The organism is Leptospira kmetyi serovar Malaysia str. Bejo-Iso9, from assembly GCF_000243735.2.
Classification (GTDB): Bacteria; Spirochaetota; Leptospiria; order Leptospirales; family Leptospiraceae; genus Leptospira; species Leptospira kmetyi.
On record NZ_AHMP02000003.1, the window covers coordinates 3,130,785 to 3,188,455 of the forward strand.

At 43.2% G+C, this 57,671-nt stretch carries 49 protein-coding genes, 1 tRNA gene, 1 other RNA gene and 1 pseudogene (2 of these 52 cut by a window edge); 33 read left to right on the forward strand and 19 right to left on the reverse strand.

Translation table 11 applies throughout. From position 1 onward, the window contains the following. Together LEP1GSC052_RS17070 and prfA are read right to left on the reverse strand one after the other, a co-directional pair. Window positions 1-129, reverse strand: the start of a protein-coding gene (locus tag LEP1GSC052_RS17070; protein ID WP_010573046.1) for an aminotransferase class I/II-fold pyridoxal phosphate-dependent enzyme. 1,374 nt of this gene lie to the left of the window's left edge; only the first 129 of its 1,503 coding nucleotides appear in the window; it begins with the start codon at window positions 127-129; its stop codon lies off the left edge, out of view. A 61-nt stretch (window positions 130-190) separates the two neighbouring features. Beyond that, window positions 191-1,255 carry a peptide chain release factor 1 gene (gene prfA, locus LEP1GSC052_RS17075; protein WP_010573045.1) on the reverse strand — a complete coding sequence of 355 codons (1,065 nt, stop codon included), beginning with the start codon at window positions 1,253-1,255 and terminating at the stop codon, window positions 191-193. A gap of 40 nt (window positions 1,256-1,295) precedes the next feature. Here prfA and LEP1GSC052_RS17080 point away from each other — a divergent pair, with 40 nt between their 5' ends. Both LEP1GSC052_RS17080 and LEP1GSC052_RS17085 read left to right on the forward strand, forming a co-directional pair. Further along, complete coding sequence (locus LEP1GSC052_RS17080) at window positions 1,296-1,904, forward strand: hypothetical protein (RefSeq protein ID WP_010573044.1); 609 nt, start codon at window positions 1,296-1,298, stop codon at window positions 1,902-1,904. Between the two features lie 26 nt (window positions 1,905-1,930). After that, window positions 1,931-3,091: a TolB-like translocation protein gene (locus LEP1GSC052_RS17085; protein ID WP_010573043.1), complete on the forward strand. Its 1,161-nt coding sequence runs from the start codon at window positions 1,931-1,933 to the stop codon at window positions 3,089-3,091. A gap of 20 nt (window positions 3,092-3,111) precedes the next feature. On the opposite strand, the gene LEP1GSC052_RS17090 is transcribed toward LEP1GSC052_RS17085, so the two are convergent. The 4 genes and pseudogenes from LEP1GSC052_RS17090 to LEP1GSC052_RS17105 all read right to left on the reverse strand — a co-directional run bounded on the left by LEP1GSC052_RS17090 (window position 3,112) and on the right by LEP1GSC052_RS17105 (window position 6,042). Continuing rightward, a complete protein-coding gene (locus LEP1GSC052_RS17090; RefSeq protein ID WP_010573042.1) occupies window positions 3,112-4,164 on the reverse strand; it encodes a hypothetical protein in 1,053 nt (350 codons plus the stop codon). An 11-nt stretch (window positions 4,165-4,175) separates the two neighbouring features. After that, on the reverse strand, window positions 4,176-4,610 hold the full coding sequence (locus LEP1GSC052_RS17095; protein ID WP_010573041.1) for an NUDIX hydrolase: 435 nt from the start codon (window positions 4,608-4,610) through the stop codon (window positions 4,176-4,178). 77 nt (window positions 4,611-4,687) lie between these two features. After that, the gene (locus LEP1GSC052_RS17100; RefSeq protein ID WP_240631105.1) at window positions 4,688-5,299 is read right to left on the reverse strand and encodes a rhomboid family intramembrane serine protease; all 612 of its coding nucleotides are present in this window, start codon (window positions 5,297-5,299) and stop codon (window positions 4,688-4,690) included. A 31-nt stretch (window positions 5,300-5,330) separates the two neighbouring features. Continuing rightward, a pseudogene (locus LEP1GSC052_RS17105) lies at window positions 5,331-6,042 on the reverse strand (TetR/AcrR family transcriptional regulator). 376 nt (window positions 6,043-6,418) lie between these two features. Between LEP1GSC052_RS17105 and LEP1GSC052_RS17110 the strand changes: the two are divergent. Next, window positions 6,419-6,916: an LA_3696 family protein gene (locus tag LEP1GSC052_RS17110; protein ID WP_010573039.1), complete on the forward strand. Its 498-nt coding sequence runs from the start codon at window positions 6,419-6,421 to the stop codon at window positions 6,914-6,916. Window positions 6,917-7,101: 185 nt separating this feature from the next. Here LEP1GSC052_RS17110 and LEP1GSC052_RS17115 read toward each other — a convergent pair. Further along, window positions 7,102-7,185 (reverse strand) — tRNA-Leu (locus LEP1GSC052_RS17115). A gap of 117 nt (window positions 7,186-7,302) precedes the next feature. Here LEP1GSC052_RS17115 and hisB point away from each other — a divergent pair. The 7 genes from hisB to LEP1GSC052_RS17150 all read left to right on the forward strand — a co-directional run bounded on the left by hisB (window position 7,303) and on the right by LEP1GSC052_RS17150 (window position 14,380). Further along, window positions 7,303-7,884: an imidazoleglycerol-phosphate dehydratase HisB gene (gene hisB, locus LEP1GSC052_RS17120; RefSeq protein ID WP_010573038.1), complete on the forward strand. Its 582-nt coding sequence runs from the start codon at window positions 7,303-7,305 to the stop codon at window positions 7,882-7,884. After that, complete coding sequence (gene hisH, locus LEP1GSC052_RS17125) at window positions 7,881-8,513, forward strand: imidazole glycerol phosphate synthase subunit HisH (RefSeq protein WP_020986001.1); 633 nt, start codon at window positions 7,881-7,883, stop codon at window positions 8,511-8,513. The genes hisB and hisH overlap by 4 nt, the downstream gene beginning before the upstream one ends. Further along, the gene (hisA, locus tag LEP1GSC052_RS17130) at window positions 8,510-9,235 is read left to right on the forward strand and encodes a 1-(5-phosphoribosyl)-5-[(5-phosphoribosylamino)methylideneamino]imidazole-4-carboxamide isomerase (protein WP_010573036.1); all 726 of its coding nucleotides are present in this window, start codon (window positions 8,510-8,512) and stop codon (window positions 9,233-9,235) included. The genes hisH and hisA overlap by 4 nt, the downstream gene beginning before the upstream one ends. Before the next feature lie 89 nt (window positions 9,236-9,324). Then, window positions 9,325-10,545 carry a vitamin K epoxide reductase/DsbA family protein gene (locus LEP1GSC052_RS17135; RefSeq protein WP_010573035.1) on the forward strand — a complete coding sequence of 407 codons (1,221 nt, stop codon included), beginning with the start codon at window positions 9,325-9,327 and terminating at the stop codon, window positions 10,543-10,545. 15 nt (window positions 10,546-10,560) lie between these two features. Further along, window positions 10,561-11,085: a zinc ribbon domain-containing protein gene (locus LEP1GSC052_RS17140; RefSeq protein WP_020986233.1), complete on the forward strand. Its 525-nt coding sequence runs from the start codon at window positions 10,561-10,563 to the stop codon at window positions 11,083-11,085. A gap of 6 nt (window positions 11,086-11,091) precedes the next feature. After that, window positions 11,092-12,489: a PP2C family protein-serine/threonine phosphatase gene (locus tag LEP1GSC052_RS20770; protein WP_020985802.1), complete on the forward strand. Its 1,398-nt coding sequence runs from the start codon at window positions 11,092-11,094 to the stop codon at window positions 12,487-12,489. A gap of 73 nt (window positions 12,490-12,562) precedes the next feature. After that, entirely contained in the window at window positions 12,563-14,380 is a 1,818-nt protein-coding gene (locus LEP1GSC052_RS17150; protein WP_010573031.1) for a DUF885 domain-containing protein, read from the forward strand. Between the two features lie 23 nt (window positions 14,381-14,403). On the opposite strand, the gene thiD is transcribed toward LEP1GSC052_RS17150, so the two are convergent. Genes thiD through LEP1GSC052_RS17165 form a run of 3 tightly spaced genes read right to left on the reverse strand, consistent with a single transcriptional unit; the run spans window position 14,404 to window position 17,496 of the window. Beyond that, entirely contained in the window at window positions 14,404-15,213 is an 810-nt protein-coding gene (thiD, locus tag LEP1GSC052_RS17155) for a bifunctional hydroxymethylpyrimidine kinase/phosphomethylpyrimidine kinase (protein WP_010573030.1), read from the reverse strand. 45 nt (window positions 15,214-15,258) lie between these two features. After that, complete coding sequence (locus LEP1GSC052_RS17160; protein WP_020986004.1) at window positions 15,259-15,672, reverse strand: MGMT family protein; 414 nt, start codon at window positions 15,670-15,672, stop codon at window positions 15,259-15,261. 3 nt (window positions 15,673-15,675) lie between these two features. After that, window positions 15,676-17,496 (reverse strand): sensor histidine kinase, encoded by a 1,821-nt coding sequence (locus LEP1GSC052_RS17165; protein ID WP_084492248.1) that lies wholly within the window; start codon window positions 17,494-17,496, stop codon window positions 15,676-15,678. 18 nt (window positions 17,497-17,514) lie between these two features. Here LEP1GSC052_RS17165 and rsgA point away from each other — a divergent pair, with 18 nt between their 5' ends. The 5 genes from rsgA (at window position 17,515) to LEP1GSC052_RS17190 (ending at window position 26,206) form a co-directional block, all read left to right on the forward strand. Then, a complete protein-coding gene (gene rsgA, locus LEP1GSC052_RS17170) occupies window positions 17,515-18,471 on the forward strand; it encodes a ribosome small subunit-dependent GTPase A (RefSeq protein ID WP_010573027.1) in 957 nt (318 codons plus the stop codon). Then, entirely contained in the window at window positions 18,468-19,778 is a 1,311-nt protein-coding gene (locus LEP1GSC052_RS17175; protein WP_010573026.1) for a hypothetical protein, read from the forward strand. Before rsgA ends, LEP1GSC052_RS17175 begins: the two co-directional genes overlap by 4 nt. A gap of 134 nt (window positions 19,779-19,912) precedes the next feature. Continuing rightward, window positions 19,913-20,842: a FecR family protein gene (locus tag LEP1GSC052_RS17180; protein WP_010573025.1), complete on the forward strand. Its 930-nt coding sequence runs from the start codon at window positions 19,913-19,915 to the stop codon at window positions 20,840-20,842. Window positions 20,843-20,996: 154 nt separating this feature from the next. Next, window positions 20,997-22,616, forward strand: coding sequence for an LIC10124 family lipoprotein (locus LEP1GSC052_RS17185; protein WP_040913125.1), 1,620 nt, complete (start codon window positions 20,997-20,999; stop codon window positions 22,614-22,616). Continuing rightward, window positions 22,613-26,206, forward strand: coding sequence for a tetratricopeptide repeat protein (locus LEP1GSC052_RS17190; RefSeq protein WP_010573023.1), 3,594 nt, complete (start codon window positions 22,613-22,615; stop codon window positions 26,204-26,206). Before LEP1GSC052_RS17185 ends, LEP1GSC052_RS17190 begins: the two co-directional genes overlap by 4 nt. Before the next feature lie 19 nt (window positions 26,207-26,225). Here the strand turns inward: LEP1GSC052_RS17190 and trmB are convergent, their stop codons facing one another. Next, window positions 26,226-26,879: a tRNA (guanine(46)-N(7))-methyltransferase TrmB gene (gene trmB, locus LEP1GSC052_RS17195; RefSeq protein ID WP_020986476.1), complete on the reverse strand. Its 654-nt coding sequence runs from the start codon at window positions 26,877-26,879 to the stop codon at window positions 26,226-26,228. A gap of 49 nt (window positions 26,880-26,928) precedes the next feature. Between trmB and LEP1GSC052_RS17200 the strand changes: the two genes are divergently transcribed. The 3 genes from LEP1GSC052_RS17200 (at window position 26,929) to LEP1GSC052_RS17210 (ending at window position 29,141) form a co-directional block, all read left to right on the forward strand. Then, window positions 26,929-27,867 carry an MBL fold metallo-hydrolase gene (locus LEP1GSC052_RS17200; RefSeq protein WP_010573022.1) on the forward strand — a complete coding sequence of 313 codons (939 nt, stop codon included), beginning with the start codon at window positions 26,929-26,931 and terminating at the stop codon, window positions 27,865-27,867. 128 nt (window positions 27,868-27,995) lie between these two features. Continuing rightward, a complete protein-coding gene (locus LEP1GSC052_RS17205) occupies window positions 27,996-28,346 on the forward strand; it encodes a PilZ domain-containing protein (RefSeq protein WP_040913126.1) in 351 nt (116 codons plus the stop codon). A 114-nt stretch (window positions 28,347-28,460) separates the two neighbouring features. Then, window positions 28,461-29,141 carry a hypothetical protein gene (locus LEP1GSC052_RS17210; RefSeq protein WP_010573020.1) on the forward strand — a complete coding sequence of 227 codons (681 nt, stop codon included), beginning with the start codon at window positions 28,461-28,463 and terminating at the stop codon, window positions 29,139-29,141. A 6-nt stretch (window positions 29,142-29,147) separates the two neighbouring features. Here the strand turns inward: LEP1GSC052_RS17210 and yihA are convergent, their stop codons facing one another. The 3 genes from yihA to LEP1GSC052_RS21700 are packed head-to-tail and all read right to left on the reverse strand — an operon-like array spanning window position 29,148 to window position 33,126. Then, complete coding sequence (yihA, locus tag LEP1GSC052_RS17215; protein ID WP_010573019.1) at window positions 29,148-29,810, reverse strand: ribosome biogenesis GTP-binding protein YihA/YsxC; 663 nt, start codon at window positions 29,808-29,810, stop codon at window positions 29,148-29,150. Then, window positions 29,807-31,108, reverse strand: coding sequence for a tRNA lysidine(34) synthetase TilS (gene tilS / locus LEP1GSC052_RS17220; RefSeq protein WP_020985593.1), 1,302 nt, complete (start codon window positions 31,106-31,108; stop codon window positions 29,807-29,809). Before tilS ends, yihA begins: the two co-directional genes overlap by 4 nt. 20 nt (window positions 31,109-31,128) lie before the next feature. Continuing rightward, window positions 31,129-33,126 carry a GAF domain-containing SpoIIE family protein phosphatase gene (locus LEP1GSC052_RS21700; RefSeq protein WP_010573018.1) on the reverse strand — a complete coding sequence of 666 codons (1,998 nt, stop codon included), beginning with the start codon at window positions 33,124-33,126 and terminating at the stop codon, window positions 31,129-31,131. 351 nt (window positions 33,127-33,477) lie between these two features. On the opposite strand from LEP1GSC052_RS21700, the gene LEP1GSC052_RS17230 reads away from it, so the two are divergent. Both LEP1GSC052_RS17230 and LEP1GSC052_RS17240 read left to right on the forward strand, forming a co-directional pair. After that, window positions 33,478-35,520 (forward strand): sigma-54-dependent Fis family transcriptional regulator, encoded by a 2,043-nt coding sequence (locus LEP1GSC052_RS17230; RefSeq protein ID WP_010573017.1) that lies wholly within the window; start codon window positions 33,478-33,480, stop codon window positions 35,518-35,520. A 505-nt stretch (window positions 35,521-36,025) separates the two neighbouring features. Next, window positions 36,026-37,252 (forward strand): DUF3095 domain-containing protein, encoded by a 1,227-nt coding sequence (locus tag LEP1GSC052_RS17240; protein WP_020986642.1) that lies wholly within the window; start codon window positions 36,026-36,028, stop codon window positions 37,250-37,252. Here LEP1GSC052_RS17240 and LEP1GSC052_RS17245 read toward each other — a convergent pair. Together LEP1GSC052_RS17245 and LEP1GSC052_RS17250 are read right to left on the reverse strand one after the other, a co-directional pair. Then, window positions 37,241-37,639, reverse strand: a complete 399-nt coding sequence (locus LEP1GSC052_RS17245; protein WP_010573014.1) for an SET domain-containing protein — start codon at window positions 37,637-37,639, stop codon at window positions 37,241-37,243. The two genes, LEP1GSC052_RS17240 and LEP1GSC052_RS17245, sit on opposite strands and share 12 nt — an antisense overlap. A gap of 53 nt (window positions 37,640-37,692) precedes the next feature. After that, window positions 37,693-39,522 (reverse strand): ABC transporter ATP-binding protein, encoded by a 1,830-nt coding sequence (locus LEP1GSC052_RS17250; protein WP_020985773.1) that lies wholly within the window; start codon window positions 39,520-39,522, stop codon window positions 37,693-37,695. Window positions 39,523-39,704: 182 nt separating this feature from the next. Between LEP1GSC052_RS17250 and LEP1GSC052_RS17255 the strand changes: the two genes are divergently transcribed. The 6 genes from LEP1GSC052_RS17255 to LEP1GSC052_RS17280 all read left to right on the forward strand — a co-directional run bounded on the left by LEP1GSC052_RS17255 (window position 39,705) and on the right by LEP1GSC052_RS17280 (window position 47,108). Next, the gene (locus LEP1GSC052_RS17255) at window positions 39,705-40,319 is read left to right on the forward strand and encodes an ACT domain-containing protein (RefSeq protein ID WP_010573012.1); all 615 of its coding nucleotides are present in this window, start codon (window positions 39,705-39,707) and stop codon (window positions 40,317-40,319) included. 164 nt (window positions 40,320-40,483) lie between these two features. After that, complete coding sequence (locus LEP1GSC052_RS17260) at window positions 40,484-41,953, forward strand: HD-GYP domain-containing protein (protein WP_010573011.1); 1,470 nt, start codon at window positions 40,484-40,486, stop codon at window positions 41,951-41,953. Window positions 41,954-42,264: 311 nt separating this feature from the next. Further along, window positions 42,265-43,767, forward strand: a complete 1,503-nt coding sequence (locus tag LEP1GSC052_RS17265; RefSeq protein WP_020986552.1) for an HD-GYP domain-containing protein — start codon at window positions 42,265-42,267, stop codon at window positions 43,765-43,767. A gap of 65 nt (window positions 43,768-43,832) precedes the next feature. Beyond that, a complete protein-coding gene (gene aroC / locus LEP1GSC052_RS17270) occupies window positions 43,833-44,975 on the forward strand; it encodes a chorismate synthase (protein ID WP_010573009.1) in 1,143 nt (380 codons plus the stop codon). 167 nt (window positions 44,976-45,142) lie between these two features. Next, window positions 45,143-46,594 carry an NADH-quinone oxidoreductase subunit G gene (locus LEP1GSC052_RS17275; protein ID WP_010573008.1) on the forward strand — a complete coding sequence of 484 codons (1,452 nt, stop codon included), beginning with the start codon at window positions 45,143-45,145 and terminating at the stop codon, window positions 46,592-46,594. Next, window positions 46,581-47,108, forward strand: coding sequence for a NuoI/complex I 23 kDa subunit family protein (locus LEP1GSC052_RS17280; RefSeq protein WP_010573007.1), 528 nt, complete (start codon window positions 46,581-46,583; stop codon window positions 47,106-47,108). The genes LEP1GSC052_RS17275 and LEP1GSC052_RS17280 overlap by 14 nt, the downstream gene beginning before the upstream one ends. A 56-nt stretch (window positions 47,109-47,164) precedes the next feature. Here the strand turns inward: LEP1GSC052_RS17280 and LEP1GSC052_RS17285 are convergent, their stop codons facing one another. Then, window positions 47,165-47,413: a DUF433 domain-containing protein gene (locus LEP1GSC052_RS17285; RefSeq protein WP_010573006.1), complete on the reverse strand. Its 249-nt coding sequence runs from the start codon at window positions 47,411-47,413 to the stop codon at window positions 47,165-47,167. 605 nt (window positions 47,414-48,018) lie between these two features. Between LEP1GSC052_RS17285 and LEP1GSC052_RS17295 the strand changes: the two genes are divergently transcribed. The 3 genes from LEP1GSC052_RS17295 to LEP1GSC052_RS17305 are packed head-to-tail and all read left to right on the forward strand — an operon-like array spanning window position 48,019 to window position 50,936. After that, entirely contained in the window at window positions 48,019-48,543 is a 525-nt protein-coding gene (locus tag LEP1GSC052_RS17295; RefSeq protein WP_010573004.1) for an RNA polymerase sigma factor, read from the forward strand. An 11-nt stretch (window positions 48,544-48,554) separates the two neighbouring features. Continuing rightward, a complete protein-coding gene (rsx, locus tag LEP1GSC052_RS17300) occupies window positions 48,555-49,922 on the forward strand; it encodes an LIMLP_03685 family anti-sigma factor (protein WP_010573003.1) in 1,368 nt (455 codons plus the stop codon). 48 nt (window positions 49,923-49,970) lie between these two features. Beyond that, window positions 49,971-50,936, forward strand: a complete 966-nt coding sequence (locus LEP1GSC052_RS17305) for a hypothetical protein (RefSeq protein ID WP_020985927.1) — start codon at window positions 49,971-49,973, stop codon at window positions 50,934-50,936. 67 nt (window positions 50,937-51,003) lie between these two features. Here the strand turns inward: LEP1GSC052_RS17305 and LEP1GSC052_RS17310 are convergent, their stop codons facing one another. Continuing rightward, window positions 51,004-51,225 (reverse strand): hypothetical protein, encoded by a 222-nt coding sequence (locus LEP1GSC052_RS17310; RefSeq protein ID WP_020986158.1) that lies wholly within the window; start codon window positions 51,223-51,225, stop codon window positions 51,004-51,006. A gap of 172 nt (window positions 51,226-51,397) precedes the next feature. Here LEP1GSC052_RS17310 and ssrA point away from each other — a divergent pair. Both ssrA and LEP1GSC052_RS17315 read left to right on the forward strand, forming a co-directional pair. After that, window positions 51,398-51,747: a transfer-messenger RNA gene (gene ssrA / locus LEP1GSC052_RS21070) on the forward strand. A 107-nt stretch (window positions 51,748-51,854) separates the two neighbouring features. Beyond that, complete coding sequence (locus LEP1GSC052_RS17315; protein WP_010573001.1) at window positions 51,855-52,511, forward strand: DsbA family oxidoreductase; 657 nt, start codon at window positions 51,855-51,857, stop codon at window positions 52,509-52,511. 25 nt (window positions 52,512-52,536) lie between these two features. Here the strand turns inward: LEP1GSC052_RS17315 and LEP1GSC052_RS17320 are convergent, their stop codons facing one another. Continuing rightward, entirely contained in the window at window positions 52,537-54,429 is a 1,893-nt protein-coding gene (locus LEP1GSC052_RS17320; RefSeq protein ID WP_040913128.1) for an adenylate/guanylate cyclase domain-containing protein, read from the reverse strand. Window positions 54,430-54,565: 136 nt separating this feature from the next. Between LEP1GSC052_RS17320 and LEP1GSC052_RS17325 the strand changes: the two genes are divergently transcribed. Then, window positions 54,566-55,819 carry a valine--pyruvate transaminase gene (locus tag LEP1GSC052_RS17325; RefSeq protein WP_010572999.1) on the forward strand — a complete coding sequence of 418 codons (1,254 nt, stop codon included), beginning with the start codon at window positions 54,566-54,568 and terminating at the stop codon, window positions 55,817-55,819. Between the two features lie 89 nt (window positions 55,820-55,908). Beyond that, a protein-coding gene (locus LEP1GSC052_RS17330; RefSeq protein ID WP_010572998.1) for a hypothetical protein crosses the window boundary here: on the forward strand, window positions 55,909-57,671 show its 5' portion. The gene runs 577 nt beyond the window's last position; the window shows 1,763 of its 2,340 coding nt (coding positions 1-1,763); its start codon is at window positions 55,909-55,911; its stop codon lies off the right edge, out of view.

Here is a 57,671-nt window from a genome sequence, read left to right on the forward strand (position 1 = left end):
GGTTCTTTTTTCTTCGTAACCGATCACGTCCGTCAACTGCGGAAGGCTTACGGAAACCGCGTGAATGTTCTCAAAGGGAATTCTTTCTCCGCAGAGAGTTCGATGGGGTTCGCTGACTTCTTTTAACATCTCTATTGATTCCAGTCGCTGATCGATCTCGGATTTTTCAACCCGTAAATTCGATTGAATTTTAATGAGTCTGGGTTTCGGAAATTTTCCGAGCTCGATCCTCTTCGGTTAAGGCTCCGATCAATTCTTCCAAATCGCCTTCCATGATTGCGGAAAGGTTATGACTCGTGAATCCGATCCTATGATCCGTACATCTTCCCTGCGGAAAATTATACGTCCTCACTCGTTCGGAACGATCTCCGCTTCCGACCATTTGTTTCTTAATCGCGTCCGAGGCTTGTTTTTTATCTTCGGCTTGTTTCTCGAGAATTCTCGCGCTCAAAATCCGCAAAGCCTTCGCTTTGTTTTTATGCTGGGATTTTTCATCCTGACAAGCGACGACAACTCCGGTCGGAATGTGCGTGATCCGAACCGCGGAATCGGTCGTGTTTACGTGCTGACCGCCCGCGCCCGAAGAACGGTAAACGTCGATTCTAAGATCGCTTTCGTTGATTTCAATTTCTTCCTCGTCGGCTTCGGGAAGTACGGCGACGGTCACCGCGCTCGTATGAATTCTTCCACCGGATTCTGTGCTCGGAATTCTTTGAACCCGATGTGTTCCGCCTTCGAATTTGAAAAGATCGTAGGCGCGATCGTCTTCGAGGGCGAAAATAATTTCTTTCAGACCGCCGATTCCCGTCGGAGACGAATCGATGATTTCACTTTTAATCTTTTGTTTGTCCGCAAATCGGGAATACATTCTGTAAAGATCGGCCACGAAAAGACCGGCTTCTTCTCCGCCGGTCCCGGCTCTGATTTCCACGAGAATATTTTTTCCGGAGTTCGGATCCGGAGGCAAAAGAAGAATTTCGAGTTCCTTTTCCAGTTCATCGAGTTTTTCACCGGCTTGGCGGATTTCTTCTTTGAGCATGGAATGCATTTCTTCGTCCTTTTCGGACTGGATCAATTCTTCGGCGTCTTTTCTATCTTTGTGGATCTTCAGATATTCTTCCACTTTGAGATAAAGAGGGGTAAGTCTGGATCTTTCCTTGTAAAGATTTTTCAAGGAAGAAGGATCTTTCGCCAGATTTAACTCTTCGCTAATTCGAAGGTATTTTTCTTGTATTTTTTCAAGTCTATCTATCATTGAATGAACTCGACCTTTCCTTTGTAAATCAACGCACTCTATGGAAAACCATATTTCCGTCGCAGAAGCTTTTTCTGAAAAATTCTTATCCTTGCTGACCGATCTTCGGGGTTATCGGAGTCCGTTCGGGAAAACCGTGGGCGATCCTTCCGATTTCATTCAGGAATGCGTTCAAAAGGCCTCGATCCGCGCCGGTGCGATCAGCCTCGGGCTTTCGATTCCGAAAAGACATCTCGGTTATCTTACATTGTTACCCGAAATGATTCTATTCTATAGAATCCAAGGGCATCTCGTCAAAGACATCGCCGCGCTCTACGGAAAAGAATCTCAAGTATCTCCCGAAGTCATGAGTTATTGCATTTTTCCGGATAAGAATCACGCTTTGATCCGTTCGATCGTAAGAGACGCAGGAAGCCGCGTATTGGTTAGACCGGCTTCGTTGGAAATTCTTCGTTCGATCGGTTTTCATCTTGGATGGAAATTGTTTCGGAAGAACGGAGGAAATTCCTCTTCTAAGTTCGCGTGGCTTCCTTATATCGGCGCGATTCTAAACGGGGGAATTTCTTTTCTGGATACGAAAACGACGGGAAGAAGGGCGGCCGAACTCTTTCAAAAGGAATTGGAATTTACGGGCGTCTTGGAAGAATAGGTCTGAAACTGATTTTTAACTATATTATGAAACTTGAATCCATCTTGAAAAAAAGAATCGCGTTAGCCGCTTTTATTAAAAAGAATACGATCCTGGTTTTGTTTGCGATTTCCTTTTTCAATCTCTGTAAAAGCAGTCACGAAACTTTTATCGAAGAGATTCAGGAACTCGTCGAACAGGAAAAATACGAAAAGGCTTCCGAAAAGCTGAAGGAAAAACTTCAATCTCCGAAGGACAGGGACGAGGTTCTTTCCACCGAGGCTCCCGATTCTCCCCGTATCATAGAATTTTCAAACGATCGTTTAAAACTCGTGTGGACCGAGGATCAAAAGATTTTCTTTCAGGATCTTGCGGCGGGTGAGAACAATTCCAGAAGTTTGGATCAGGTTCCTTCCAACCTTTCTCTTTCTCAAAATGCGAATTACGCACTTGTTGAATATACGATGCAGGCTTCGGGCGGTTGTCGTTATGTTGCAATTTCCTTAAAAGATTCCAGTCTCTCTTACGAAGCGGGCGCGCAGGTTTCCTGCAAAAGCAGAGGATCGATTCTTCCGGACGGTTCGAAAATTTATTACTTCGTCGATGATAATCTTTACGAGGAAAAAACCGTAGAACCGAGAAAGCCCGTTTTGGTTTTGAACAAGGAAAAAATCGTATCACCGTTTCCTAATTTAAAAACGCGGTTTCTTATGTATCCGTCCGGAAATTCATTTTTGATTTTTTCGGGAAACGCGGGCGCGTACAATCTTTATTGGTTTCATCCTTCTCAGAAAACCGTCGAGAAAATCGATAAGGATATTCTGAGCCCGATCCTTTATTACGGAAACGGAGAAAGCGCGTATTACGTCGGCGGCGAAATCGGCAAACTGCATCTAAGAAGAATCAACTTTTCGTCCAAAAGCAAACCCGCTATCACGAAACTTTTTACGGTCAGTCGGAAAGAAATCACACCGTGGAAACTTTCCAAGAAGAACGAATTCTTATCCGGTTATTCGGGCAAGGTTCATCTTTGGGGACCGGCTAAAAAAAGTCAGAACCTTCCGATTCTTTGCGAACGCGCGTTTTTATCCGGAGACGATCGGATCGTTTGCGAAACCGAGCCGGGCCAGTTGCTTCTTAGCAAACTCGACTTTCAACCGGAAGATTGGAGCGTTTGGAAACTTTACGAAGAAGTTCGCAGTAAATAAGCGCGGGTTTGTTCGCGCTTTTATAAGAATAAGTTTAAGATCAGAGGTTCTCTACTGTTTACGCCGGGAGTCGGAGCGCCGTATCTGGTTTTGATATAACTTCCTCCTCCGTAATTTTGATCCATTAAAGAACCGGAAGGAACGGTTCGAATCGTGGATTCTATGTTTGATTTTGTCGCCCATTCCTTCAGTTGAGTTTCGGAAGAATCTTCCCCGATCGCGATCAATCTCGACACGAAGGTTTTCTTTACCTTTTCCTGAAACTCCGCGTTTTTAAAATCTTCGAGATAAAAAATTCCGAATCTCGCAAAAGGAAATTGGAACGTCGCCAAGTTTTTTTCCTCAATCACGTTAGACGCGTTTGATTCCGATTCCTGGGATTTTAACGCGGCTAAATTCTTTTTCCAGATCGCAGTCGCAGTTCGATCCAAAACGAAGTCTTTCAAAGAAATCGGTTTGTTCGGATCGAAGATATAAACGACTTCCCTCCACACGAATCGATCGGAAGTTTCGGATTCCACGGCCGTGCTTTGGATTAAAATCGAACCGGGTAAAATATAAACTCCGTAAGTTCTGGATAAATTCGAAAAAATTCTTAAATACGTTTCGGCCGTTTTCGCGTACAAATCCGTTTTTTTCCCGGAGATCGAGTCGATCAGACCTCTATAAAGAATTTCTAATTTAATAAACTGAAACGCTTCTTCGACCGTTTTCTGTTTAAAAATTTCCTTTCGGGAATTTAAAAAATACAAAAAACTTCCAGTGTGAACGGGGAATACTACCAAGGTGTTCTTTTTTAAAAGACCTTTTTGTTTCGCTTGTTTGAGCGGAATTTCCAAGGACTTTAAAAATCTTTCTTCCGAGGAAAAATCCTCGAGTTTCCATTCGGGTTGGACCACGAGAACGTTTCCCGCGTTTCTGTCGAATCCGTTGCTGAGAATCTGATATTCTTTTTGAGGAAGTTCGTTGTATTGTTCGGAGGAAATTCCCTTTCCCGAAAAGATATAAGCGATTCCGAAAAATATCGGAATCAAAACGAGGGATGCGATTGCGTTTTTCCAGAATGGAGTCATATTCTTTTTTTCTAATGCACTAAAGATGCATATTCCTTAAGATACAGATTGACCGCGTCGAGCATGTATTCGGTAAACAAAGGACTCGGACGGTAGGAATGCACGTTTTCCCAGGCGATATAATCGTGTTCGTCGGAAAGAACGATTTCACCTCCGATAAAATCGGCGTGGTATGCGATGATGATGCACGGAAAATTTCCTTCGTTCACTCGGTGTTTGTGAACAAACAAGGGCTTCGGAGAAATTTCGACTTGAACCTTCGGACCCAATTCTTCCTCGATTTCCCGTTCCATACTGAGTTTCCAGTCTTCGAAGAATTCGTCCTCGTTCATTCTTCCGCCGGGAAGATCGCCTAAACCGGATTTACGGTCTCTGAGAATTAGAAGTTCGTCCCCTTTTCTCAAGAAAAGTTTTTGAGTAATTTGAAAAAAGCCGTGTTTGCTCAAGGATGATTCGTTCTCCGAGTTTCCTACAGGGGCTTATACTTTTTACAGGCTGACAATCATTTTTATCTTCGGAACCCTCAGCGATTCGTATAAAAGAACGCGAGGATCAAAGTCAAAACGATAAAGATCAAGTTGAGAATAAAACCGGAGTGAAGTTGTTTGCGTTCCGTCGGTTTCAAAAAATAGGCCGCGAAAATTACGGAGATAAACCCTCCCAAATGCGCCCAACGTGCGACCCCGTCTTCGGTGAAGACGTTCGTGATATCGGAATAAACCATGATCCAAGCCACGAGAAAAACGGGGAAAGGAATGTTCTTCTGATTAAAACGAAGGGAGAATGGAGAAAGCAAAGCCGCGACGGCCGCGATTCCCGAGATCGCTCCCGAGGCTCCGACCACCGGAGTCGAATCGTGAAGAATCACTCCCCGTATAAACGAATCCAACAAAGTCGAAATCAAAGCGGCCATAAAAAAGAACAAAAGCCATCTTCCTTTTCCCGCTTTGTATTCGACTGCTCTTCCGAGAAAAAAAAGATAAAACATATTCCCGAATAAGTGTATTAGACTTCCATGATAGAACACCGCGCCGATCCAGGAAACCGGATCGAACTTTCCGGGATGATTTAGAAAATAATGACGAATCACATGTTCGGGAAGAAAAATGTTTGCGAGAAAGAAAGTCGCAATCATCAAAAAAACGAAAAACGTGGTTAAGGGAAATTCAAAAAGAAGAATCCGAATCAAAGCGCGTCTTGTCCTCCGGGAAAATATCGAGTCAGATAGGATTTAAGAATGATTTTCAATTCTATGATCATTCGATCCGAGAACTCCTTATCTTTTTGCTCGCGTATCCAACGGTTTAGAATCGCATCCGTAACTTCCACGATAATTCTCGAGATAATTTTATTTTCGACCGGATCCACGTTAAATTGAGAAAGAATCATCGAAACGTTTTGAGAGATTTTCAAATTATTCTCGCGGTCGATTTCGATCAGCTCGGGATCCTGTTTCATGGAAGACCAAAGAGGAGCAAAGCCGGGTTCGGTGAGATAAAAGTTCGCAAAAGAATCGATCACAGAATCGATTAGATCTTCCCAGGATTTTCCGGATAAGTCCGATTGAAAAATTTCGGAAAGCATCAGATTCACTCTTTCCAAATGTCTTTGTCCGACTGCGTTTAAGACGGCGTGTTTGTTCGGAAAGTATTGGTATAAGGAGCCGATCGGAATTTCGGCTTCCAAAGCGATCATATTGGTGGTGATCGCTTCGGCTCCGTTCTTTTCCAGAAGTACGGCGACAACGTCTAATATTTTCTGAACCCGATCGATGGATCTTTTTTGAGAAGGTTCTTTTCTAGGATTGAGAAGAGAAGGATCTTTTCCCGATTCGCTATTTATAACTTTCTTCGGTTTGATTGTTTTCTTTGAAATCAATTCCAATCTCCGCCGTTTAGACGATTTGACTCCATTTATAGATTTCATTGGATAAATTCAAGAAAAGTATTCTAGCAAAATTGAATTGTTCCCAAATTCCGCTTTCGATTTCGGTTTTAGTTCACATTAAAATTTGCAAAGAATCCGATTGGATCGATCGGCATATAAAAGAATTCAGATTTAAGAAATGATTTGTTTTTAATTCATAAGGAATCGCTTTCCTTTCAAATTGTTTCACTTTGTTCAGGAAAATTTTCGAAACCCTTTCCAAATTTTTGAAAGAATTCTTCCTCATTTGAACTGTGTAACTCAATCCGAGAATCGTAACGTATAGAAAAAAATGCGCCTGAAATCAAATTGCAAGAAGGGGCAAAATATGCCCGTAGACTTAATCCATAAAATTCCGATTCAAATAGAAGAGACTTTGGGTCGAGAAGGAAAAGATCAATTTGTAGCTTTTTTAAACGAGGTGTTTGCGGAATTAAAAAATTCGATACGGGAAGACAGTTTTGTACAATTCGAAACGACTTTAAAACCCGAACTCATACAAGTTCATTCTAAAATGGAAACGTTGAAAATGAGTTTGAACGGAGAAATTGAAAAACTACGGTACGATATAAATCTAAAGAATGTAAATCTACAAGGAGAGGTAAAGATGGAAATTGCAGAAATCAAAATAGATATGGTCAATCTTAGAAACGAGTTAAAGACCGATATCGCGGAACTAAGAGCGGAGATGAAATCCGATCTACACGAATTACAAAAATCGATTGTCGACATTCATAAAACCGTCGCCGCCCAAACTAGTTGGATCTTAACGGGAATGTTCGGTGTTGCTACTCTTTCCGCTGCGATGGGAAAAATAATAAATTAATTTTTGCCGAAGAAGGGACTCGTCGTTTCGCAAGTTTCCATCCTGGAAACTTAAGCTCCACGACGTCTTTCTCGCGTGTTCGTCCATCCATGGACTCACATCGCATTTCTTCGCTCCCTATGAGTCGCTTGAAATGCTTTCGCTCAAAAGCTTCGAGTCCTATGTTGATTGTTGTAATTGAATTTTGCCGAAGAAGGGACTCGAACCCCCACGACCTTGCGATCGCTGGCACCTGAAGCCAGTGCGTCTACCAATTCCGCCACTTCGGCGAGGTGGAATGCAGTGAGAAACTGCTCTTACAATCTCAATAGGTTCCGGTTTTCCGTCATCCATTATTTTGGAATTCATTGACACGGAGGTCGTTCGGATTCTATGATCCAGTTAGAATGAAAGCAGAACGAAAAACCTCCGAAACAGAGATCAAGTTGGAGATGAATCTCCGCGGAACCGGCAAGTATCAATTCGATACCGAGATTCCTTTTTTCGAGCATATGCTTTCACATATCTCCAAACACGGGTTGATCGATTTGAATCTGTGGTTGCGAGGGGATATCGAAATCGATTGTCATCACTCCGTGGAAGATACGGCGATTCTCATGGGAACCACGATCCACAAACAACTCGGAGACAAGGCCGGAATTTTTAGATACGGGCATTTTACTCTTACGATGGACGAGGTCTTGACCACGGTTGCGGTCGATCTCGGCGGAAGATATTTTTTCAAATACACCGGTCCCGAACTTACCGGAAAATTCGGAATCTACGACGCAGAACTTTCTTTGGAATTTTTACAAAAGCTTGCGTTAAACGCAAAGATGAATCTTCACGTGGTCGTTCACTACGGAGACAACAGACATCATATTCACGAATCGATTTTCAAAGCCTTGGGTAAGGCGTTGAGAATGGCGATCGCACAAGACTCCGCGGCTGCGGGTGCGATTCCTTCCACAAAAGGAGTCCTGGAGTGATAGCCATTCTCGATTACGGAATGGGAAACATTCATTCCTGTCTTAAGGCGGTTTCTCTTTATACGAAGGATTTCGTTTTTACGAACGATAAAACGAAAATCGAAAATGCAAAAGCTCTAATATTGCCCGGCGACGGTCATTTTGATAAGGCGATGGAGAATTTGAATTCGACCGGTCTTCGAGAAACCATCGACAAGTTCGTAAGTTCCGGAAAACCTCTTTTCGGAATTTGTATAGGCTTTCAAATTCTTTTCGAATCTTCCGAAGAGATCGCTCAAGGAACGAAAAAGGAACAGATCGAAGGTTTAGGTTATATCAAAGGAAGAATCAAAAAATTCCAAGGTAAGGATTTTAAGGTTCCTCATATCGGATGGAACCGTCTTCAAATCCGTAAAAAAGATAAAAGCGTTTTGCTCAAGGGAATTCCGGATCAATCCTTCTTTTATTTTATCCATTCTTTCCGACCGACCGACGCGGAAGGAAACGCGATCACGGGACTTTGCGATTACTATCAGGAAAGATTTCCCGCGGTCGTGGAAAAAAATAATATTTTCGGGACTCAGTTCCATCCCGAAAAATCTCATACTCACGGACTTAAACTTTTGGAGAATTTCATTCATTCCGTATGATCATCATCCCCGCCATAGATTTATTGGATAACTGCGCCGTTCGTTTGTTTAAGGGAAACTACGAAGAAAAGAAAATCTATTCTTCCGAACCTTGGAAACTCGCGGAAGGTTTTGCGAAGAATGGAGCGAGTCTGCTTCATCTTGTCGACTTGAACGGAGCGAGAAACCAGCTCGGAGTCAACGAACATTCCATTCTTAAAATCAGGGAAACGACTTCCCTCAAAGTGCAGTTAGGCGGAGGAATTCGCGATAAGGAAAAGCTCGCTTATTACGATAAGATCGGAATCGATCGATTCATTCTCGGGACGGCGGCCGTAACCGATCCGGATCTTCTGAAGTTTGCGTTGGATCAGTATGGAAAAGAAAGAGTGGTCGTTGCTGTGGACGCAAGAGACGGGATCGTAAAGATCGCCGGATGGGAAAAGGATTCCGGTGTTCATTATCGGGATTTGATGGAACGTCTTGCAAAGGCGGGAATCGTTCACGTAGTTTTTACGGACATCGCGCAGGACGGTACGCTCGCAGGTCCGAACCTGAAAGCGTACGAAGAAATTCTAAATTCTTATCCCTTTCAAGTCATCGCTTCCGGCGGGATCTCCTCCTTAAAGGATCTGATGGATCTTTCCTCTCTCAAAACCAAAATCGCGCTCTACGGTGTGATTACGGGCAAGGCATTGTACGAAGGGAAACTGGATTTAGCGGAAGCGATCTCTTCCATCTGAGGAAACCGAAAATAGAATTAGATTTTTCTTTTCATTTGTAAAGGAACCATACATAAAGGTAAATCGATCTCACAGGATCGGGGATATTCATGAATCAATTATCAAAAAATAAAATATCAATCATTCTTTCCGCTTTGGGGCTGATTCTTTCTTTTTTACTCATTCAAAAATATTACGGAGATCCGAGTTCGATCGGAGAATCGCTTTGTAACGCTTTGAGCGAATCCGGCTCCTGTGATAAGGTTTCGGAAAGCGCGTATTCCGCGATTCGAAACGTTCCCGGTTTGGGAGATCTTCCGATCGCATTGTTCGGTTTCGTTTTTTACGGTTTTCTCGGTTTTCTTTTCGTTCAATCCGAAATCAAAAAGGAAACGGCCGAGAAAAATCTTAGATTGGCTTTTTATATTTTAGTTCTCGGCTTGGTAGCGGATCTCGGATTATTCTTCGTTTCCGTTGGAATCATCAAAGCGTTATGCGGTCTTTGTGCCGCGACCTACGCGGTGACGATCGCGTTGATCGCCGTGAACTTTTCCGATTTTAAATCCCTTTCCGATAAATCGTTCAAAGCCGTTCAAGGTTCGTTAAACGGACAAGTTTTGAATCTTCTGATCGTGGCCCTTTCCTTTTTCGTATTGGGTCTTTACGGCGGAAGAATCTCCACAGGCGGCGCCAGACTCGTTTCCGGTGCGGCGAGCGGGGAAAAATCCATTCCCGAACAATTAAAGGAATTTGCGACGACCCCGACGGTTCAAATCGATTTAAAAGACGTTCCGGTCGTCGGAGATCCGAACGCTCCGATCACCATCGTAAAATACGCGGACTTCAACTGCGGTCATTGTATGCATACGAGTAAGATTCTAAAATCTTTCTTAAGCGAATACGACGGGATCATCAAGGTCGCTTATAAGAATTTCCCTTTGGATGGAAATTGCAATCGTTTCGTGGGAAGAAAGTCTCCCGAAGCGAGTTCCTGTGTAGCGGCCAGCGCGGCGCTTTGCGCGAATCAACAGAATAAATTCTACCCAGTTTATACGGGACTTTACGAAGATAACGAAGCGGGCGTTATGCACACCGCCGTAACCGTAAGTCGTCTTGCGGAAAAGAACGGTTTGAAGATGGACCAGTTTCGTTCTTGTATGAGTTCGCCGAAGATCCGCGATCAGATCAATCGCGAAGTGGACGAAGCGGATAAACTCAAAATCAATTCGACTCCGACTTTGTTCATCAACAACAAGCCGCTTCCCAAGAGCGGAACGCCGGACGTGGATTTTCTCCGCCAACTGATCAATCAGCTGATCAACCAAAGCTGATTCTTATCGTCGAAGATGGAGACTGAGAAACGATTCTGCAGGAACTGCGGCACGCATATCTTAGCCGAGTCCGTTCAATGCGTTTTCTGCGGATCGTTTCAGTCTCGAGGTTCGATTCCTTTTTTTCGTTTTTTATCCGAAAGTAAATTTCTCAGAACCAAAATTCTTTATCCGGCTCTTCCCGTTGTCGGTTTATTGTTTCTCGTCGCGTATGTCTTTCTTTGGCTCGGTAAATTTTCCGTATCGATTCCGGTTTTATTCTTTTTATGGACCCTGATCTTTTCGATTTCGGGTTGGATCGGAGAATTGATCCTCGATTTGAAATTTCGCGGGGACGTGAAGGACTTTAAAGAAGGTTTTATCGAATGGCAGAAACATCTTTATAACCGTTCTCCCTATCTTTCTTATTTGGGAATGATTCTGTTTGTCGCAACTCCTTTGATTCAATGGCAGAATTCTCTTTGGTTTTCCCTTTCTTCCGCGAGCATCTGGACCTTATTGATTTCCTTTATCTCCTTAGTCATCGTTCCGTTAGTTTAGAAATTTATGAATTTCTCAAATCTAAAAAGAACATTTCGGCTTCCGGTTACGCTCAACTGGATTCTCGGCAGCGCGTTCGTATCGCTTCTTTTTTCGATCCTAAAATTTTTCGGCACGGAAGGTCTGGAGAAAGTCTCTTATCTCGAACTTTCTCTTCTTGTTGTGCTTAACGTTTCCACGGCGATCCCTCTCAACTATCAGTTGGCGAGGGGAAAATGGAATCTTCAAAGATGGATGAAGCTTTCCTTTTATTTCTGGTATGTTCCGATGCTGCTCTGCAACGCGTGGTTAACCGTACAAGTTCCGGATTTTCTAGTGGTTATGATTACGACTCTTTACGCGGGTTATCTTGCGTCGTTCGGAGTTATGGAAAGAAGATATTTCATATTCGGCGCGTTGATCTACGCGTTCGCGTTATTCGTCTTTTATTTTACGGGAATCGCCGGAACTTCTCCGATTCGTCTTTCGGATAAAACACTCGTCGTCTTTTTTATCGTTTTTGTATTCTCCGTTCTTTTGTATTTTTATTGGATGAGCGTTACTTCTGGATTTTTAAAAACTCAGACCGTGACCGTTCAAAAACTTTTGCGGGAATCCAGAAAGCACAAACGAAAACTTTCCGAGGAAAGAAAGACCATCGAAGAACTGATGGCACAATTGAATAAATCCTTTCATATCATCAAAAAGGATTTATCTACCGCAAAAAGAATTCAAAAAAGTATGCTTCCTTCGGGTTATGAAGAATATTCGGAGTTGGAAATTCGCGCTGAATACATTCCGAAAGACGAAGTAGGCGGGGATTTTTTCGACATCACGAGAACCGGTTTCGGAAGGTATCGATTGTTTTTGGCGGACGCGACCGGACACGGGGTGCAAGGAGCGCTGATTACGATGGCGATTAAGGTCGCGTATGAATTCGTGAAACAAAGCGAAAAACGTCCCGGAGAAATATTAGAAGTTTTGAATACGGATTTCATCTCGAAATTCAAATCGTTGAGTCTTTTTTATACCTGTATTCTCGTTGATCTGGATCTGAACAAGGGAGTTTTGCGGTTTTCTTCCGCGGGTCATCCCGAACAAGTTCTTCTTCACGATTCGGAGTTTCACACTCTTCAAAAAACGGGGAGAATGATCGGACTTTCTCCGGCGTCCATTTATAAGGATAAGATTTTAAAACTTTTACCGGGCGATCGGCTCTTTTTGTTTTCGGACGGATTATTCGAGGAACTCAACGGCAGGAAAGAATTTTATGGAGAAACGCGTCTCCACGATCTCTTGAAACAAAACGTGGAAAAGAACGCCCGTGAAATCGTGGATCTGATTTTGGACGATCTGCGCGTTTTTACGGATGGAAATAACTTTCAGGACGATTTGACCGTAATTTCGATTCAGATTCCGTCTTAAATTTCCGGTTCCGATTCCTCTTTTTCAAAATTAGAATTTTCATCTTCTCGATCGTTTCGTATTTTGTCCCACTATGTCGAACTCTTCCCTTTTTAAAAAGATTCTTCTTGGGCTTTTGGTCCTATTGTCCCTAACGTTCTCCCTTTTCTTGCACACGGTTTTTTTCAAACCCATCACTCTCGATTTATTCTATGAAAAGATGTTTTGGGAATCCGTCTTAGATGATCCGGAATATCTTACTTCGCTCGGAATTCTCAATCGTTTCGGATTAACGGGGCATCAAAAAAAGCTGACCGACATTTCCATCGAGAAACAAAAACGGGATTTGGAAAAAACGAAAAAGAATCTGGAAACTCTTTTGTCTTACGGAAAGGAAGGGTTGTCCGGACAAGATCTTCTATCCTTTGAAATTTTAGAATGGTCGTATCGTTTGAAAATTTCTGGAGAAAGATTCTTGTTCAATGATTATCCGGCCAATCAGTTGTTCGGAATTCAAAGTCAACTTCCCACTTTTTTAGCGACCCAACATCCGATCTCTTCGTCGCAAGACGCCGAGGATTATATCGTAAGACTCGAAGCCGTTCCCAAAAAAATCGATCAGCTCGTCGAAGGAATTTTATATCGGGATAAGAATGGAATTCTTCCTCCCGATTTTATTCTAGATCGTTTGATCGCGGAGGTTCGCGGATTTGTCGGAGTTCCGGCAAAACAAAATATTCTTTACGCCGCTTTCGAAAAAAAGATCGGAAAGATGAATTCGATGTCCGCCGATTCCAAAAATCGTTATCTGACCCGAGTCGAACAAACGATCGAGTCCGGGATCTTTCCTGCATATTCAAAATTGCTAAATCTTTTTTTGGAACAAAGAAAACATTCGGATTCAAAAGCGGGTGTTTGGAAATTACCGGACGGGGATTTATATTATTCTCTGGAGCTGAAAAAACATACGACGACCGATTTATCTGCGGAAGAAATCCATACGATCGGTTTATCCGAGGTCGCGCGGATTCAAAACGAGATGAAAACCATTTTGAAAGGCATAGGGAAGAATCAGCCGATTCCGATCGCGATGGCCGAGCTTAGAAAAGATCCGCGTTTTTTATTTCCCGATACGGAAGAGGGAAAACTCCAGGCTCTCGAAGAATATAAGAAAATTCTAAAGGACTCGGAAGAAAAAACAAAGCCTCTTTTTTTAAGAATGCCGGAAAGCAAGGTGGAAGTGGAAAGAATTCCGGTGTTTAAGGAAAAGACGGCCCCGGGCGCGTATTACGACGAACCCGCGTTAGACGGTTCAAGACCGGGAATTTTTTACGCAAATCTCCGCGATACGAAGGAGATTCCGAAGTTCGGGATGTTTACGCTAACGTATCACGAGGCGATTCCGGGACATCATTTGCAGATCGCGATCATGCAGGAACTCAAAGGTCTTCCCCGATTTAGAAATACGATTACGTTTACGGCTTACGTGGAAGGCTGGGCTTTGTATGCGGAACGATTGGCGAAGGATTATTCTTTTTTTCAAGATCCCTATTCGGATTTGGGAAGATTGCAGGCGGAACTGTTTCGGGCCGTTCGCCTCGTAGTAGATACGGGTTTGCATTACAAACGATGGAGCAGAGAACAGGCGATTTCTTATATGATGCAGAATACGGGAATGGCGCCGAAAGACGTCACTTCCGAAATCGAAAGATATATCGTTTATCCCGGTCAGGCTTGTTCGTATAAACTCGGTATGTTGAAGATTCTCGAATTGAGAGAAAAGGTTCGGGAAAAACAAAAAGACAAATTCGACATTCGGAAATTTCACTCCGTCGTTTTGGACAGCGGCTCTTTGCCGCTTACGATTTTGGAAGGCCTCGTAAACGAAGAATTGTTAAGCGACAAGAAATAAAAAAGGGAAATTCTCCCTCCCGTTTAAAGTTTCGGAGTATGATTTAAGGTTTTGTCTTTTCCGGCCGTGTAAGCCTGTTCTATGGCCGCGTGAAGATATTCTTTTGCGTGCAATACGGCTTTGGGAAGCGATTCTCCCAAGGCCAGATAAGAAGTGATCGCAGAAGAATACGTACAACCCGTTCCGTGCGGATAGAATCCGCTTACGAACGGTTTTTCGAATTTATACAAAGCCTTTCCGTCGTAAAGAATATCGAGCGCGATCTTTTCGTTTTGCAAATGACCGCCTTTTAGTAAGATCGGAACTTTAAACTTTTCGAATATTTCTTTTGCGAGATCGGGCATTTCCTCCGCTTTTCCGATTTTTCTTCCGGAGAGAATTTCCGCTTCGTCCAAATTGGGAGTGATCAAATCCGCGATCGGAATCAGCTTGAACAACAACGCTTCGATCGCCGAGTCTTGCAAAAGTTTCGCTCCGCTTGTCGCAACCATGACGGGATCGATCACGAGTGAAAAAGTTTTTTCCGATTTTTTTCGGACGGATAAAAGCGAACTCGTCTTTTCGATGATCGACGTCGAAAACAACATTCCCGTTTTGATCGCTTGAACCGGAAAATAATCTAGAACGGCTAAAATTTGTTTTTCTAAAAATTCGGCGTCGACTTCTAAGATTCCGGTGACACCGGACGGATTTTGAGAAGTAAGACATGTGATCGCGGAAGTTCCGAAAGTGTTCAACGCGGTAAAGGTTTTTAAGTCCGCTTGAATTCCCGCGCCTCCGCCCGAGTCGGACCCCGCGATTGTAAGAGTAACCGGTTTTATTTTTTCAGTCATAAACGTTTTACCAAACGAAATTGATTCGATTTAAGATAAGAAATCTTATCTTCTTTTTTTACGAGGAACCTGATTCGATATCGTATCGGGCCACCCGAATATTTTCAAGTCGATCGTTTCCGCGGAATTGAATTTGATTCCTTCGTCTTCGAGTATTTTCTTTTGAAGAATGGATCGGCCGGTATCTCCGCGAAATGAAATTTTTCCCTGACTGTTGATCACTCTTTGCCAAGGAACTTTTTGTTCCTGATCTTTCGAAAGGGCGTTTAACGCGTAACCGACGGCGCGCGCGGCCCTCGGTTTTCCGAGAAGCGCGGCGATTCTTCCGTACGAAGTTACTTTTCCTCTCGGAACTTTTTTGACGAGCGCATACACGTTTTTAAAGAATGAAATTTCGGAATTATCATCCTTCTTTTTTACGTTCTGTTTGTTTTGTTGAATTTTGGATGTTCGGGGCATGATCTATTCTTGAGCATTGGCAGACGCGGTTTTTTCGGGATCGATCGGCAGTTCGACTCGAAACAGGGTTTTGCCCGGACTCGAGTTTAAAGTAATTCTTCCTTTGTGTTTTTCAACGATCCCTTTTACGATTCCTAGACCGAGACCGGTTCCTTCACCTTGATCCTTGGTCGTAAAAAAAGGATCCCAAATTCGATCCTGAATTCTCGCGGGAATACCGGGACCGTTGTCTTCGATCTGAACAACGACGAAGTTTTCGTTTTCGGGAAAAACGGAAATTTCTATTTTACCGTTTCCTTTCATAGCCTGAACCGAGTTTTGAATCAGATTCGTCCAGACTTGATTCAACTCGTCCGGGTTGCAGATCACGGGCGGAATCTCCTTAAAATTCCGAATCACTTCGATTCCGTATTTCAACTGATTGTGAAGAATGACTAACGTTGTTTCCAAGCCTTCGATCAGATTTGCGGGAGACAACGTTTTGGATTGATCCAAGTGAGAATAGGACTTCAAGGCCTTGACGATTCGAACCACGTTGCGAATCGCATAACGTATGTTTTTGATGTTTCGGTTGATATGAGTCGCGTTTTTGAGCATCAGATAACCGCGCTCGTCGTCCTTTAGGAGAACGTTATATATGTATTTTCTTTCCTCGCCGATCTGATTCTCTATGATAAAATTGGAAAGTTCGGACGCCAAGGAAGGGGAGAAGTTCTTATCCTTCATTTCCTCTTTGAGTTCGTTTTTTAAACGGAACTTCTCTCTCGAATCAAGCTCCGAGGTTTTTTTGTCCCGAAGAAGATGAAGCAACGCGAGTTCGAAATTCTTTCTCAGCTTTCTGTTTCTCGCCAAAAGAACGATGTCGAAAATATTCTGAACCAGATAATTCATATTCTGATCCAAGTTGTCCGCGGCTCCGTTGATCACACCGGCGGGCGTGTTGATCTCGTGAGCGATTCCCGCGACCATGATCCCGAGAGAAGCCATCTTTTCGGACATGATCAACTGCGACTGAGCGCTTTCCAATTCCCGCGTTCTGATTTTAACCTTTTCCTCCAAGGTTTCGGTCAACTCGATCAGACGTTCGTAAAAGATCGCGTTGGAAAGAGCCATGACGGAAACGGAACGGATTTCGTTGAGTTTATCGATTTCAGCCGAGCCGTATTTTTTTTGATTCTTCTTTTCGCCCAACACGATCATACCCAAAAGACTTTTGTTGAGAATCAACGGAACTACGAGTTCCGCTTCGGTCTTCGTGAAAAAAATTTCGGCTGAGTTTCGGATCTTATTTAAATTCGGATTGGTTTCAAATTCCTTAAAGTTGTAGATCTTATCGTTTTCGGTGATCCAAAGAAGAAACGGATCGAAAATAAAAAATTGAATTTCTCCGGAATCCGGGAACGGAGCGAATTTTCCCATTTCCTCTTTCCAAAGAAAGATGGTAACCTTCTTTGTAGGCACGACCGTTTGGATGAACTTTAGAATTTTTTCACATACCAGTGCGGTGAGATTCGTTGCGATCAGATCGTTTTTGAACTGATCTAAGATCGAAAGATATTTTACGATTTCGCTGTTCGAGGATTGAAGGAAGGGAAAAATTCTTCCTAAGAATTTTCCGGAAATTCTTCTTAAAATTCGAATGGAAAGAATATAGACTATAAAACCTAAAACGCCGCCGGGAAGAAGAGTTAAAAGAAGTCTGTATGATTCGAAAGAAAAGAAATGGAATGACTGCAAAGTTAGCACGGAGATAAGCTGAAAACCGGCTATCAAAAAAATTAAATATACGATTGGCCCTAGGGCGTTGAGTCTTTGGGTCGACATATAAAACGCGTAAGAATCATGTTAGAGTCGGACAAATCAGTCAAAGAATTTTTTATCATTTCCCGCGTTTACGGAGCCTACTATGAAATTTATTCTCCCGAACGCGGAACGGTAAGAGCGTTTCTTCGAGGCAAACTGAGAACGATCTCCGCGGAAGAAAGACATCCTTTTGTGGTCGGCGATCAGATTCTTGCCGAACCTTCTTCGGGCCAGGACTGGGTGATCTGTGAACGATTGGAAAGAAAATCTTTCCTAACACGCAAAAGTCGGGAAGGCGATACTCAGGTTTTATGCGCGAATGCCGATCAAACTGCCGTGCTCGTATCTTTGAAATCTCCCGAAACGAAAGACGGATTTATCGATCGTTGTATGGCCGCGGTTTTTACGTCTCGAACGCAACCTTTGATCGTATTCACAAAGTTGGATTTGATTTCCAAAGAGGAAGCGGAGAATCGCCTGAAAGTGTATCGGGATTTGGGTTATCAAGTTCTCGGAATTTCCTGTACAACCGGAGAAGGGATTCCCGAATTACAAAAATATCTCGTCGGAAAAACGACGTTCCTCGTCGGAAATTCCGGCGTCGGTAAGTCTACTCTTATCAACTTATTGACTCAATCTGAGGTTCAAAAAACTTCCGGAATCAGCGTTTCCAAGGATAAAGGAAAACATACGACGACGAATTCGCTGTTACTCGTTTTGGGCGACGGGACGACCTTGATCGATTCTCCTGGAATCAAAGAATGGGGGATTCTCCATCTAAAAAAAGAGGAGATTTTGGAGAGTTTTCCCGAGCTTGCGAGTCAAAAAAAGCATTGTGAAGAATCAAATTGTTGTAAATTATCTTCTGACTGTGCGATGCTTTCGGCTTTGGAAACCGAATTTATAACTTCGGAAAGAAGGAAAAGTTTGGAATCAATGCTCGCGAGTCTTGAGAATCCACATAGAGTCACACGGAGAGATAGAATTTCAAAATGAAAGTGACCCATTCTTGTTTGGAATTTGATTCCATTGAAGACCTAATCGATTTTACAAAGGAATTCGAAACCGGTTCCATGATTCGTTTTCTTTCTCCGATCGAAGACAATTCAGGAAACGTTTTGGTAAAGGAAGAAGTCCAGGTAAAAGAATCCGCCCTGGCGCGTCTGAAGGATATCAAAGGTCAATACACTCCCAAGTTCGACGTTAAGCTAAACAAGGAACTTTTGGAACAGATTCAGAATATTCTCGCGATGAAAATCGTGAACCAACTGAAAATTTCCGACATGAAATTTTTGAAATTCATGTATGAAAACACGACTTACAATTATAAAGGAATCATCCGAAATTCTCTTCTTTCCAAAAAAACGGTTCTCGCGCTTTTAAAAGTATATATTCAAAACGTAAACTTCTTCAGATATATCAGCGAGTTGGGGCTTTTGACTTTGGGAATCGTGATGATTCCGGACACGATGAAGTTCAGACTTTTGAGAAGATACGCGTTCACCGCCGGAATTCTTATGGACATTCCTAGAATCGGAGTGGATCGATATACGAAGTTGCCTTCCGACGACTCGGAAAAAGTGGAAGTCGCAAAAAAATGTTCCGATATATTACAAAAACTTGATCTTGTAGATTTTACATACAGCGCGATCTCGAATCACATGCCTCTTGGTATGATGGACAATCCGGATAAACCGATCTCCATCGATAAAACGGGAGAAGGCGAGAATTTGGACGATAAGTTTCTCGACGATATCATTTCCGACGACGGGGAAAGCGACAGCAAAGGAGATAGTTCCCGAGAAGACGCGATTCCCGAAAAATCGTACGACTTTTTCCAAGCCCTTCTAACGGACGCATTGAAGTTGGCGCGTTACATCGCCAACGTGAGTCACAACGCGTCCGATAAGGATTACGTAATGGAAGAATTGGTATACTATATCGCATACAATACGTCCAAAAAATATTTCGACGAACTTCTCGCCAATCCGTTGGTCTCGATCTTTAAGGATTTCGAAGTAAACGTAAAGAGAATGAGAAAGATCGCCGAAGTGGAAATGAAATGTGTTTATCCGCCTTCCGCTTGGGCTTATCCGAAACCGAAATCCAGTCAGGTTCTTTGTAAGAATAAGGTCTGGGGATGTCCGAATATCGTGATGGGATGGGACATTCACGTCATTACGGCGCAGGAAGCGTTCGGCTGGGTCGGAACCAGTCTTCCGATCGACAACTATCCGAAATGTAAGTTGGAGGAAGAATTGGACGATATTATGGTCGAACCGGAAAAACCCAAGAAAAAATAAAACGAAGCGTAAACTCGGGCATTTTTTCTGGAAATTAGTTATATCTGTGGTATAACTAAATCTAAACTTTTGCAATTTTTTTCTTGTAAGTCTGTTAACTAGAATGCAATCTTTTTAAAGTTCGGGGGGGTAATATGAACCGTTCTCTATTAATGGCGATTAGTTGCGCATTTTTTGCGTTATCCATCGCTTGTAGTACCAATAAATCATCCGGTAGCGATCAGGTTAAAACTGAATCCGATTCCGCAACCGCAAGAATCGTATGGGTTCTTGGAGACGTTAAAGTTCTTTCCGATTCCGGAGAAAGAAAAGCCGAGTTGGGTCTGGCTCTTTCCGCATCGGATCGAGTTGTAACCGGAGCAAACGGCGGCGCCGAGATCATGGTTGCCGACAGCGGAGTGATCAAGATGTCCAAAAACTCCGACATAGAAATTTCTACTCTTATGAATCCGAACGGATCCGACACGAACGTCCAAGTGAACTACGGAAAAATCGTGACCATGGTTAAAAAAGGTCAGAAGAATACCGAGTTTACCGTTTCGACTCCGACCGCACTTGCAGGTGTTCGAGGAACTTCCTTCTTAACATCTGTAGAAAGTCCTGAAGGATCTAAAATCAATTGTGCGAAAGAAAATTGCACAGTTCGATTTGCAGTGATCGAAGGAACGATCGCCGTTTCTAAAAAGGGAGATTCTTCCGAAGTGATCCTGAGCAAAAACCGCGAACTTAGAATCGAAAAGAATCAAAAACTCACCGACAAGTTGATTCGTTCTTTGCAAAAAGATTCTTTGAGCGAAATGAAGGAACTCATCGTTCTTCATAAAAACGAAACCTTCGAATACGGAAAACTTGTGGAAGAACTCAAATCTTCCAGCGAAGAGCTTAAAATTCTGAGCCAATCCGGTTCCGTAGAAGAAGCGAAGGCCGAACTTCAAAAACGCGAAGCCAATCGTAACAACGCGGACGAAGTGACAAAAACCGCAAAAGCGGTGAACGAAACCAAGTATGTACAACAAGATGTGCAAAAGGAAAAGCTGAAATTAAATCCTAAAGAAACGTTTTAGGACTTTAGCAAACCCGAACTTGCGCACAAAACCGGGGATTTTTCCCCGGTTTTTTTATTTTTAAAGTGAATCATCTAAAATTACGGATGATTGCCTCCCCGATTTTTTTTATAATGGAATTCTCATTCAACCGGTGGAAAATTATTGAACTGTTATGAAATTTATTATTAACCCAATGCGGCTCTTTCCATTCTTCTTTTTTTTCTTATTGATTCTCATTGATTGTTCTTCCGTTCAAAAAATCGAAAATTTCAACTCCGTTTTGCAGGAGCCGACGTTTAAGGCCCTCAAGGAAGAGGAAATTATTCTCGGGAGCGCCTCCGATGCGGATTATAAAATTCGAAAAACCGGAAGTTCCGTTCCCGTTTTCGCGCTGGCTCCGATCAACCTTCCGAGCGGAATCGATCCTAAGTTAGGCGCCTTTTTAAGCGACGAAGTGCGTTTGATCTGGGCGAAGGTGAAAGGCAAGCAAGCGCGCATAACGGATGCGACTTGGAAGAATTCTTCCCTGCTTACTCAGGAACTCAAAAGACTCGGAGTGGACGCGGTTATCAAAACCGATATCCGAGAAGTTTCCGGTAAGTGGATCGTAAATCAAAAGATCGCCGATCCGGTTAAGGAAATCGTATACGGAAACGTGGACGGTTCGTTTCAATCTCCGCAATCCGGAGAAGATCACCAAGCCAATCAGGTTTATTACTTAAAACACGGTTCGGGCGTTTTGGCGCTGGATCCGAAATCTTCTCTGGTTCCGATTTGGGAAAAATCCCTCAGCTCGGGAGAAATCGATTCGATTTTGAAAAAGTCGATCCAAGGTTATCTTTCCTTCAGCGCGTCTTCCGCGGATACGGAAGTCGTGTTTCAAGGCGAAAAGATCGGGATCGCTTCTTTTCGAAATTATCCTTTGCCGGAAGGTTTACAACAGATTCAAATCACTCGTCCGGGACAAAAAGATATTCTTAAGTCCTTGCAGATCCGCGCGGGTCAAACCGTTTCCATTTATCAAGAATGGAAAGAGGATCGAACACTCGGCGGTTTGAGAATCTTAAGTTTTCCGGACGCTCTTCAAGTTGCGTTAGACGGCTTTCGAACCGGTGAAACCCCTTTTTACAGAAGTAATCTTGCTCCGGGCGCGATGCAACTCGAGTTGGTTCGCGATACGGAAAACGGCCCTTTGGTTTATTACGAAGGTCAGTTAACCGTCGAAGCGGATAAGATTACGGAAGTCGCCCTGCCTTATAAAACCGATAACCTGATTGCCGAACCCGAGTTTTGGAAACTTTCCGGTGAAAAAGGGTTTCAGGCTTTTTCCGGAAAAACATTAGATTTTCAGAATGCTTCTTCTTTGCCGCCGGGTTGGTACGGAGTTTTTTCCGCGCCGTTTATTCCCGAGAATATGGAACTTGAAGGAATCATTCCGATCACTACGGAGTCCGATTCCGGAATCGTAGCGATTTCGTTTCACACTCCTAAAAAAACGATCAGCTTAGAATACGAAAAGGAGAGACTCAGCGTTTATTCTTTTCCTTCTACGGGAAACAACGTTGGAACCTATAAATTCAAACAGGAAAACAAGGAAGACGGACGTCCTTTTCGAATCGTAACGGATACGAAAGAAGGAACGGTTCGATTGTATTTAGGATATTCCAAGGTTTTGGAAGATAAGTTCGACGTTTCGGGTGTTTGGAGAATTTCCATTCTTACCAGGGGAGAAAAGTTTTCAAAACGTTCTCCGCTTCGAAATCTCAAGATCGAATACAAGGGATATAAATGAAAGGTTCGAATTCCATGAAAAACAACATCATATCAATCGTATTATTACTGTTAGTCGGCGCACAATTCAGCGTGAATTGTTTGAGCAAGGATTTCAAAAAATCGCAAACCCAGGACGCGATTTTGGAAAAGGATTCCGCGACTCGCGAAAAACTGAAACGAGTATCAAAGATTTTGAATGAAGGAAATTCTTTCTTTCAAAAGGGAAATTTCGAAAGATCTTTGGAAAAGGCAAATCTTGCGGTGAACACATATCCGACCGCGCCCGGTTATTATCTCGCGGGAATTTCGGAATATAAACTCGGTAAAAATCAGGACGCTCTTATTTCGCTCAAAAAAGGAACCGAGGTTGATCCCGAAAACGAACAGATTCTTTTGACGTTAGGCATCATTTACACCGCCGAAGGGAAGAATGAAGACGCAATCGAAGTTTACGGAAAATTGGAATCACTTCCCGTTAAAGAGAAATACAACTATTCTTTTAAGAAAGCGGTTCTTCTCAAAAACCAAGGCAAGTTCGAACAATCCTACGCGACTTTAAAAAAGATTCCGGTTCAGGAATTCGCGTTTCCGGCTCAGTTGAACATGCAACTCGGAGACGCCGCGGTTCAATTGAAGAAGTATGAAGAAGCCGAAGTTTATTTCGAAGAAGCGAGAAAGAACGATCCCGAATTATTATCCGCAAAAAAATCCGCTTCCGTAACCAGAGTCGCTTCGGCTTTGGAAAACGGAAATCAAGCGATGCGGAAAAAGAATTACAAGGAAGCGGCTTCCCACTTTCAAAACGCGGTTCAAAACGATCCGAAAAATCCGGCGCCTTATATTTTTCTAGGCAACGCGAGAATCTTAAACGGAGAATACGAAGCGGCTCTCAAGGCTTTCGAATCTTCCCTCGCACTCAAACCGGATTATCAGGAAGCGATTTCCGGAATCGCGGCAGTACATTACAAAACCGGCAACTACAGAAAATCGGTTTCCGTTTTGGAAAAAGCCATTTCCATATTTCCGAACAACGCGATTTATCAAAACCAAATGGGTTTGAACATGAAAGCGTTAGGTGAACCCGCAAAGGCGCTCGTTTATTTTACGAGAGCTCAGGAACTCGATCCGACCTTCGCGGAGCCGGTCGCAAACTTAGTGTTTTTGTTGATCGCGGAAAATCGTTATAAGGCCGCGAGAAAAGAAGCCGAGTCTCTCAAATCCGAAACCGAAAAAAAACAGATTCTCGCTTTTATCGACGTCTCGGAACAGATCTTCGAAGGAGATAAACATCTTCGCAAAGGGGATTCCAAAGGCGCAAAAACCTTTTACGAAAAAGCGAAGAAGGCTTCTTCGGAAGAACCTTCCGTTTACAACGCTTTCGGAAGATTGTATTTTATTTCAGGCGAACCGAAATCTTCGGAAGAGAATTTTAAGAAAGCTCTTTCCATTGATAAACAGAATATTCCGGCGCTCCAAGGTTTGATCCGTCTTTATTCTTCCCAAAAGAATCAGACGCTCGCAAATCAATACACGAAGGAACTTGAAAATCTGACCGGCAACGATCCGTCCGCGGCGATCGTTCTCGGAAGAACATACGAAGATAAAAAAGAATACGAAAAAGCCGAAAACGTTTATAAGAATCTTCAGAAAAAATTTCCGAATAACGAAGCGGTGAACTTTCGTCTCGCGATGTTGTATTACAAGATTTCTCTCGAGGAAAACGAAAAGAGCAATCACGATTCCGCTTTGAATTGGATCGGAAAAGCCGAAAAACTTTCCAAGGACATTCCGGAAATCGCGGAAACGAGAAAGACGATTCAGGAGAATCAAAAGTTCGCCACCGTAATTCCGACCATTCAAAAAGCGAACAAACTCTTCGACACACATCAGTATGAAAAAGCGATTCCATTGTATCAGGACGCTTTCCAAAAAACCGGAAAGCTCACTTTGTATATTAAAATTGCTGAATGTCATTTGGCTTTAGGAAACGAAGAAAAAGGGATTTCCATGTTGGAAACTCCTCCGCAAGGATCTCGAAACCTTCAAACGAGAGAAGCGATCAATGCGTTCCTTCTTCGCAAAGGAGAACTTGATAAAGCGGAAGCGGGTTTTAAGGAGATTCTTTCCAAAAAACCGGATTCGTATTACAGCCATTATCAGATGGGAATCATCCATCTTCAAAGAAAGAAATACGACGCTTCGATCGATTCTTTCGATCGTTCCCTTCTTTTAAACGCGGACTTTGTCGCTGCGAGAATCGGAAAGGGAATTTCCACGTATCATTCCGGAAATAAAAAACTCGCCAAGGAAGAATTCGAAGCGGCGATGCAACAGGATTCCGCGAACGAACTCGCGCCTTACAACATTGGGATCATTCTTTTTAACGATAATCTTTACAACGAGGCGATCACGATCTTCAAAGAGATCATCCAAAAGAATCCCGAATTTTCGGACGCACACTATCAAATCTCTTATATCTATTATAAGCGCGGCGATTTAGAACAGGCCGAAAAGGAAATTCGCAAGGCGCTCGATTTGGAAAGAAACGAAATCAATCTTTTCGCTTTGATTCGGATTCTTTCCGAACAAAAAACGAAGATGGCGAATCCTTCCCACAAAAAAGAAGTTTTGGATTTGGGAAGAGAACTTGCCGAAAAGTTTCCTTCTTCTCCGCACGCGGCTCAAGCGGAACGTCTCGTGATCGCGGACGAGGATAATCCGGTGATTCTTCAATCGTATCAAAGCAGAGGAAAGCTGATCGGCGTTCCGGTACTGATTAACAATTCCGTAATATTGAATTACGGAACGAGCGTGGAATCTTTGGATAAGGATCGAGGCGTTCGTCACTGGAGAATTCAAACTTCCGTCCCTTATAAATTCTTACTCGCGGATAAACGTTTGATCGGAGTTTCGGATAAGAAACTCGAAGTGATGGATTTAAAAACCGGCATCGTGTTGAGAGAAATCAAACTTCCATCCGGCGAAGTCAAAAAGGCGAACTTATCGGGAGAAAACATTCTCGTGGAAATCGCGACCGGAAAAAACTCGAAGATCTACAGTTATTCGGATCAGCTTGAGTTGAACGGTTCGATCGCTTTCGAAGGTTCGTTTTGGTCCGGAGTAAAATCGGGAGTTTTATTCTCCGTAACTCAAAAAGACGGAATTCAAGCGCAAGTATATGAAGCTTCTCTAAAAGACTTAAATCCTAAAAAGATTTCCCAAAAAGGAAGCGGCGATCTGAGATATTTGGGTTCTTATGAAACCGGAATCTTCTTTCTTTCCGGAAAGAAAATCGTTTCCGTCGAAAACGATAAGTCTACTTCGATCGACTTGCCGAACGAATCCGCTTCTCAGTTCGTGGTTCGTTCTCCGTATCTTTGGTTTCACGCGGGTAAGACCGTCTATCGTGTCGAGTCCGGTTCTTTGAAGGTAAGTTCTTTTACGGTCGAGGCTTCGGACATCGAAGGAATTCTTCCGGGTAAAAAAGACGACGGGATCGTTCTTTTCAAATCCGGGAAAGCGATCCGTTACGGAATCGACGGAAAACCGATCTGGTCTTATCCTCTCAAGGACGAGGACGGAAAGATTTATTCTTTGGTGTATCGCTGACGCTGATCGCCGAGGAAACTTATTTCTTGGAAAGAATCTGATCGATATAATAGATTCTTTTTCCTTCTTCCCGTTTCTTTCTCTCGAAGTGAGAAACGGGAATTTCGCTTCTTTCCAATCTGAGTTCCGCCGTTTCCGGTTTAAAAACTTCCGAATCTCTGAATAGACGAATCGCTTTTCTTGCATAAGGACCGTAATCGGTTGCAAAGGAGAATTTACCGCCCGGCGGTAGAAGGATCCGAAGCGACTCCAAGAATTTAGAGTTCATCGTTCGATTTTTATGATGTCTTCTTTTGGGCCAAGGATCGGGAAAGTTCAAAAGAATCTCGCCGAAAACTTCCTCTTCGAACACGTCTTCCAAAAACCAATTGAAGTTTACGCAAAGAATCTTAACGTTATCGAGAGAATGTTTTTCGATTCCGCGTATCGTATGACGGATGCGATCGAATTTTTTTTCCATCAACACGAATCCGGTGTTCGGTCTTTGACGGGCCATGGCGATCGCCACTTCTCCCCAACCGGAACCAAGCTCTAAAAAATATGTCTCGAACTCTTTTGAGAATAAATTTTCTTTTTTCAGTTTCCTTACAGGGCTAGCTTGCAAAAAATAATCCGAAGCGAAAGGAATACCGCCTGCGATCGACCAAAGTTTCTGTTCGAGTTCTTGGATCATGGTTTATCGTCAGAGAATTTTACACATTTTGTTTGTCTAATATAATACAGTGAAAGTAAAACTATACGGCGTAAGGGGCTCACTCCCCACACCACTGAGCGAATCGGAATATCGGGAGAAAATTCTCAAAATTCTGAAAGCGGCTCATTCCGAGATCAAACGGCAAAACGGGCAGTTTTCAGAGGAAAAATTCTTAAACTCCTTGGATCCGTCTCTTTCACGAACAGTCGGCGGAAACACCACCTGCGTCTTTATACAGGCCCAATCCGGAGAAAGATATATCATCGATTGCGGCTCGGGAATCAGACAACTCGGAAACGATCTTTTGAGCCAAGGTCTTAAACCCGGAGATTCGATCCACATTCTGATCACTCATACGCATTGGGATCACATTCAAGGTTGGATGTTTTTTAAACCCGCTTATTTTCCCGGAGTCGATATTCATTTTTATTCTACCATTCCGAACCTTCAGGAGCGATTCGAAAGACAACAAAACGAGGAAAATTTTCCTCTTCCTCTTTCGGGAATGATGTCCACAAAGACCTTTCATCTTTTGGAAAAAAACAAAAGCGCTCAAATCGGTTCCGTAAAAGTGACTCCGTTTCTTCTCAGACATCCGGGTAACTGCACCGGGTTCCGATTTGAAGAGAATGGAAAAAGTTTTTTGTTTTGCACGGACGTAGAGGTTCAAGAGCCTGATCTGGACGAGTTCTCCGATCTCAAAAATACCTTCGGAAAAACGGACATGCTGATCATCGACGCTCAGTATAGCTCCGAAGAAGCCGAAAAGAAAGTGGGTTGGGGACATACCTCGGGAAAAGTCGCGGTTCGTTGCGGAGAAATATTGGAAGTGGATCGGTTGGTGTTGACACATCACGAACCGGATCACAAAGACGAGGACATTCTTAGAATCTTTCAACAAGAGTCCGGCGCTTCCTCGAAAATGGAAGTTCTGCTGGGACGGGAAAACGATTCGTTTTCTCTCTAAGGTTTCTTAATTTTTTTCGATCGATTCTCCTTTAAGAATTCTTCTAAAAAGAATTTGAGGATTCTTATTCTCCGCTTTGAAAAAAATTTTCTTTTAATTCAATCGATTTGAGTTATGCTGGATCGGCTATGCACACAGAGATGGGACAACAAAAAAAAACTGCTAGCGATACTCTTGCGGATAAACGTTTCTATAAACGATTTCGGAAGAACAACCTAGTGAAGATGGTTCTTGGTAAGAATGAGATTTTGGGAAATCTCGAAGATATTAGTATGATCGGAGCTTCAATCAGTTCGAGAGAAGAAATTCTTTTGGGTGAACGCGTGAAATTTATGTCGCCTATTCTTTCCGTAGAAATCGAAGCGGATATTATCCGAAGAGATTTGATTCAGGAGAAATATAAGTATGGGCTTGTGTTTCACGATTTATCGGATGCTGCGATCGTTGAAATTCTAAATAAGATCGCTTCTACGGATTGAAGCGACATCTTATAATTTCTTCGTTTCTTTTTATCAAAGAATTCAATCGATTTTAGAAATATTTTATATACCTCCGCTTAACTTAGGTATGTACAAGCCGACACTAGTATTAGAATGAGAATCGGCGGAGAACATAGAACTCAACTCGGAATTCCCCGGGATGAATCTTTGCACTACATAGGCCATGGACAATTGGAGAGTTCCCCCGCGTCCACGTCGGTTCTTCACGTCATCTCCCATGAACTGGGCCACGTCGCCGAGTTTCGTTCCGAGGCGATGCGGGACCGCGCCGAAATCCGTTCCATGGATCTGAAGATTCATTACGAATTTCGAAACGGAAAACTCGTTGCGGTTTCCGGTGAAACAACGGCGACCACGGTAAAAAAATCCGAAGATTCTCCCCGTAAAAACGAAATCACTCTGCAAGAAGATTCCATCCAAGAAAAAGAATCCGCCAAAAAGAAAGAGGAACACGACGCTTCCAAAGTGAACTTGGAAGATAAGGAAAAAGAAATTCTTTCCGAAATCCGAAGAATCGAATCCGAGCTTCAAAGATTCGAAACGCAAGCGAACACCGAGGAAGAAAAAGGTTTCGGTTCCATTCGCAAAACGGAACTCGAAGAGAGAAAAAGAAAACTCGAAATGTCCCTCAATCAGGAAAAGCTAAAGGCGATTTTGGAAGATACGATGGATACGTTCAAAGAGTTGGTGGATAAACAAACTCAGATGAGCTTGAGAATTTTAAACGCGAATTCTTCGGATAAACTCGGCAATCTTTTCGACGCAAAAGCCTAAGATCGTTTAGGAAATTTCTTCGATTCTTTCCGAATAATTGATCGGAGTTCCGACCGAGCTGATCAACGAATCCACGATCTTTCTCAGTTCCGGCAAACCCTTTCCCGACTTATTGGAAACGAGAACCGTTTCGAGCATCGGATAAAGCTCGTGAATATTCTTCATCTTCTTTCTCAGTTTGGAAAGATCGCTTTGATTGAGTTTGTCGATTTTCGTTCGAACCAAAACAGGTTTGATATTTCTTTCGAAACAGGTTCCGATCAGTTCGAGTTCCTCTTCGGGAAGTTCTCTTTGAGAATCGCAAACGAGGAACAGACATTTCAAATCCTTTGCAAGATTCAGATAATCCATCAAAAGATCCATCATCGCTTCGTGATCCTTATGAGAATTAGCCGAATAACCGAAACCGGGTAAGTCGACGAGATAGACGGAATGATTTACGAAAAAGAAATTGAGTAGTTTTGTTTTGCCGGGCGTGGAGGAAACTTTAGCGAGGGATTTTCTTTCGAGAATCGCGTTGAGCAAAGAAGACTTACCGGCATTGGAACGACCCGCGAACGCGATTTGAGGAATCCCTTTCGAAGGGATCTTGTTCGCTTCCCCATAAGACGCGTTGAACTCGACGTCTTTGAAGAAAGGTTCGTCCTTTTTTTGAGGATCCTCGCTCATCTTCCGGGCTCCTGAAAGTCAGGTAATATCTCAACTTCCCTGTCGGCCACAATGTCTCCTATCCTCGGATCCCAAAGGCTCAGACAGATCACATCAACTTTCCCCTCCCCATAAAGTATGGGTAGCATTTTTCTAACCGGAACCGGAATCTCTTTCTGTCTAAGGATTTCGGAAATTTCTATACTCATCCCGTTTTTGCGAATTTTGGCGCCGGGAGGGCATAAATCGGGAATCAATCCCGGAGGAATCTTCTTTTGATTTCCGTTCCAGCGAAGAATCATTTCTTTCGGTTCGAATCTAAATTCTTTTAAGGAAAGGGAATTTTTAGGAATCAAATAAAGATCCGAAGAAGCCGACTTCCAAAACCAAACTTCTTTGTTTTCAAGTCCGAAAGAATTCTCCCTTTCCAAACATTCGACGAGATCCTGAAAGAAATTTCTTGTGATCGGATGTAAACCCAAAGAACGAAGATAACGATCGAGGAAGAATTTTCTTTCCCTTTGTGAAAGATCTCGCAGAACCCAAACGTTGATTTTTAAAAAAGGGGGAATTTTTTCCGGTCCGTTTTCTTTCGGAAAAATTTTCGGAGCCGGTTTTTCCATTCTATGAAAATTTTTATAAATTCGATCCGGGTCCGCGCCTTCCTGCATCAACAAAGGTACGATGGAATTTCGAATTCTATTTCTAAGATATTCGTCGCTTTGATTGGATTCGTCTTCGAAAACCGGCCAGAACTCGGATTGAAGAATGGTTTTGATTTCGTCTTTCGTAAACGCGAAGAGAGGACGAAATCGGTTTTTTTCATACCATCCCAAGGTGCGTAAGGAATTCCAACCTCCGCCTCGAATCAGATTCAAAAGGATCGTTTCCAAATAATCGTTGGAATGATGACCGGTTACGATATAACCTTCGTGTCGATCGGCGATCTTCTCCAAATCCTTGTAGCGAAACGCCCTTCCGGTTTCTTCCAGGGTTTTTCCGATCTTACGTGATAAAATTGGAATATTCTTTTTTCTGAATTCTTTTGGAAATGGAAACGTGGTTTCCGCATATTCGAGGATTTTTTTTTCCTGTTCTAGATTGAATCGGATCGAATGATCAAGATGATAGATACAAGGAGCGGGGATTTTTTTTTCGATCCAAAGCCAAAAATAAAAATGAAGCAACAGCGAAGAATCTTTTCCGCCGGAATAGGACAAAACGGCCGGACGAGATAAAATCATTTCGTGGAAAGGAACGATTCTTTCCCAAGCCTTACTGAAAATCTTTCGTGTGGATTCGGAGATCTTGTCTCTCATCAGGATTCGCAAATGCAGGTTTAACGGAGTCTTCGGATTGCGGCAAGAGTAATATCGTCCATCTGTTCTTGGTTTCCGGTAAATTTGCGGATTTCGGAAACGATTCCGTCCAACATCGCTTGTAAGGGTTCGTTTTGAAACTGGAGAATGGATTTTTTAAATCGGTCCGTTTCGAACTGAATTCCGTCTCGGTCCGAGGCTTCTAAAACTCCGTCCGTGCACATGATCAAAAGATCTCCGGGTTGCATTCTAAACTGATTTAGATTTTCGAATTTGGATATATCGGGATCGATTCCCAAGATGATTCCGCCCGTAGAAATCTCTTCGATCTTTTGAGACGACGCCTTATAAAGAAAAAGATTTCCTTGGCCTGCGCCGCTGAACGAGAAATCGTTCCGGTTCATTTCCCATTTGATTACGGTCATCGACATGAACCGCGGCGAAGTGGAATCGTTGTAGTTTTGAAAGATGTATGTGTTGACCGTGTTTACGATGTCCCAAGGGCTGACTTTTTTTCTTACGAGAGAATGGATGATCGTCCTCACGGTCGCCATCACGATTCCTGCGGGAACACCTTTGCCGCTTACGTCTCCGATGCAGATCACCGTTTCGGTGTTAAACGGGTCGGTGATAAAATCGTAGTAGTCTCCTCCAACTCCTCTTGCCGCGACCATCGTGCCTGCAAATTCGTAACCGGAATGTTCGGGCATTTTTCTCGGAAGCAAGGAACGTTGGAGTTCTTTTGCGATTTCGATTTCCTTATCGAGTCTTTCCTTTTGCGCTCTTTGATCGAATAGATGATAGTTCTGGATGGAAATTCCGGCTTGGATCGCAAACGCATTCAAAACTTCTAATTCTTCCGAGTTAAACTGACGATCTTTTCTTTTTCCTAAGATGACTACGATGTCCGATTTGTCCGTGTGAACCACGGGAAGAATGGCGAGATTCAAACCCCACATTCCGAATTTTTCAAGCTCGGGAAAATCGGAAGACAATGCGAGTTTGGATTCCTTGAGTTCGAAAACCTCTTTGAGAAAAAACTCGTATCGATTGATGGGAAGAGACATCTCTCCGGGAATCGGTTCCAATTCTTTTCTAAGATTTCTTTTTTTGGAAGTTTCAAAGGATTCTTTCTCTTCCGAAGTCGTTTGAATTCTTACCTTAAACGTGGATTGTCTCGCCATATCCACGTCCATTCTGATTTCGGGACTTGTGATGTTTCCGGTTAAAAAATGTCCGAACAAAGTATGATTGTCCTTGTTCCATTCAAAAAGAGAATACAAATCGTTTTCCGAAAACTCCGTGAGCGAAAGAAGAATCACTCTGAAAATTTCGACTTTGTATTTGAATCCCAATGAGGAAAGACGAAGTGCGGCGGAATGAAGCGATCTGAAATTTCTGGACTGAGTTTGGGAAACCTCAAAGAGAATTCTATTCTTAAGCGTGACCGCAAATTGAGCTGCGATCAATTCCAGAAAGTAACGATCGTTTTCCGCTTTTTCGGGATCGTCGGTTTTATAATCGACGGAAAGAATTCCCAATACTTCTCCGTTGAGATGGATCGGAATCGCAAGCGAAGCCACGGTTCGATTGAGCCTCGCGTATTGTTTGAAATGTTTGTGTTTCTGATCCGCGAATCTATAATAAATCGGTTTGCAATTTTCGATACATTCGGTCAACGCTCCGTTGTCTTCTCCCTTTTTGATTTCGAAATGAAGCGCAACCTTGGAAAGGGAAGTTTTTTGATTTTTGACCGACATCACGGTCATCCGATCGAACTTCGGCTCGTAGATCATCACGCTCACTCCGGGAATTCCGAGTTTGTAAAACGCGAGAGAAGTAAAACTTTCGAGAAGATGATTTAAGTTCGGGCTCGTATTGAATAAGGAGAGAAATTCGAGCAAAACCTCGTTGCTGAATCTCGTATCCGTCGGTGGAGAAAGTCTCGGATTCTTCCTTTTTTCTAAAATCCATTCCCGACCACAGGATCTGCAAAGAAATCGTCCTGCGTGAAACATTCCCTCCGGCGTCTTAAATTCTGAGCAGAATGCGCAGGCCATAGACGCAAAATTATACGGAATCCCGTTTATCCTGATACAAATTATTTACTAGATTCTTTAAAATTCGGTTAATTCTTAACCAAAAGGCCAAAATCGGCAAAAGGAGAATTCTTACTCATTTGAATTGAGGCAAAAATTTGTGAAATTAAGCCTAAATATTTATCAGCACACTTGAAAAAAATCGCTCCAAAAATAAGCGCGAAGTAAAAATTCGATTGACCTCAAAAGTATCAAATCGCAAAAATTTTAAGCATGTCAGGATATGTGAAGCCAAGTCCATTAAGATCTATACAAGAAGTTGCAACTGCTATGAATTCAACTTTGGATCCGGATAAACTTCTGGATTTGATTCTAGAACGTTGCATCCAGATTTGCGAAGTCGGTTCGGGCTCTCTGATGCTGATTAACGAAAAAGAGAACGTTTTGGATATCGTGACCTTTCGAGGCATGAATCCTTCGATCCGTACCAAAGTAAAGTTGAAGGTGGGAGAAGGTATTACGGGGATTGTGGCCGCTTCCGGCGAAGGAATGATCGTCAGTGATGTAGCCGCAAACCCACATTACATTTCCATAAAGGACGATATTATGTCCGAGCTCGCGGTCCCTATGATCGTGGAGGACGTAGTGATCGGAGTCATTTCTCTCGATTCGAGCCGCAAAGGCGCTTTTAACGAAGAACATTTGGAGATCATTTCCACGCTCGCCAATCAAGCGGCGCAGATCTTCAAAAACCTGCAGATTTTCAGACAACTCGAACAGAAGAATAAGATTCAACAGGTGTTGATCGATATTTCCAGAACCGTTACTTCCACGTTGGTTCTTCAGGAAATTTTCGAAGACATCATGGATCGTCTGGAAAAATCCCTGAATCTGGAGCGCGGAAGTATCGTTCTTTTCGAACCAGAAAAAGCGATCTTAAGACTCGAGGCCGCTTCCGGTTTAACCGCGGAAGAAATGGAGAAGGGAGTTTATCTTCCCGGAGAGGGAGTTACCGGAAAGGTTTTTGAAACCGGAGAACCGATCATCGTCGAATCGATCGCAAACGACGAAAACTTTTTGAATCGTGTGGGCAACGCCGCGCACTTCAAAAACAATCCGGAGAACGTTAGTTTTCTCGCGGCGCCGATCAAATCGGATACGGACGTCCTCGGAGTGGTAAGCGTTTATTTCGTTCATAAAAAATACATAGATTTAAAAACTTATTTAGACTTTTTGCAAGTAGTTGCGTCCGTGATTTATCAGGCGATTCGGATTCAAAAACTGATCGACGAAGAGAAGAGGGAAATTTCGAGAGAAAACGTTCTTCTCAAACGCGAACTGAAGAATAAATACAAATTCGGATCTCTGATCGGAAAATCCAAACCGATGGAGAAACTTTTCGAGATGATTCATCTCGTTTCGGATTCACGCGCCTCGGTTTTGATTACGGGAGAATCGGGAACCGGTAAGGAAATGATCGCGTCCGCGATTCACTACAATTCTTCCCGAGCCGATAAACCGTTTATCAAGATCAACTGCGCCGCGATTCCGGAGAATCTTCTCGAAAGCGAACTCTTCGGTCATAAGAAAGGATCCTTTACCGGTGCGGTCGCCGATAAAAAAGGAAAGTTCGAGATGGCCGATACGGGAACGATCTTTCTCGACGAGATCGGAGAAATGGATCTCAATCTTCAATCCAAGTTGTTGCGCGTTCTTCAGGAAAAGGAGATCGAAGCGGTCGGTTCGGTGAAACCGAAAAAGATCGACGTAAGAATCATCGCGGCGACGAACGCGGACTTGGAAGAATTGATCACGGAGAAAAAGTTCAGACCGGATCTTTTTTATAGACTCAACGTCGTGAACATGGTCACTCCTCCGTTACGTGAAAGAGCGGACGATATTCCTCTTTTGATCAATCACTTTATCGCGAAGTATGCGGAAGAGAACGGCAAGAAGATCAGCGGAATTACGAGAGAAGCTCATAAACTTCTCATGAACTACAGTTGGCCCGGAAACGTTCGAGAACTGGAAAACGTAATCGAACGTGCGGTCGTTCTTTCTCAGCTGGAGATGTTGGACATTCAGGACTTTTCCGAAATCAACGGACGTCTTCTTTACGGAGACGAAGAGTTTGATCCGGAAACCGGAGACGCGGAATCTTCCGTGGAAATCGCGAATTCCAGATTCTCTTCTTCTCATTTGGATGCGTTGGATGGAAGAGCGATCGAGGTCGTTGTGGGCGAGGTGGAAGCTCGTTTGATCAAGTATGCGATGAAAAAATTCAAATACACGAAAACGAGAGTCGCCAAGTTTTTGGGAATTAACCGAAACACTTTGGATAAAAAAATCAAGGATCTCAAAATCGATTATTGATTTTGGAAGAATGTGGGAACTCCTGCGGATACCGAGCCGGTTTTCAAAGTCGAGTCGAATCGAATCGAATCCTAATCGTATGAGTTCCTACATTCTTTCGGGTTTCGGCGATCTCTAATCAGTGCGGCTTCGTTAAAGAATTACGAAAGTTCCGACAGAAAACAAGGATTCTGGATGACTTTTACGGATTTTCCTGTTATAGGAAAATTCGTTCGAAGGCTTCCCACAAAGCCCGCCACCACCACCCAATTCGGGTGGGGGCCGCCTTTGTTTCACGAAAGAGCTGTCGGAACTTGGATGGTTTTATGTCGCTCTTCTCGCCTCTCTTTTCCGACAAAAAATAAGTATGAAATTCCTCAAAAAGGTCTAAGAATAGTATTTCGATCCTGGAATGCAGCCCGATCGCGATCGAATTTTCGACATTCTTCCTTTCCATTTTTGATCGACCGAAGGCCGTTTTCAAAATTCTTTTTTTAAAAACATAACTCTGATTAGGTGAACTAGGATGCTTCAAACTTCGGACAAAAAAACTTCGTTGAACACGCATAACTTCTACAAATACTTACCCGCACTTTCTTCTTTTACGGATATCATCGAGCCTTCCAATTATTTTACGGTTCCCGACGATTGGAATCTCGTAATTACCGACGTGGTCAATTCTTCCGACGCGATCCGAAACGGAAACTACAAGGACGTGAACATCGCGGGCGGCATTACGGCGATGGCGGTTTCCAATCTGATGGGCGATATGGATTATCCGTTTTTATTCGGAGGAGACGGGATGACCTTGTTGCTTCCCGACAGCGTTCTTCCCGGAGTCAAGGATATCCTGTTTTCCATACGCGAACTCGTAAAAAACAACTTCGGTTTAAAACTCAGAGCGGGAATCGTAAACGTCGGCGATTTAAAAAGAATCGGAAAAGAATTAAAACTTTGTAAACTAAAGATCTCCGATTTTTACAACCAAGCCATTCTTACCGGAAACGCATTGGACGCCGCCGAAACGTTCGTAAAGAACGACGATTCGACCAATCCTTATATCATTCCCTTAACCCACAAAACGAAGGTCAAACCGGACTTTACCGGATTCACTTGTAGATGGCAGGACATTCCGAGTCACAGAGGGGAAACGGTTTCGTTTATCGTTAAGATGAATTCTCCGAGCGCGGCCGCGGATCAGGAATTGTTGAAAATCATTTTGGATCAGATCGCGATCTTATTGGGAAACGACGCGGAAATTCATCCACTCAAAGAGGAAGGAATCAACGTCGATCTTTCCGGAAAATATTTCGACAAGGAAGCGACGGTCCACACGGGAAGTAGAAAGGGAATTCTCCATTTTCTTAGAATGCTCAAAATCAAAATCGAAGGATTGGCGGTTAATCTTGCGATCAACACGCAGTGGAAGTTCGGACCGAAAGTAAACGGAATGGAATTGAGAGAATTAAGAAAATCGCAAGTGATCGCTTCCGATTTCCGAAAATACGACGGAACCTTGAAGATGGTCGTCGCTTGCGATTCGGATTCGAGAGAATCGTTCTTAAAATTTTTGGACGGTCTTTACAAAGAAGGAAAACTTTTTTACGGATATCACGTTTCGGATCGGGCTTTGATGACCTGCGCTTTACACGAAGGCTCCGTAAGGGAAGTTCACTTTGTCGATTCCGCGGACGGAGGTTATGCGCTCGCCGCGGAAGGACTCAAAGAACAAATCAAGGCTTCAAGAAGCTGAACTGAGTTTTATAGTCCAGTTATCGTCGAAGAGTTTATAGTTGCAGGTAAGCTCTTCTCCTTTTCGGATCCATCTTGTCGCGCTGTCTTGTCCCATAGGATTGGTTTTATCGCTCGTAAAATCTTCCTTCGTATTCGGATCGTCGCTGTGATTCATGAACTTCGAATTATCGGAACAATAAAACCATTTGCCATCGGTTTGATAAGAATACGTGCGAAACATTTCCTGAACCGACGGCGGAAGAGAATTCAATTCTTGGTCCGTGATGACCCACACCGTTTTAGGATGATACTTCCAAATCAATTCTCCTTTTTGAATATCCCGGCCCGCAAAAAGACCGAAGCCGCCGATCGGAGAATCGGCGATGTAAGTGGGTACTAAGAGCATTGGAAAGAATGTAAATTAGCCTGGAAAAAAATTGCAAGTAAGAAACTTAATTCTTACAGGACCATAGCTTGTTGTTCCGGTTCGGGAATCGAAAATCTTTCGAGTTTTCCGTTACGCATTTGAAAAACCTGATCGGCTTCACGAATCGTGGAAAGTCTATGAGTGACCGAAATTACGGTTCTTCCTTCCCTCAATAACGAAAGAGTTTTCATGATTCTCGCTTCGGTAACCGGATCCAAAGAAGAAGTCGCCTCGTCCAAAAGAAGAATTTGCGGATTTCTAAGGAACGCTCTTGCGATTGCGATCCTTTGTCTTTCGCCGCCCGAGAGTTTGGTTCCACGATCCCCCGCGTTAGTTTCGTAACCCATCGGCAAGGAAAGAATCATCTCGTGAATCTCCGCTCTTTTTGCGGCTTCGATTACTTCTTCAAGAGTCGCGCTCGGTTTGCCGATTCGAATGTTTTCAAAGATGGTCGTATTAAAAAGAAACGTTTCTTGGAACACGACTCCGACCAAGGACCGAACCGAACTTCTGGATAAGGAATTGAGATCCGTTCCGTCGAAAAGAATTCTTCCTTCGTTCGGTTGAACCATCCCCAAAAGAAGTTTGATGAACGTGCTCTTTCCGACTCCCGAACCGCCTACGATCGCTGTGTAACTTCCTTTAGGAATCGTTAATGTGATATCGCTTAGGTTTTTGGATCTTCCCTTATATCTGAAGTGAACATTTTCGAAATGAATCGCTTCCTTCAATTCGGGAATGGAAGATTCTTCCGGGTCAGATTCGAAAACGGGAGCACGCAATAATTCTAATATTCTTTTTGCGGAGCCGCTCGCGTGATTCAACGCGGGTAAATACTGGGAAAGATATAAAAGAGAATAGCTTAAATTTAAGAACGGAGGAAGGAAAGCGGCCAACGTTCCGATGCTCAGAGCATTATGATATGCGAATGTAGTTCCCACAAGCAAAAGAACGCCCTGTAAAAGAAGAATTCCTGAGCCTGCGGAACGTTCCAGATAAGAATTCGTCAATCCGAGTCGAAGCGAAACTTGAAACAGTTTTTCGCAGTTATTCTTAAATCGGCTGAAAAAATAATCGCTGAGATCGTACGCGCGGATTAGGTTCTGAGCGGAGATGGATTCTTCCACCAAGCTGAGTACTTGAGCTTCTTCTAATTTTCTTGTGTAACTGATTTCGGTGGATTTGCGCGATAAAAATCCGGGACCTAAAAAGCTGATCGGCCAGATCAACAAAGCGATCAACGCCAACTTCCAATCCAATAAGAAAAGAAGAATGGTTCCGAAGATCGCTTCCAACAACGGACCGAGTCCCCAGGGAATAAACGCAAGCAAAGCGTGTTCCAATGCGGCCAGATCGTTGAAGAATCGGGAAAGAATATCTCCGAGTTTATTGTTGGAAAAAAAGTCCAAACTCAAACGATCCAGATGTTCGTACATCTGCAATCGTAAGTCTTGGATGATTCTCGCGGAAGCCCAATTATAAAGATAATCGCGCACCGTTCCGAGAACCGCGAACGTGATCGTTCCGATCGCAAGATAAGCGCCGATCCAATACAAAGCGCTTTGATTGCGGTTGATCAAAGCCTCGTCGATTAAGTATTTAAAACTAAAAGGAATACTCGCGTAAAATCCGATTTCGAAACAAAGAAGTCCGATGATGACGAAAATTCTTCCCTTATATTTTTTTACAAAACGGAATAAGCCGAATATCAAAAGCCCGGGCGCGCCTTCTCCTTCCGAATTGGGCTTTTCCTTTTTCGGATTCGGGGCTTTCCATTTTTTAGCCGAGCCTTTTTCCTTTTCAAGGGGAAGAGGTTCCGACTTCTGGATCAATTCCGGGTTGTACTCGAGAGGTCTTTTCATACCGTTTTGGAAAAATAGAGTCCTTTTATTTTCGGCAAATATCTTTCATTTCCACTCTACTTTGACTGTTTTTCCGCGAAACTCCGAGGCAAGAATTTTTCACCGCTAAGGAGACAGAATACTCCCGGAAAAGAGTCGTTTTTTTTGAAACGTGCAATTATCTTAGTACGCAGGTCTAAAGAATGATTCAATTTCACTACAAAGAGAACGACGGGCTTTACACGGTTACGTTAAAAACTTCCGAAACGGCTCCGGGTACTCTTCATAAAATGGTGAAAGCGATGTTTTTTATGGGCTGGGAAATCGTTTCCGGCGATATAGAAACAATCGAAGAAAACGGGCAATTTTTCAGCTACGACGTTTTTACTCTGAAGTCGGACGAAACCGATTCCAAGATCAAGGCCTCAAAGTTGGGAATTCTTATGTCTTCCGTGTTTACCGAAGATTCCGCTTTGGAAGAAATCATTCATCATTCGAGCGAAATCGATCTTAGAAATACCTATCATCTCAGCACGGATTCCAAATTGGAATTCAACGACATAGAAATGGGAACGAAAACCAAGTTCACGTTGGAAGCCCCGGATCGTAAGGGATTGCTCTATTTTGTTACGGGAGTTCTTAAAGAAAACGGAATTAACATTCATTCCGCAACAATTCGAACGGATCGAACCGGAAATCGGGCTCAAGACACGTTTATACTTTCCGATGTTAAAGGAGCGGGCTTTGCCGGAACTTCCTTAGAGGATCGAGTAAGTCGGAATATACTTGAAATCAGTTTGAATTCCTCTTGGAAGTAATCGGTTAAATAATTTTTTTTCGTCTCTTATAAAAAATATTCGGTGCAAACGGTTTATTCCCGCCTTTTAATGGATTAAGAATGGAATTCCTGAGCGGCTATTTTAATCTACGTTAGTTCGCATTGCCGCGCTAAAAAATAAATTTCAGATTTACGACGATTCTCATGGATGCTCAAAAAGACTTACAGAAGTTCGACTTTACAGAAGAAATCATTCAGCACTTCAAAATCAACAGCGTCATTCCCGTCGATTTCTACAATAGAAACGGGCAGATTCTGATTCATAAAAAGGAAAACGCGAACGGCGAAGACATCACAAAATTACTAAAGTTCGAAAGTCAGGGGATTTACTTTTTAAAATCCGAATTCGAAAAGATTTCCGGAGGCAAACAAAACGCCGGACCGAACAGCGTAAACGGCCGGGACGTCAGTTTCTCGAAACTGGTCAACGCGGATCTGACCGTAGGACTTGCCAAGGACGCTTCGAGCTTTCTCGCCGAACTCAAAAAGTTTCCTCTCAACGGAAGCCAAGTAAGAAATCTCAACAAATCCATCGATGGGATATTAGAAGATTTTAAATCCACTCCCGATATGGAAAACGGTTTGGTGAACATCATCGAAGTGATGAGTAATGCCGGTGTTCCGATGGATTCGGAGATATTGACCAAACGGACCGTTATTTCGATGGCGATGAAAGTAAGGGCGGGAAAGGCGTTTACCAAAGTCGACATGGAACAAAAGAAATTGGATCAGATGAATCTGATGATGTCCTCCTATCTCGCGGACGTGGGTTATACTCAGATGAAAATTCCTTTGCAGAAGGATCTGAAAACCGAAGAGTTCGAATACATCAAAAATCATCCGATCATCAGTTATCTTATGGTGGCCAATCTTCCCGACTTGGACGACAACATCAAGACCTTGGTTTTAAATCATCATCGTCCTCACAAGGGCGAAGGGATGAACAACAATTATCCCCAACCCAAGGTTCTCGTTCAAAAACTCAATCTTTATAAGGAAAAATACAAAGACGATCCGAAGCGGACCGTTTTGGTCGGGGACATTCAAAAACAAATCCGTAATATTCTTACCAACAATCTTCCTATGGAAGACATCGGCGTCATCTCCATCGCGGGAGAATTCGCTTCGCTCACGACGAAACAGGAATGGAGAGAAGCGTTCGAACCCTTGGTTGCGATGAAACTGATTTTGAATAACAGTTTTTTTGCATATAACGAAAAGACGCTGAGGGATTTTTACGATCATATAGGGTTGTCTCTTTGCAACAACCAACCTTTCATTCGAGAAGGGGATTTCGTAATCGTCGTTACTCAGGATTCCAATCAAAAAGTCTTTTTCGAAGTTTGTATCATCCGAGAGATGTATAGAACTCAGATCCGCCCGATGCTCGAAAGAATCGGAACCATTCGTCCCAACTTCAGCAATATGGGTAAATTGAGAATTTCCGGATTCGATCTTACCTCTTTGAAACTGGATCGAAGAAAGGCCGTCTACAATCTGGAAAAAAATCAGGATCCGAGAAGAATCGTCTACGTTCTCGATCCGAATATGGACGCTCGTCTTTACGAAGAATTGACCAAACAAACCGGGGAAATCCCGAAAGAAAGCGCTTAATCCCTTAAGGAACGTTTGGGAAGAATTCGGTATGTTCGTTTATTATAAACGCGTTTCAATCCGAACAGAAACGTTTTGAATTCAAGCCGAATCGCGTCCGCTAGGACACGACGATTTTAAACGTTTCATTTCCATCGTTTGGAAATAAATTCTTGAATACTTTTTCTTGAAACGAACCGAATTTGAGTTAAGATGTACGTTTCATAAATAATTTTTTTCCAGTCCGATCCCGTATATCGCAAGAAAGGATTGCTAAAAGATTCTATGGTACGCGATTCTTTTCGAAACGCAAATAACGGTGTTTTTATTATATGAATTCTAATATGAGCAATCACTCACATTCTGTAAGCTCCGTAAATAAAGAACTTTTGGAAAAGTTCGAGTTCAACTCCGACGTGATCAAAAGTTTTATCAGTCAGAGCGAGATCCCCGTAGACTTCTACAATAAAAACGGACAGATTTTAATTCATAAAAAATCGGACGCTTCGGAAGAGGACGTTACGAGACTTCAAAAATTCGAAAGTCAGGGAATCTACTTTCTCATTTCGGAAAAAGATAAATTCGTTAAACCGAAACAACCCGATACCGTTCACGGAAAAGAAGTTTCTTTTACGAAACTCGTCAACACGGATCTCACCGTCACTCTTGCAAGAGAAGCTTCCGATCTATTGGAAGAACTCAAACATTATCCTCTCAACAGCAATCATGTAAGAATGGTCCAAAAGGGCATAGACGATATTCTCACCGATTTTAAATCGAGTTCGGATATGGAACTCGGTCTTGTCAACGTGATCGAAGTGATGAGACAAGCCGGAATCAAAGCGGATTCCGAAATCATGACCAAACGCACCGTGATCTCGATGGCGATGAAGTTGAGAGGAATGAAGGCTCTCAGTAAAACGGACAACGAAATTCAAAAGACGAAACAATTCAACGTTATGCTCGCTTCGTACATGGTTGATATCGGCAAGTCGAGAATGAAGCTTCCGAATCACACCAATCTTCGTCCCGAAGAATTCGATTACATCAAAAATCATCCGATCATCAGTTATCTTATGATCGGAAATTTAAACGGAATCGATTCGGACGTAAAGGCCGCCGTGCTCAACAGTCATAGAACGTATCGTGGAGAAGGTCTAAACAACAATTATCCTTCCACGAACATGATCATCCGAAAGTTGACCGAATATCTTCAGAAATACAAGGACGATAAGACGAAACAGATTCTGATCGAAGACATTCAGAAACAGATTCATCATATTCTTAGTAACACGTATACGGACGAAGACCCGGGTATCATTTCGATTTCGGGAGAATTCGCGTCGCTTAGTTCGGATCAGGATTGGCGTCCTGCGTACGACGCGCTAACGTCGATGAAGCTGATTCTAAATAACAGTTTCTTTTCGTATAACGAAAAGATCGTTCGAGACTTTTTCGATTTGATGGCTCTCAGTCTTTGCGAGAACCGAAGCGTTCTCAATCCAGGAGATTATATCATCGTCGTTTCGATGGATTCTCAAAGAAAGGTTCACTTTGAAACCTGCGTCATCAAGGAAATTTACAGACATCAGACAAGACCTCTTCTCGAAAGAATCGGAACGATTCGTCCCGTCATCACGAACAAAGGAAAGATCAAGATTGAAGGTTACGATCCTCATTCTTTCCGTCAGGACAAAAGAAAGGCGGTTTTCGATCTGAACAACAGTATGGATCCGAGAAGAGTGATTTACATCATCGATCCGGAACTCGAACCGAACCTTTACGAAAAAGTCGATCAGAGTTTCCGAGGAACGGCTCCGCGTTCTGTCGCTTAAGAAAACCAAAAGATTCTTTTAGAAACTCGCTTTATCCCTGAGCTTTATCCTGTTTTCGTGGTATTATGCCTTCTAGTTGGGGAAAAATCTTTAAAGTCAGTACGTTCGGAGAATCTCACGGAGAATCCGTGGGGGTGGTTGTCGAAGGAGTTCCCGCGGGAATCCCCATTCGTTTAGAAGAAATTCAAAAAGACTTAAACCGAAGAAGACCGGGCCAAAGCAATCTTACAACACCTCGAGACGAGACCGATACGGTTCGAGTCGTATCGGGAGTTTTCGAAGGAAAAACGATCGGGTCGCCGATCGCACTCATTGTCGATAATCAGAACACGATCTCCAAAGATTACGAAAATCTTAGAACGACGTTCAGACCTTCTCACGCGGATTACACGTATCAAGTGAAGTACGGTTTCCGCGCTCACGTAGGTGGCGGTCGTTCTTCCGTCAGAGAAACGATCGGCCGCGTAGCGGCCGCAGCCATCGCAAGAATGATACTCAAGGACGATCTCGGAATCGAAACCGTAGCTTGGGTCGATTCGATCGGAACCGTTCAATCCACAATCGGAGAAAAATATCCGAAGTCCAGGGAAGAGGTCGATCAAAACGAAGTTCGTTGTCCCGAAGAATCCAGCGCCAACGAAATGCGAAACCTGATTCTCAAGATGAAAGAAGCCGGCGACAGTGTCGGCGGAACGATCAAATGCGTGTCCTACAATCTTCCTCCCGGATTGGGAGATCCCGTTTACGACAAATTAGACGGAGATCTTGCAAAGGCCATTCTTTCTATTCCCGCTTGTAAGGGATTTGAAGTCGGTTCCGGATTTTCGGGAACCCTTTTAACGGGAAGCGCGCATAACGATGAATTTTACGTCGAGGAAGGAACCGGAAGAGTCAGAACCAAAACGAACAATTCCGGCGGACTTCAGGGCGGAATTTCCAACGGAGAAGAACTCGTGATCCGCGCGGCCTTCAAACCGACTTCCACGATATTTAAAAAACAGAATACGGTAAATCTTAAGGGAGAAGAAACCACTCTCGAAGCCAAAGGTCGTCACGATCCTTGCGTTCTTCCCCGAGCCGTTCCCATCATCGAAGCGGTCGTCAACTTGGTCCTCGTGGATGCGTATCTCTATCAAAGAGCGATCAATCCTCAGTGGTTTCAAAAATGGGCGAACGTCCCCGATTATTACAAAGACTTAGAACTTTAAGAATCAGTCTCAAAATGGACGGAAGTTTTTCGGCTTCCGTCCGAGCGAAACTCCAAGAACAAAATTCCACGGACAATGAGGAATTTAGAAACGGGTTGCCAGAATGAGAATGGTACGTTTCTATAGAATTGTTTCCCAGTACCGGGTTTAATCAAAAGGATGATTCCATGGTAAAAATCAAGATCGACGGAATCGAGTATGAGGTGGATGAAAAAAAGAACCTCATATCAGCGGCTAAAGATGTCGGAATCGATATTCCTTTCTTCTGTTATCACCCAAAACTTTCCATCGTGGGCATGTGTAGAATGTGCCTTATCGAAATCGAAGGTGTTCCGAGACTTCAAGCGGCCTGCAACACCAAGGTAACGGAAGGGCTTTCCATTTTCACGAAAAACGATCGTATCAAGGAAGCCCGCGAAGGTACGATGGAATTCCTATTGGCCAATCACCCCTTGGATTGTCCCGTCTGCGACAAAGCGGGCGAATGTCAGCTCCAGGACAACGCGTTCAAGGAAGGAAAAGGCAATTCCAGATTTACATTAGAAAAACGGAATGTTCCTCAGGAAGAGATCGGTTCGAACCTGATCATCAATCATAATCGTTGTATCGTATGTTATCGTTGCGTTCGTTTCGAAGAAGAGATCGTGGGAGAATCCAATCTCGGTCTGTTCGAACGCGGATATCATTCCATCATCGGTCTTGCTAAGAATGAACCGATCCAACACAACTTTCAAGGCGCGCTCGCGGATCTTTGTCCGACCGGAGCGCTTCTCAACAATAAAACCTTATTCAAATCGAGAGTTTGGTGGTATAAAAACGCGGAATCGATCTGTCACGGTTGTAGCACGGGTTGTAACATAACGACCAACGTAAGAGACAACAAAATGTATCGTTATATGCCTCGAATCGACGAAGAGAAAGACATGTATTTTCTCTGCGACAAGGGACGTTTCGATATCGATTGGTTGAACGAGAATCGTCTGTTCGCTTATTATCAAAATGGAAAAGTTTCCGAAAGTGCCGTCGTATTACCTGCGATCGCCGAAAAAATCGGAACCGCGAACAAAATCGCGATTCTCGGCGGAGCGAACGAATCGAACGAAAATTTAAAATCCATTCTTCAAAGTGTGGCATCTTTCGGAAAATCGGTTATCGTGGAAGCGAGGGTTCAGGACGTTCAATACAAGGCGCCGGAACAAAGGGACTTTTTGATGACCACGGATTTGAGACCGAATACAAAAGGAGCGACCGATGTCGGATTCGTATCCACGCAAGGAATCGACTCGATTCGTAAATCCGTCGAATCCGGAGAAATCGATCTGGTTTTTGTGATTCAGGAGAATCGAAAAGAATTTTTACCTTCCATTTCGTCTAACGTGACCCTTGTCATGTTGTCCACCAATTTGACCGAAAGCGTTTCCGAAGCGGCTTACGGAGTTCCGATTCAAACGTTTGCGGAACAAGCGGGTTCTTTCACGAACAAAAACGGATTGAATCAGCATTTTCAAAAGGCGATGGAACCTCCGAAAGGATTGTTGAACTCCGGTTCCGTATTTCAAAGACTTGCGGATTTGATTTCCGCTTCTTCTCCAAAGGAGGTGGGCGTTGGGAACCGTTAACGTAATCAGAGTCGCAAGTCGCCATAAACTTTCCTGGTATGAAAAATTCTATTTTTATTCCGTGGGAAAAGGTCTTTGGATCACACTCAAACATTTTATCAAAGCCGCGATTTTAAGAAGAGCGGTAACGATAGAATTTCCGGAAAAGAAAAGAAAGTATTCCACTCGATTTCGCGGAATGCACACGATGAAACGCGACGAACAAGGCCGCGAAAGATGTACGAGTTGTTTCTGTTGCATGTGGATTTGTCCAGCGGACGCGATTTATATCGAAGCAGGAGAAGTGACTCCCGAAATTCAGCACCTTCATCCAGAGGATAAATACGCGAAGAAATTCGAAATCGATTTATTACGTTGTATCTTTTGCGGGTTGTGCGAGGAAGCTTGTCCGAAAGGCGCCATCTATTTGGACGGGCCGGGCGAGATGGCGACCGATAACCGAGAGGATTTGGTTTTAACCAAAGAGAGAATGATGCAACTCGTGGGTGGACCGATTCTCGGAGAAAGATTATAAAAATTGAATATAGAAAGGCGGATCTCCGATCTATGGAGAATCTGCCTTAAACTTCTTTAACTGACTTTTTGTTTTAGATATTGATTCTGTCTTGCGACTTCCAATTTATTTTCCAAAAAAGAAACCGCTGAATCGATATCCTCGTTTGAAATTCCCGGATATTCCCTGAGAATTCCCTTTCTTGACATTCCGGACAATAACAAATCTAAAATTTCCAAAACCCGAACTCCGGTTCCCTTAATGAAAGGTTTACCGCCCAGATAACCCGGGATCATTTCTATCGAAGTAAACTTGTCGTTACTCATATATACCTTTAACAATAGGACCCGACAAAACTTGTAACGGAAAAAAAATTTTATCGAAATCGAGTCGTACTTTTTTCAATTTCGTATACTATTCTTTTCGAAAAGAGTGTCTCATTTGTTACCGAGAATTCCCGAAAAACTCCCCGCGCTTCCCCCTTCATAAAATAAGAATCGATTCTAAATAAGGAATTATTTGGCGGAGTTGCCGGACGAGGAACTGGATGAAGATGCGTTATTCGGACATTCCGGATGAAGGACCACGCAAGAAATTAAAAGGAGCACCGGTTGGCTGTTGCAAAACGTCGTGATGGGTTTGTCTGTGCTTGCTTGATTCAAAGCGCAGTACGTAATGATTTGTTCGAAACATTCGCTTTGTTTTTTTGCTCTTTGAGAACACGCTGAATCGCGGGCTTTGAAATCTTCAGCCGCACATTGCAGTTGGATGAGGATCAGAACGCTCAAAAAGAGCAATTTTCTTTGCTGATATGACATAGTTTTCAAGCAAATCTTAAAGAAATGGCCGGTTTTAAATTCTTTTTTGTGCTTTTAGAATCGGAATTTAACTGAAAAATTGCAAAAAGCTCCGGTTCACCGGCATTTTCTCAATGGTTCAATCCGATTCTACAGATTTTTCGATTTTATACGAGGAAAACCACCGAACCGTATATCATTTTCTTCTTAAGATTTCCGGTGATCCGGAGGTTGCGGAGGATCTTACACAAGAAGCCTTCCTAAAAGCGTTTACCTTTTTCGCGAAATTCGATTCTAAGATCGCTTCTTTCAGTACGTGGACATGTTCTATTGCAAAAAATTTATACTTCAAGCATTATAATAAACAGAAAAAAGAGTTTGGGAACCTCAGCCTCGGAGATTTGGTCACCGATATAGAAGTGAATCCGGAGATTCCGGAAAATTTAGAGAAAGCTTTTTTAGAAAAAGCAATAAAAGATTCAATTGAGAGTCTTCCTGAGCCCGAAAAAAGTATAATATTATTTAAGGAACTCGAAAGGAAAACTCTGAAAGAAACCGCGCAAGCTTTGGGAATTTCAGAAAGAACCGTAAGTAGAAGGTTGATTTCAGCCGTCTCTTTACTCAGAGCTCAAATGGAAAAAAAAGGACTCCAATTCTAAGATTTTCTACCATGAAAGCAAAAGTAGACAACATAGAACGTTTTGAAGACCTCTTAGGGAAATACCTGTACGGTGAACTGGACGCCGAAGGTAAAAAGGAACTTCTTCAATTTGTAATCAAAAACGAGAAAGCTCGTTCTATGTACCAATCCTCTACTCGAGTGAATTCGGTTTTGTCCTACGCTCTTTCCGATTCCGCCGAAAAATCCGGCTCCGGACAAGCCGGAAAAATATTAAACTTTCCGAATGTTATTTTTAAATCCCGTCCCCTGACTTCCGGTCTTGCCGTAGCGGCTGTACTTTTAATCGCGGGGGTTTCTTTCTGGTTGAGTTACGGAACCTGGTCCGATACGAAATTGGATCAAGCCTTTATCAATTCGTACGGAGATTGTAAGATCGACGGTGTGGCTTCTCAACCCGGTGCGAATCTTCTCGATCGTAAATTGGTTTCCGGAAATTTTTCGATCTGCGAATTTCAAGTCGAAGGCACAAAAAGCGTCGCGGTTCGTATGTTGCCCGGTTCGGAAGTTTCCGTTACCGGAAATAAAAAATATTCTTCCTTAAACGTGGCTCGTGGCTCCGTGCTCGTGGATTCGATTCAAAACGAAACCGCGGGAGAAGGGTTATTGGCGATTCTTTCTCCCGATGTAAGAGCGTTTCTCATCGGAACGAAGGTCGTTTATTCCAGAGAAGTGGGAGAATCGCATTCCAAACTCGATTTGGACGTTTTGGACGGAAAGGTAGAAATTGAAACCGGTCCTTCCATCGCTTTTGAAAAAACGGCGAATTCTTTAACGAATGAAGAACGGGAATTTTTGAAGATGAACTTTCCGATTCTTTTTCAAAGTAAGAAAGTTCAAATCAACCGAGGACAATCCTTGTCTTGGAAGGGAATTCCCGAGTCGAGTTTGAAGAAGATTCGTTCTTTGGAAAAAAGCATCGAAGAAGCCAAGGCGAAGGGCGTAAAACTGGAAGAGAGTTTCGTCTTTGCGTTGAATTCCGATGTTCGTAAACTCGGAAGTGAAAGTGTGGTTTCCATGTTTTCGATGGACGACGATCTGAACAAAAAGATCAAGAACATGCTTCCGAATCAGGAAAAGGATTTGGAAGAGAAATTCAAATCCATGGTCCGTTTCGCTCCTACCGATCTCAAACAGGTCGAAAAATTAAAGTCCTTGGTCGCGAAACTCGACAACACCGCCTTAATTCAGATCTTAAAGGATAAAAATCAACCCGATATCGAAAGGGTGATTCATTTCAAAGACGGTTCTCATGTGAAAGGTTTCGTTTATCAACACGAGAGTTTTTATATTCTTTTGAAAAACGATGGAAACCTTCTTTTCCCGATCGACGCAGTTGATTCGATCGATTTCGAATAAAAAACCTATCTTGACTTTTGTATTCATGGGGAGGATTTTTCGAAATCCATGAATTTTTCCGAATTGAAAAAGAACGTTCCGAATCCTTCTCCGAAATACCGCACAGGCTTGTCCTTTTTTTTTGGCCGCGTTGAAACCTATTTTTTATATTCTCTTTTTATAATACTGTTATTCCGTTTTGATCAAAATCCATTGTTTGCGGATACGGTCGTTTTAAGAAACGGGGTCGAATACAAAAACGTTAAAACGAACTTGGGAAAAACCTCCCTCAAAATCCGAACGGAATCAGGTGGCACGTTCAGTGTTCCGATCACCGCGATTAAATCGATCAAATCCATTCCCGTTCAGTGGGAAGAAAAGCCCGGGGAGAATGGGTCGGTTGAAGAAGTAGAAACCGTTTCTGAAGAAGAGGATCAACCCGAAAATTCCCCGACTTCAAACGAATCTTTGAACGCACAAAACGATTCCACCTTTAAAAGTAGAACCGAAGCGGCCAAATTTTCGATTTTGGAATCTCTTCCGAGTTTGATTCCGGGTTGGTCGAATTTATACTTTTTAGGTTATCCTTCGCTCGGTGCGCTTTTCTCTTTGACCGAATTGTATTTGGTTCATCTCATTTCTCTGTATTCAAAACACAGTCCTCGTTATTACGAAGATGCGAGTAATCTTGCGCTCGCTTACGTGAACTTGGATCCGAACGTTTCCAGTCAAAATCCGAAGTTTGCCAGTTTGGTTTTCGCATACGAAAATTCTTTTTTGGTAAAAGATCCGATCAGCGGCGGTTATACGACTCACGATAAAGTTCGGGAAGGAAAAGAAAGATCGATTACGGGTTTGATCACCGTGTTGTTGCTAGATTTTTCGATCACACAAATGCTTTCGATGAACGCAAAGTTGAAATCGGAAAAGGAAGTCGGAGCGGAGAAGGGTTCGTTCGATATTCGAGTGGGAGGTCGTTTGCGGCCCGAGTCGGGTGAAATGGAATCTAAACTTTCTTTCGTTTTTTATTTCTAAACGAATCGAGAATGGGCCGCCTTGTTGTCGATCGGCGACCCTTGTTTTGACAAGCGTTAGTGGGCGGTTACGCGGCTACGGAATTTCTTCCCATTTTTCCTACGAAGTAAAGAATTCCACCACCAACAACCAGACCGGCTCTGATCGCCCAGCCCGTTGCGGTTCCCCAGTTGTCGATCCACATAAGAATTCTTAAGTTGTAATTGAAAAAGCTCAGCGCGCCCGAAGCAACGCCCGCAAAAGAAAGAAAAGCTCCTAAAGAAGATATCTTGTCCTTGATCTGATCCATTGTAATTGCACCTCTTGGTAATCGAATGTTAAAGAATTAACAAACGGTTTCGGGTTTTTTCCCGGCATTTCAATATTATTGCGAAATGTTTCGGGTAAAATTCTCCGTTTGATAAAAAACTTGCGGCAAAGCTCGAGTTTCTTAGTTTTGACAGTCTAATCAAAGAACAGCAGGGGACGAAATTGGTTTCGACTGTTGTTGCCAGGGATTATGTGGCGTGTAGAGGTTGTAGGCTCCTCTCAAAACCTTCAAACAATAACCGCTAATAACGAATTAGCTTTAGCAGCTTAATCTCTGCTACGGAACCTTAGTTTTTTCTCTTGAATTCTAAACGTTCTGAAACTTATCAAGAGGCGGCTCTTTTGGTTTTCGGTTCCTAAAAGAGACTGTATTCGAGCCGGGTAGGAGAGAGAGTCCTGTCTGAGGGTTAACCTCTTTCCGAAATTTTATACACAGACTACACACGTAGAGGCTGATCTGGGGCGCAATAGGACGCGGGTTCGAACCCCGCCGTCTCCACGTTCTTCGTCTTATTTTCGATCCGTTGCTTTCTATTTGAACTAAATCCTCTTTTTCAAAGTCTGACTGAATATAAAAGAACGTTTCGTTCTTACCGTTGGAGAAGGATCTTGGAAACTAGAATCGCAATTTACTCGGACGTAGTTTGTCCTTGGTGTTACATTGGAAAAAAAAGATTAGAGGATGCGATTTCCCTTCGAAAAAAGTCCCACCCCGATGATACTATCTTAATCGAATGGAAACCTTTCCAATTGAATCCCGATCTTGCTCCTGAAGGAGAGGATCGCGTTCTTCACATGACGAAAAAATTCGGTTCCATCGATCGAGTAAAGATGATGGTTCAAAGAGTCGCCGATATCGCGCAGACCGAAGGACTTCCCTTTTCCGTAGAACAAGCCGGTCATCAACCGAACACATTCCTATTACACGCGTTGATCCGCAAGGCCAAAGAAACCGGAAAGGATTCCGCGCTGGCCGAAGTCTTTTTCAGAAATTTTTTCGCGGAAGGAAAGAATCTTTCCGATTCGAAAATCATATTAGAATGTTTGCAAGAGGTCGGAATGAGCGCGGAAGATCTCGATTCCGTAAAAGGCGACGAAACGCTTCTAAAAAAAATCTACGAAGAGGAAATGCAAGGTCGTCAACTGGGAGTCAGCGGAGTTCCCTTTTTCGTGTTCAACGAAAAATATGCGGTTTCCGGCGCTCAGGAATCCGCCCTTTTTCTCCAGGTGTTCGATCGACTGGAAGAAGAAAGCGCAAATTCCTGATTTCGAATATTCCTTTCTTTGAATATTAGGAAGGGTTTATCGTCAACTTGTAGGCTATATCCTCTTCTTGAAACCAAGGGAGTTTGAAAGGAACCTTTTTGACTTTCAACCCGTTGGTTTTGAGATGATTTCGGATTTCTCCGTCTCGAAAGATCGCTTCCGAAAACGCGATTTCTCCGGCCTCCGTGATTCCCTGAAGTTTTGAAGCGTAGTTCACCGTATTTCCGAAATAGTCGATATTGCTGTTTAGGTTTACGGCGAGACATTGACCCGTGTGAATGCTGATTCTTATCTGAATCCTGTTTTCGGGAGAAATCTGAAACGTCTTCTGCAATTCTATACTCGCCAAAAGAGAATCCAAAGGATTTGAAAACGAAGCCATCACAGCGTCTCCGATCGTCTTTACGACCGCGCCTTTGTGTTCTTTGATGATTCGAAACGCATGTACGAAATGATCCCGCACTTCCTTAAACGCTCCGTTGTCTCCTTCCGTAAGATAGAATCTCGTCGAACCTACGATATCCGTAAAAAGAATCGTCTGAACCCCGATGTCCAATTGAAGATCGGAAGCGATCGCTTGTTCGCTGAACAGATCCCGAAAATCCTGAAAGTTAAAAAGTTCGACCGGTCTTAAACTGATCGAATCCTCTTTTCTTTCCTCGATGATGAACGTGCGCGGAGATTTTTCCGTGTTGAGAATCTGAACGGTCGGCATCGGCTTCGCGGAAAGTTCCTGTTCTCTTTGATCGGCCGACCAACGAAACGTCTCGGACGAAGAAGGTTGTAACTCGAGTAGATTGTATTTTTTTTCTCCGGCGACTCGAAGACGAAACACTCCGTCATTCAATAATAAATTCGTAATATACTCCGATCCGGGAGGAATCGTCCTTTGAAATCGTATGTGCGTTTTGGTCGCGGGTTCCGCCGCACAAAAAAATCTTTTTTGAACTTCGCGAATGGAAGGATGAACGTGGAACGTGACTTCGATCGTATTCAATTTCGTGGACTCGAAATCGATTCCGCAAACGTCGCAGGAATCCTGAGAAGGAACGTCTCCCAAGTTGAAAAGTTCCGATCGAACTCCTCTGCAATGAGGACAGATTACGTCCCAGGATAATGTGAACAAACCCTGTCTGCATCCGTGTAAGAATAGGATCAAAAGACTTTCGAGAGGAATTTTCCATTCGGATGCTAGTTTTTTAATGCGAATTCGATAGAGTTCGTTGTCGTCTTCCGTAAGGACGTAATCGATCACCCGATCTATCAGCGTTTCTTCGATTCCCTCGCGAAGCAGATTGTTTTTGATCTGTTTGAGTTTGAGGGTTTCTCTCGCCGAAGAAGAATTACTTAAACTTTTATTCAAACCGAGAACGGATTCGTTTTTCTTTCTCGTTTCGATGTCTTCCAAAAGTCCGGCCAGACCCTTTTGATAGGTTTTGTACATCTGTTTCATTCCGACCTTAAGAATGATTCTTCCCAAAATTCCTCTCGGAATCCATCCGAAATAAACGATCAGCTTCGTTTTGTTTTCGGGAAGTTTTTCAAGGACGTATCTCGTTTGAACGTATCTCGCCAAACCCTTGCTGTAGATTCTCGCGTTGTTTAAACCTTTGCAGTATTCCCATTCCCAAGGAACTTCTTCCCATTCCATTAGAATTCCCGCATTTTTGGAACGTCCGAAAAGCTTTCCTTCCTTTTCCACGAACTTCATTTCGGGAATTCCGATTCTTTTGTTAAACGAAGACGTGTCTATGAGCCAAGGCCAAAGGGTTTCGATTTCAACGTCGAGTTCGAATTCCCAAAGGGTTTCTATTGGATCTTTGAACTTGCTCCATTCTTCGCTCCAAGGAAATCGTTTTAAAAAATCGGTAAGGTCTAATATTTCGGCTGCTTTGACTTTGTTTTGATTCGTTTCCATTCTCGGTTCTCTATTTCCTGATCCGCGCGTTAGCGCGTTGTATGTTTTGAATTCATTTGAAAAAGAATCCACAAAATTTCTCTTTTCGTTTGGATTCTGGTTCCTGGTTTAGACTTCGGAAGAAATTTGGTAGGCTATGCGATATTCTCATTTTGGTCGTAAATTTTTAAAACAAACGGGAATCGGACAACTGATGGACGATCTCGGAAATCCCCCGCCGGGCGCTTGTATGTTGGGCGGCGGAAATCCCGCGTCGATTCCCGAAGTCGCCCGAACCTGGAAAGAGATCGTAACGGAACAAATCGAGTCGGGAAGAATGGAAAGAATTCTCGGGAGTTACGAATCCCCGTCCGGAGTTCAGGAACTCCGCGAGATGGTCGCCTCGATCCTAACGGAAGAATCGGGAACTCCGATCGGCGAGGATCAAATCGCGATCACCAACGGAAGTCAGAACGCATTCTATTTCTTATTAAATTTTTTCTCCGGAAATTTCGAAAACGGACAAAGAAAGAAAATTCTTTTTCCCATTCTCCCCGAATACATCGGTTACACGGATCAAACCTTGGAGCCGGATTCGTTTCTTTCCTTTATGCCGGACATTCGGGAAACGGGCGATCGATCTTATAAATATTTTATCGCTTCGGAAAAATTCGACTCCGTGCGCGACTGGAAGGAAGAAGCCGGTTGCATCTGCATATCTCGTCCCACGAATCCTACCGGAAACGTAATCACGGACGAAGAACTCCGGTTTTTGATTGAAAGAGCGAATAACGCGGGAATTCCTTTGTTATGCGACAACGCATACGGGTTTCCGTTTCCGAAGGTGGTCTTCGGAAAAAGTTCGTTCATCCACAAACCGGGTATGATCCAAGGTTTTAGTCTTTCCAAACTCGGTCTTCCGGGAGTGCGCACCGGTTTCGTGGTCGGAGACAAGGAAACGATTCGGATGTTGCAAAGAGCCAATTCGGTTATCAATTTAACGAGCGCAAGTCCGGGACAATTCATCGCGTTGGATCTTTTCCGTTCGGGACGATGGAAGGACCTTTGTGAAAAAGTAATATTACCTTTTTATCAAAAGAAATCGATTTTCGTTCAAGAAACGATTTTAAAACATTGGAACCCGAGAATCGATTATAGAATTCATCAAAGCGAAGGTGCGTTTTTTCTTTGGATTTGGGTTAAGAATTTATCACTGCCCGTTTCGGAGCTTTATCCGATTCTAAAAGAAGCGGGTGTGATCATCGTTCCCGGCAAAACGTTCTTTCCCGGCGCCGATTCCGCTTGGTCGCATCCGGAAGAATGTTTTCGATTGAGCTTTGTCCGAGACGATCAGGAAATCGAAGAGGGAATTTTAAGAATCGGTCGTGTATTGGAAAAATTCTCGAAATAAATGGTTTCGTCCAGCCATTCGAAATGGAAGACTGGATACTGAGAAAGGTTCAAAGATTCGTAAACCGCGTTGTTGATTGAATAGAAAAGATGGAAAGCACCGAACAGGACATAAGCTTCGAGGAATTGGCGGCGAGTAAGCCCGTTGAAATCCAGTCCCTTACGCCCGATTATATTTTTTTAAACGAGGGAGCCGTCGGCTTATCCGCAACCGCGCGTTGTATTCTGGACGAACTCAGAGACTGGCATAAAAAGACCGAAAAACACGGCTCGAAAAGTATTCATCCTTCTTATCTTCTTACGTTAGACAAGCTTGGCGAACTTTTAAACAAATACAGAAATCTCAGCGAACAAGCAAAGTCTCCGCCGAGCGTCGATCTCGCCTTACGTCAGTTAGTCGATTACGAAAAAAAAGGGAAGAACAAGTCCGCCTATATTTATCCGTTTTTGGTCCGTAACGGAGCCAAGGTGCTGGCTCGTATCGCGATCGCAAGTCCACAGAAAGAGGCGAAGACCGACGTAACTCCGTATCGAGTTGCTTGTTTCGAATTTTCGGAAGAGATGATCGATCTCATTCTTCAAAACCGATCCAAAAAACCGAAACTTCCCGACGAAGACAACCCCGGCTCCTTTCTGCTTCATAAAAACAAAGCGGGAAAGAATTGGCTCTTTCCGAAGTTGGCTTCTCTGGAAGCGGAGTTCTCCACTTTGTTGAAGAGGGGATTTCTTCCTTACAGTTATATTCCGATGATGGATTTCTTACGCGATTTTCTCACGTATGCGGTTCAAAAGAATTACGTGATGAAGATTCTTCCGGATTATCATATCATCTTGGACGATCTTCAATTAAACCCGGACGGTTCTTATGTGAATCAACCGGAGGTGATCGCGCATTATCGTTGTCAGGCGGACGCTCTTGAAAAGTTTGCGATTCCCTATCTCAAAGAACTATGTACGCGGGCCGGTTATAGTTTGTTCGCAACGAGAATCGCGGAATTCGAACAAACCCATATTCAGATGGTCGAACCCGGAAGAAAACAAAACAGCGAAAAAGTAAAAGCGCTGATTTCTTTGATCAACGATTATCCTTTCGATCGTGAAACCGACGAACTCGGCAAAAAGGTTTCCGAAACGTGCAGACTTTCCATTCAAATTCTTTCCAGATTGATGGAGGAAAAAGATAGGCTCGTTGAAAGAAAGGAAGAAAACGTTTTTAAATCCTTAAAGACGAGAATTCTTCATAAGATCGGCGAGAATACTCTCCAGGATCAGACGCTCTATAAATTCTCACCCGAACAAAAATTGAAATCGTCGGGTTTGTTGGACGAATCGCGTTATCCGGCATTGATTGAAGAATTGAAAAAAGATATTTCTGATCAATACGGGATGAAGGTGATCGAAAAAGCCGATCAAACATCCGAAATTTACGCGGTCGATCCCGGATATATGGCCGCCGTCTTACACAAGTTAAGCGGAATGGCGACGAGCAATCCCGCGTATCAAAAGGACTTGGACATCGCGCGCGAAATCAACGCGAGTTTGAGCAATCCGAAACATCCGGGCCTTAACGCAAAACTCAAAGCGGAGAATATCGTAAAACTTCAACAAGGCATCCAAGCGATGGAACAGTTGGAAGCCGAAAAACAACGTTCTCAGGAATTCGCGAAGAAATTCAATCTTCCCATGGGAATGTTGGGTTTTGTCGCGAGTATGATTCTCTTTTTAATCGCGTCCGTACATTTCAGAACGACGGGGATCTTATTCGTCGGAATTCCGGTGAGTTTGTTCTTAGGTTTGATGCTCGCATTCTATTTTAGAGATAAGGAAAAGTCGGACATTCTTTCCAACGGAGG

Coding starts and splice junctions, on each gene's coding strand:
- LEP1GSC052_RS17255 (WP_010573012.1), top strand. CDS start 39,705: ATGATTCAATTTCACTACAAAGAGAACGACGGGCTTTACACGGTTACG.
- LEP1GSC052_RS21700 (WP_010573018.1), bottom strand. CDS start 33,126: ATGTTTCACGCAGGACGATTTCTTTGCAGATCCTGTGGTCGGGAATGG.
- LEP1GSC052_RS17310 (WP_020986158.1), bottom strand. CDS start 51,225: ATGGATCAGATCAAGGACAAGATATCTTCTTTAGGAGCTTTTCTTTCT.
- rsgA (WP_010573027.1), top strand. CDS start 17,515: ATGTTAGAGTCGGACAAATCAGTCAAAGAATTTTTTATCATTTCCCGC.
- LEP1GSC052_RS17320 (WP_040913128.1), bottom strand. CDS start 54,429: ATGGAAACGAATCAAAACAAAGTCAAAGCAGCCGAAATATTAGACCTT.
- LEP1GSC052_RS20770 (WP_020985802.1), top strand. CDS start 11,092: ATGAATTTCTCAAATCTAAAAAGAACATTTCGGCTTCCGGTTACGCTC.
- hisA (WP_010573036.1), top strand. CDS start 8,510: ATGATCATCATCCCCGCCATAGATTTATTGGATAACTGCGCCGTTCGT.
- LEP1GSC052_RS17250 (WP_020985773.1), bottom strand. CDS start 39,522: ATGAAAAGACCTCTCGAGTACAACCCGGAATTGATCCAGAAGTCGGAA.
- LEP1GSC052_RS17180 (WP_010573025.1), top strand. CDS start 19,913: ATGAACCGTTCTCTATTAATGGCGATTAGTTGCGCATTTTTTGCGTTA.
- yihA (WP_010573019.1), bottom strand. CDS start 29,810: ATGAGCGAGGATCCTCAAAAAAAGGACGAACCTTTCTTCAAAGACGTC.
- LEP1GSC052_RS17135 (WP_010573035.1), top strand. CDS start 9,325: ATGAATCAATTATCAAAAAATAAAATATCAATCATTCTTTCCGCTTTG.
- trmB (WP_020986476.1), bottom strand. CDS start 26,879: ATGATCCAAGAACTCGAACAGAAACTTTGGTCGATCGCAGGCGGTATT.
- LEP1GSC052_RS17210 (WP_010573020.1), top strand. CDS start 28,461: ATGAGAATCGGCGGAGAACATAGAACTCAACTCGGAATTCCCCGGGAT.
- LEP1GSC052_RS17265 (WP_020986552.1), top strand. CDS start 42,265: ATGAATTCTAATATGAGCAATCACTCACATTCTGTAAGCTCCGTAAAT.
- LEP1GSC052_RS17230 (WP_010573017.1), top strand. CDS start 33,478: ATGAATTCAACTTTGGATCCGGATAAACTTCTGGATTTGATTCTAGAA.
- LEP1GSC052_RS17175 (WP_010573026.1), top strand. CDS start 18,468: ATGAAAGTGACCCATTCTTGTTTGGAATTTGATTCCATTGAAGACCTA.
- LEP1GSC052_RS17190 (WP_010573023.1), top strand. CDS start 22,613: ATGAAAGGTTCGAATTCCATGAAAAACAACATCATATCAATCGTATTA.
- LEP1GSC052_RS17080 (WP_010573044.1), top strand. CDS start 1,296: ATGGAAAACCATATTTCCGTCGCAGAAGCTTTTTCTGAAAAATTCTTA.
- LEP1GSC052_RS17085 (WP_010573043.1), top strand. CDS start 1,931: ATGAAACTTGAATCCATCTTGAAAAAAAGAATCGCGTTAGCCGCTTTT.
- LEP1GSC052_RS17150 (WP_010573031.1), top strand. CDS start 12,563: ATGTCGAACTCTTCCCTTTTTAAAAAGATTCTTCTTGGGCTTTTGGTC.
- LEP1GSC052_RS17240 (WP_020986642.1), top strand. CDS start 36,026: ATGCTTCAAACTTCGGACAAAAAAACTTCGTTGAACACGCATAACTTC.
- LEP1GSC052_RS17325 (WP_010572999.1), top strand. CDS start 54,566: ATGCGATATTCTCATTTTGGTCGTAAATTTTTAAAACAAACGGGAATC.
- rsx (WP_010573003.1), top strand. CDS start 48,555: ATGAAAGCAAAAGTAGACAACATAGAACGTTTTGAAGACCTCTTAGGG.
- LEP1GSC052_RS17260 (WP_010573011.1), top strand. CDS start 40,484: ATGGATGCTCAAAAAGACTTACAGAAGTTCGACTTTACAGAAGAAATC.
- prfA (WP_010573045.1), bottom strand. CDS start 1,255: ATGATAGATAGACTTGAAAAAATACAAGAAAAATACCTTCGAATTAGC.
- LEP1GSC052_RS17185 (WP_040913125.1), top strand. CDS start 20,997: ATGAAATTTATTATTAACCCAATGCGGCTCTTTCCATTCTTCTTTTTT.
- tilS (WP_020985593.1), bottom strand. CDS start 31,108: ATGAGAGACAAGATCTCCGAATCCACACGAAAGATTTTCAGTAAGGCT.
- LEP1GSC052_RS17090 (WP_010573042.1), bottom strand. CDS start 4,164: ATGACTCCATTCTGGAAAAACGCAATCGCATCCCTCGTTTTGATTCCG.
- LEP1GSC052_RS17205 (WP_040913126.1), top strand. CDS start 27,996: ATGCACACAGAGATGGGACAACAAAAAAAAACTGCTAGCGATACTCTT.
- LEP1GSC052_RS17160 (WP_020986004.1), bottom strand. CDS start 15,672: ATGCCCCGAACATCCAAAATTCAACAAAACAAACAGAACGTAAAAAAG.
- LEP1GSC052_RS17110 (WP_010573039.1), top strand. CDS start 6,419: ATGCCCGTAGACTTAATCCATAAAATTCCGATTCAAATAGAAGAGACT.
- LEP1GSC052_RS17305 (WP_020985927.1), top strand. CDS start 49,971: ATGAATTTTTCCGAATTGAAAAAGAACGTTCCGAATCCTTCTCCGAAA.
- LEP1GSC052_RS17285 (WP_010573006.1), bottom strand. CDS start 47,413: ATGAGTAACGACAAGTTTACTTCGATAGAAATGATCCCGGGTTATCTG.
- LEP1GSC052_RS17165 (WP_084492248.1), bottom strand. CDS start 17,496: ATGTCGACCCAAAGACTCAACGCCCTAGGGCCAATCGTATATTTAATT.
- LEP1GSC052_RS17295 (WP_010573004.1), top strand. CDS start 48,019: ATGGTTCAATCCGATTCTACAGATTTTTCGATTTTATACGAGGAAAAC.
- LEP1GSC052_RS17100 (WP_240631105.1), bottom strand. CDS start 5,299: ATGATTGCGACTTTCTTTCTCGCAAACATTTTTCTTCCCGAACATGTG.
- hisB (WP_010573038.1), top strand. CDS start 7,303: ATGAAAGCAGAACGAAAAACCTCCGAAACAGAGATCAAGTTGGAGATG.
- LEP1GSC052_RS17245 (WP_010573014.1), bottom strand. CDS start 37,639: ATGCTCTTAGTACCCACTTACATCGCCGATTCTCCGATCGGCGGCTTC.
- aroC (WP_010573009.1), top strand. CDS start 43,833: ATGCCTTCTAGTTGGGGAAAAATCTTTAAAGTCAGTACGTTCGGAGAA.
- LEP1GSC052_RS17275 (WP_010573008.1), top strand. CDS start 45,143: ATGGTAAAAATCAAGATCGACGGAATCGAGTATGAGGTGGATGAAAAA.
- thiD (WP_010573030.1), bottom strand. CDS start 15,213: ATGACTGAAAAAATAAAACCGGTTACTCTTACAATCGCGGGGTCCGAC.
- LEP1GSC052_RS17140 (WP_020986233.1), top strand. CDS start 10,561: ATGGAGACTGAGAAACGATTCTGCAGGAACTGCGGCACGCATATCTTA.